This is a genomic window from Streptococcus sp. HMSC065E03 (genome assembly GCF_001815045.1).
Lineage (GTDB): Bacteria > Bacillota > Bacilli > Lactobacillales > Streptococcaceae > Streptococcus > Streptococcus parasanguinis_AD.
In genome coordinates, this window is the sequence record NZ_KV818852.1 from 112,213 (window position 1) to 167,516 (window position 55,304).

The window sequence follows — 55,304 nt, forward strand, 5'->3', positions numbered from 1 at the left end:
GAAGGTGGGACGACGAAATCGAATTCTAACGAATAACCGATTTCTGTCCCACTCTCATTTTATCCTAATACCAATTCATCACTTACCAGGGTTTCACCACTGTTTTGTTGGAAGAGGCGCATCAAATCTTCAACCGTTAGGTTTTTCTTTTCTTCTCCTTTGACGTCGACAACGATCTTGCCTTGGTAGAGCATGATCAAGCGGTTGCCGTATTCAATGGCATGGTTCATATCATGCGTAATCATCAAAGTTGTCAAATCATGGCTTTCCACAATCTTTTGTGTCAATTCCATGACCATTTCACTGGTCTTGGGATCGAGCGCTGCGGTGTGTTCATCCAGAAGCAAGAGTTTGGGTTTGACCAAGGCTGCCATGACCAAGGTCAAAGCTTGACGTTGCCCACCAGACAAATATTGGGTATCGACTTTGAGGCGGTTCTCTAAACCGATATTCAGTTCCTTCAAGGCTTCACGGAATAATTCGCGATCTTTCTCCCGAACTCCCCAGCCCAAACCACGAGATTTCCCCCGACGTTGGGCAATGGCCATATTTTCTTCAATGGTCAAACGAGAAGCTGTCCCCATCTTGGGATCTTGGAAGACACGCGCAATATCTTTCGCACGCCTACGAACACTCGCATTTTTGATGGAGTTACCTTCTAGCAAGATATCCCCTTCATCCACGACTAGATTTCCTGCCAAGATGTTCATCAAGGTTGATTTCCCAGCTCCATTTCCACCGATAACCGAAATGAAATCTCCTTCTTCCACTTGGAGATCCAAGCCTTTTAAGACATGGTTTTCATTAACCGTTCCTGCTTCAAATGTCTTATGAATGCCTTCAATTGATAATAATGTTGCCATACTTTTCTCCTACTTATTTCCTAACTTCAATCCACGAACACGAAGACGTTTTTGCGCCTCAGGAGCGAACAAGACAATCGCAAGCAAGATCGCATTGAAGAGACGGACCATATTTTGATCGAGATTTGGGATCTCGTAAATATTTAAGATAATCAAACGGTAAACAATGGCTCCAACCCCGATGGAAAGCAAGCGCCAACCAATGGTCAATTCGTGGATCAAAACTTCAGCGATAATCACCGCACTCAAGCCGACTACGATCGTCCCTGTACCAGAAGTCACATCTGAGAAACCATCATTTTGTGCAAACATGGCTCCACAAAGGGCAATCAAGCCATTGGAAATCATGTAGCCCAACATCTTCATGTTATCTACATTGACCCCATTGGCCTCACTCATTGGAATGTTATCACCAGTCGAGCGCAAAACCAAGCCAAGTTGCGTCTTCATTAAGAGAGTTAACAAGATACAGACGATGATCAAGCACGAAATACTAATCAAAAAGACAGCTTCTTCATTGGACAAGCCCAATTTCATGACACTTTTGAAAATGGTACTGGCATCGCCAATAGAGAGGTTGGGTACTCCCCCCATGATTTTAATATTGATAGAGTAGAGACCGGTCAAAGTGACAATCCCTGTCAAGAGGGCTGGAATTTTCATTTTTGTATGGAGAATCCCAGAAACCAATCCTGCGATCATCCCTGCTAGGAAGCCCATCAAAGTTGCAAGCCAAGGGTTTCTTCCTGCTTGAATTTGGGAGGATACAACTGCTGCCCCAAGTGGAAAGGCTCCTTCTGCCGTCATGTCGGCAATATCTAAAATTCGAAATGTTAAGTAAACACCGATCGCCATGATCGACCACAATAAACCTTCTGATAAACTTGATAAAACGAAATTCATCTCAAACCTCCTATTTTTCTACCTTCAACGAGCTAATATCAATTCCAAGCTCTTTGGCCATCTCTTTATTGGTATGCAATTCTAATTTTTCAGGTGTTTCAACTGCGACTTTCCCAGGTTTCTCACCCTTCATGATGCGAATAGCCATCCGAGCAGCTTGTCTTCCCAATTCCTCATAATCAGTACCAAAGTTGTACAAGCCACCAGTAGCTACCATTTCAGCAGATCCACCAAAAACGGGCACCTTATGACTGATGGAGACCTGTTTAACAGTGTCCATTGTAGAAGAGATAATATTGTCTGTCGGAACAAAGACGATATCTGCTTCTGACATGATACTGTCTGCTGCAGCCTTCACATTGTTACTATCGAGGATGGTTTTTTCAACCACTTGATAGCCTTTAGCTTCAAGGATCTTCTTCGCATTGTCTTTTTGGACAACTGAGTTAGGCTCACTTTGCGTATAGAGGATCCCAACTGTTTTCGCCGTTGGAAGTACTTGCTTAATCATGTCTACCTGTGTAGAGATCGCATCGTCTGACTGGTCACTTGTCCCTGTGATATTGCCACCAGGCTCTTTCAAGTTTTTCACTAATTTCGCTGCCAATGGATCGGTCACAGCCGAGAAGACAACTGGCGTTGTTTTCGTCGTATTGGCCAAACTTTGAGCCGAAGGGGTTGCAATCGCAAAGACGAGATCACTTTCTTCCGCCAATTGTTTGGAAATGTTTTTCAGATTTCGTTGCTCCCCTTGAGCATTTTGGAAATCGATCTGAATATTTTTCCCATCCACATAGCCCTCTTTCTTCAACTCTTCGATAAAGCCTTTTCGTGTTGCATCGAGCGACTTATGGGTGATGTACTGGGAAATCCCAATCCGAAAGACATTGTCCTTTTTAGCATCCTTCAGATGGTGTAAGGTCACCAATGATGTTAACAGCAGTCCTACAACCAGGACAGGTGCTAGTAATTTCTTCACTACTTTCATTTTTTGACTCCTTTTCTGCAAATAAACAAAAAATCCGCTTAGATCATTCTCTAAACGGATGCTTGAAATTCTCCAACAAGTTACAAAACCTCGGTCCATTTAGATACTAGCTCTATGGACCATCGTCAAAAATCTTAGCCACATAGATACAAACAAATTGCTTGGGTTGTTTGCATCCATGAGATCATGTCTACAAACACTATCTAAAGTAGCTAAAGTAGAATTTTTGAGTTGAAATGGCTTGTTGCTTCATGTTTATTTTCTGCTTTCTTTATTTATGGGTATTATCTTACCTTAATTTTTTTTAGCTGTCAAGACTATTTCAGAAATTTTTCAAATTTTTTGAAAATTCAACTATCCCTGACAAGAAAAAAAACAGAGGCTGGAACACGTCCAGGCCTCTGTTTTCTAATCTTCTTTTGATTTGGTTTCCTCATCTTCTTCGACGATTTCAGAAATTTCAACTTTCACCTTGGTCACACGACCATTTTTTACTTTGTCATTTGTCAAAATGAGGTGTTTCTTTTGACTATCGACTTCACAGCTGAGTCGCTCTTTCAAGGTCGGAATTCGCCCAACCTCTGTCAGGTAATACCCTGCAATGGTATCCACATCATCACTTTCCAACTCAACATCAAAATATTCGTTAAAGTCATTTAGAGACATGGCTCCTTGTACAAAATAAGTATTGTCTGCAATTTCAAAGACATCAATTTCCGCTTTGTCAGTCTCATCGTCAATTTCACCGACGATTTCTTCCAAGAGGTCTTCAAGAGTGACCAGTCCAGACATTCCACCATATTCATCAAGCAGAATGGCCATTTGATTTTGTGTATTGCGCAATTCCTTCAAAAGATCATCCACAAAAATAGTTTCTGGAACAAACAAAGGTTCTTGTAAAATCTTTCTTAAGACAATATTATCAAAGCCATTGATAAATCCTTCGTTCAAGAGACGTTTGGTATGGATGAGGCCGATGACATTGTCCTTGTCATCATCATAGACAGGAATCCGTGAAAAGTTTTGCTTAAGGATACTTTCAATAATTTCTTTGGTATCATCATTGATATCAACCATGAAGGCATCTGTCCGTGGGACCATGACTTCACGCGCTACCATTTCATCTAATGAAAAGATCCCTTGGAGCATCTCAATCTCGTCAGCATCCAGTGTTGCTTCACTATTGGTCAGCATATACTCGATTTCATCCCGCGTCATCTTTTCATCCGGATCATCGAATTCCATTGGCGTGATACGGCTCAAAAGGTTGGTCGACGCTGAAAGCAACCAAACAAAGGGGCTGACAATTTTTCCTAATAGAATCACAATCGGAGCTGTTCGAACAGCCAACTCATCTTTCAAGTTCATGGCGATTCGTTTCGGATAGAGTTCACCAAATACGATCGAAATATAAGTCAAAAATGCTAGAGATAAAAAGCTTCCAGCTGCAAGAGCTGTTTTGGTATTGCCCATCCATCCAGCAATGACATGACCGAGACTTTCTGCAAGACTCGCCCCAGATAAGATGTTAATCAAGGTGATCCCCACCTGAATAGTGGATAAGAAATGGTTCGGTTGTTCCAATACGCTAAGAAGACGAATGTATTTTTTATCTCCTTCTTCAGCCTTTTGCTCTACACGAGAGCGATTCAACGATACCATTGACATTTCAGCCGCCGAGAAAAAGGCGTTCAATAATGTCAAAACAATCAATAAAATAACTTCCAGTAAAATTTCCTGACTGCCAGGGTCTTCCATGGATAATTTCCTCCAGTATATAATATTGTATATTATACCACAAAATAGGAGAGCCTGCATTCTTCTATAAAATTTTCTTTTTTTACCATCAAAAAATCAGGAACAAGTCCTGATTTTAGAATGTGAACAAATTGTTTTTTCAAACGAAATAACCTAAGTGAAGCTGAAAACTTAAAACAATCTATATAATCAGTTTCATTCAAACCTACACTGAAACTTTTCGCCGTGAGAAAAGTGCTAGAAACACGATTGTTTCTACACTCGGGAGTTTTGGAACCTCAGGTCCAAAACTAAGTCATGGAACTTCTTCGAAGTTCGCTGACGTCCGTACTCACCTAAGGAAAGTTTCTAAGAAGACTTTGTCTTTAGTGTTCTGCACTGGTAAAATCATAAAAGAAGGCATTGAGTTTTTCAACCAGCTCAAGCGATGAGAGACTACTTGTACAAATAAATGGTTTTTTCTTTAATTCAGGCATCATAAAGTTGGCCACCACCACATCTGCATCCGAAGCTTCAATATCATCTACTGTCAGATTGTACTTGATCATCTGCGTAAATTCAAAGTTATCCGTACAGTAGAAATCAAGGAAATCGATCATGGATTTGGCATGGTGATCGTCAAAACGACTGATAATCAAGACCTTAATGGACTTCCGACGGCGCAATAACTGCGGTAAGAGACGTTCCCAGTGAGTATAGACCGTATAGATCATGTGCTTGATGATCTCATCATTCAGATCATGCTTCATGGTCTTCATATAAGTGATGATATGCTCCTTCAAATCATCATAGAAGGCTGGGAAGATGCTCATGAAATCTTCGTTGGTATTGGTCTTGGTATCAAACAAGAGAAACTCAGAGAATAATTCCTTCCGATCGAGATGAGACGTGTTATGGACATGCATCAACATCTCATCAAGATTTTCAATATCTAAATCATAGGTATAGCATAGATCCTTGAACATATCTTTGATGAGTCTAGTCGATTCTTTGGCATAAGGATCTGTTTCTGCAGCTTCGATCAAGCTTTCTGGGCTGAAATAGAAATTCTCTTGAATGAAGATGATAAAGAACTGCTCCAGCACTTTTTCATTCAACTCGACACCCAACTGCAAGCTAAAGTAGCGCAACATCTCCTCGACATTGGTCACCCCTTGATACTGGTCCTTATACACATCATAGTTCGTTGGCATGTCAATAAAATAGCCTTGCTTAATCCGTGACAAGTAGACTGTCAAGAGAACTTTATAAGACCTGAGTACAGAGAAGGTCAATGGATAGCCATAGAGCTTGAAGAAGAAGGTGATCAAATCGGTCACAGCCTCTTCCTTAAATTCTGGGAAAGGCCACTCCATATAGTAATAACGCTCTGCAAAATATTGGGCATAAAAGAAACGAACGTCAATCTCATCTCCGACAAGGTTCAAGGGTTTCAAATCAATCTTTACATTGTATTTGGTTTGAAGCTTCTGATTAATCGTCCGAATCAAGCGGTAGAAAGATTGGTAACTCAAATCAAACTTTCTGCAAATATATTCATTGGAAACATCCTTGTGGAAGAAGAGATATTCAATCAAGGCGAAGGCTTGTGATTCTTTAAAAAAGTGATGGTAAATCACCTCAAGACCAACCGAATCCTCATAACTGATCTTGATCCCATTGGTGGACGATTCAATTAAAAAGTCATCAAATGTACTACGAAGATTAGACAAATCTTCTTTTAACGAACGTTCTGTACAATCCAAACGCTTGGCCAACTCTTTCAAGTGGAACCATCTTTTTTCCTTAATCAAGATTTCCAACAATTGCAATTGGCGTCTCTGTTTTTTCGATAAGAGCAGTCTCATCTTTCCCTACCTAATTTCATATTATCTTTCAAAATTACTTATATTTTAACACATTTCATAGCACTTGTTGACTTTTTTCCAGCATTTTTCAAAAAAATGTACAAAAAAGACTCCAAGGCCCATATAGGCGCTAGAGTCTATGATTTATTAATGATACCAAATTCTTCTTTTTTCTTCTGTTCCTTAGCAGCACGGTGGTTATCATAAAGATTTACCAAGAATTTTACAATTTCTTTTCCAATCGAATAGACTGGAATCGCAACGACCATCCCGATAATGCCGTAAATATTACTTGAGAGCAATAAGAGAACCATAATGGTAATCGGGTGAACCTTCATCACGCCTCCAACGATACGCGGATAAAGAATATTCCCATCGATCTGCTGGATAATCAACATGTAAATGACTGCTTTGATCATCATATCCATATCTGTGAAGGCATAGGTGATGATCATCGGAATCAACCCGATGGTTGGTCCTACATATGGAATGAGATTGGCCAATCCAGAAAAAATGGCAAAGACCAAAGCATACTTCAATCCAATAAAACTATAGCCAATGTAGGCTAGGGTTCCAATGATAAAGGCATCGATCGAAATCCCACTAATATAGCGAGAGACCGTTTCATTCAAACTAATCAAGAGGCTTGAAATGTGGAGTTTGTCATTGCGTAAAATGGTCCGCTCCAACATCGGTAATAACTTCTTCCCATCGACCAAGAAATAAACCAAGAAGACAGGGGTCATGATCAAGATAAAGACCGTATTGACAATGGTGTTAACCACACTTCCTAAACTGTTGGTCACACTATTCAAGAGATTTTGTAGGATATCCATATAAGAGAGATTCAACTGCTGAATCGTCGACTGGATATTCACATTCTGGAACAAAGGATTGGTCGAGAGTTTTCGAACCAAACTTTGAACTTCCCAGTAAAGTCCTTGAGTTGAATTGATCAAACTGGTTAACTGATTGATTAAGATGGGGAGCAGATAAAAGATCCCTAAGCCAATGATCCCAAACAACAGAACTAAGGTGATCAAAATACCAAACACACGCTTGATTTTTAAGTGTTTTTCCAACAATTCAACAATCGGATTGGTAATGTAATATAAAAAACCTGCAATTAAAAATGGTAAGAGGATGGTATTCAGAACAGATACAAATGGAGAAATTAAAGTCCCCATTGATTTCCAAATATAGAAAATCACCGTCAATAATAAGATCTCACATGTCCAGAATAACAATTTACTATTTCGAAACATTCCTTACCTCCTGTTTTCTATTCTACCATATTTTATGATAGAATAAAGGAGATTTTAATCAAAAGGATGAAGTTATGAATAATTTGATTGAACTACAAGACGTCAATTTGATCCGCAATGGAAAAGCCCTTTTAAAAGAGATTAACTGGCAAGTAAAAGAAAATGAATGTTGGGCGATTTTAGGCTTAAATGGAGCAGGAAAATCGACCCTCCTCAAACTGCTCATGTCTGAATACTGGGCTAGTTCTGGCCAGGTAACGGTCCTTGGAACCCGCTTTGGAGAAGGGGGTATTCCTGAGTTACGTAAGCGTATTGGGATCGTTAGCTCCTTTATTTCAGAAAGACTGCCAGAACATCTTTTGACAGAGCAAATTGTCCTAACTGGTCAATACAAGAGCAGTATTTTATATGCTGCATACGGGGAGGAAGAACTGAACTGGGCACGGGATATGCTGACTTCAATTGGGGCTAGCTCTTTGATCGGCCGCAAATACCGAGAGCTCTCCCAGGGAGAAAAGCAGACCGTTCTCATTGCACGAAGCCTCATGGACCAGCCAGATCTGATCATCTTTGATGAAGCCTCGAGCGGGCTTGATCTCTTTGCCAGAGAAAAACTCCTCCGTCAGATCCATCATATCAAACAACTAGATCACGCGCCTACCATGATTTATGTCACCCACCATGCCGAGGAAATTACAACAGACATGACGCATGTCCTCTTACTCAAACATGGCCAAGTGGTTGAGCAAGGACCCAAGGAAAAGATCCTAACTCCCCATGTCCTTAGTCAATTTTATGAAGCACCAGTATCCCTTATTGATCTTGGTGATGAGCGACTCTTTGTCAAACCAGAAATCGCACACTGAAAAGAAAATGAATAAAGCAAAAAGAGAGTGGGACAGAAATCGGTAATTCGTTAGAATTCGATTTCATCGTCCCACATCCGCACAGTTGAGTAGGGCTGTAAAAGCTGATGAAATCAGCGTATTAGAGCCCACTCAACCACTGCATCTTGCTCGACATCCAAAAACAATTGAGAGGCTAGGACTTTTGTCCCAGCCCCTTTTACTCTTATTCTCAACGATTCCGTGCATACTCGATCATATCATATGGAAGCGTATTGGCACTTTCTCTTAGGGAATAACTTTCTAATTCATTGACATTTTGGCGCATACGGCGCGCTTGCTTGGCGGTAATCAGGTGTTGCGCTTCATATTCAAAAATAATCTTACGCTCCAAATAATAGCCTCTCAACATTTCATCGATATTATTTGGTTTCACGCGATTAATAACCCGCTCCACAAAGGCCCCACTGGTAATAATAGCTGTCTCTCTCAGACGAGATTCTTGTAGGAAAGAGATCAAACTGCTCCGATAAATCCCCTTGAGGTCTTCCAAACTTTCGATGATGATTTCCGTATTGGCCAGATAAAGGGCCGCAATCTGGTCATAATCAATGGCCTCTAACTTACTGTCTTCTCGGGTCCACCAGTTTCGCAAGCCAGACCCAAAGGTTAAGATCTCATGAACTAATAAACGCAAGAGACGGAAAGACACCAAGAGGTAATAGGTTAAACGAGACGAAAGATTGCGATTGACACGTTGCTCCATATTGCGAAGATAGCGTTGGTAGACGCGGTAGCCCCGCTCTCGAATCTTTCCTTCTTCATAAGCCTGTTCCAAGCCATCACTTTCAATACTCAAAATCAGGAGCTTCAACTGTTCCCAGTCCCTTTGAATGAGCCTGTTTTCTTGGCCTAGAATCAAGTTTTCTATGCGACCATGGTAGTTATCAATCGCCGCATACAAGGGACCCTTGTGCTTGCTATTCTTTAGGTCTGCTTCTAATTCCATGACGACATCATTTAAAATCGCGATCTGCATCAGGTAGTCATTGGTTTCTTCCTTGTCTTCTGATAATTTTGGAAGTACCACTAAGCCAGCAATAAAGCTGACAAGGGTAACTCCTGCCACTAAAAAGAGTAGGATAGGGTATTCTTTTTCGATCTTGGTTGGAATCAAAAGAATCGTCGCAATCGAAACCGTTCCCTTCACACCCGAAAAGGTCAGCAATAAGGCATCTTTTAGATAATTTCTCAACGATTTTTTTAATCGAACAGTTCGGTACCAATAAAAGAGGTAAACCATGACAAAACGAATCAAAAAGAGCAATGCTGTCAACAAAAAGACAGAAAGAACTAAAAGCAGATTATTGTAAATGGGACTACTTAAGATGGGCTTGGAAATCATTTCCAATTCCATTCCTAAGATGACAAAGACCGACCCATTTAAGATAAAGTTGACCGTATTCCAGACAGTATGACTCACAGTATCTACCCGCGCTTCAAGGAGGGTAATGTGCTTAAAGCGACTAGCTTTTAAGATCCCTGACACAACTACTGCAATGATACCAGAGACATGGAGTTCTTCTGCTAGGAAGAATGTCAACAGTGGGAGACTCAGTTCTAATAACAATTCACTGGCAATATCACTGGCACGAACACTCAAGAGCAAGGTTTGCAGCCACCGGTTCACAAAGGCCGTCAAGATCCCCACTGCAAATCCTCCAATGATGGAGATTCCTAAGGAAACCCCTGCCTCTCCAAGAGAGAAACTTCCGGTCGCAAGGGCTGCCAAGGCCACTCGAAAGGCAACTAGACCTGAGGCATCATTTAGTAACCCTTCGCCTTTTAAGATATTCGAAACTCGCTTTGGAAAGCTAAAGCGCTCAGACAGGGAGGCAAAGGCTACTAAGTCTGTAGGCCCCAGGGCTGCCCCCACGGCCATACAGGCTGCTAATGGAAGGCTCAGCCACAAAGAGTGAGCTGCCCAGCCCAAACTAATGGTTGAGATAAAAATCACTGGGAAAATCAAATAGAGGATGATCCGCCAGTGCTTTAAGACGGAAGTAATATCTGCTTCTTCTGCTTCTCGAAATAAGAGAGGGCCAATGACCAAGGCCAGAAAGAGCTCGGTATCCAGATGAAAATTTTCTTCTGGCACAAAGAGAGCCCAACCAATCCCTGGTAAAATTTGAATCAAGGGTAGAGGAAGACTCGGCACAAGTTTATTCGTGGCATTTGAGATGATCAAAATCATCGAAAAGATCACTGCATAAAGGAGTAGTTCCATATCACTCCCTCCTTAGCGTTCTTGGCAGCAGGTCTCAAATTGCTGTTTTAACTCCGCAATCTTTTGGTCTGTCTTGGTTACATCCTTGTGCTCAATCTTCTTTTGGGACCGTTCCATCTCAAGCGAAACCAATTTCTTTTTTATTTTGAGCATCTTTTTGGTCATATGAGCTTCATCATAAAAACCCATTGCACGCTCGTGGATGGTTGATTCGACAAAATGATGTCTCAATCCTTCAATTTTATTCTTTAAATATTCTTTATCCATGACGGTAGCTTTCTAATTTTTCGATCATGACCAAAAACGGTGGCTGATTCACTTGATTCAGTGTCCGGTAGATGGTCGCTGTATAGTCTTTTTGAGGGAGCTGACTGACAAAGTCCAGCACTGCATCACGCTCGATGTCTCCTCCCTCATGACCATAATAGATCATAATAGCCATTCGCCCACCTTTTTCTAGGCGAACACAAATTTTCTCCATCGCTTCAATCGTGGTAGCTGGAAGAGTAATGACCGATTTATCCGCAGATGGCAGATAACCCAGATTAAAAATAGCTGCTTTGATGGTCTCCACATATTGGTCCACATGCTGGTGGCCATCCAAAATCAACCGGACATGTTGAAGTCCCAACTTTTCCAATCTTTCTTGGGTATTGACAAGTGCCTGCTCTTGAATATCAAAGGCATAGACCTGGCCTGCTAGTTGGGCTAAAAAGGCCGTATCATGTCCATTTCCCATGGTCGCATCCACCACCACATCTTCTTTGGTGATGACTTCTGCTAAAAATTGATGGGCCGTTTCAAGTGGTCGAAGCATCAGCAGTCTCCTTTTCTTCTAGCTTACATCCTTGGGTACTTCCACGCCGACGCATTTCAGTTTCAATGGCGTTTAGGACTTCCCATTTGTTGAGGCTCCACATAGGGCCAATCAACATATCCCTTGGCGCGTCCCCTGTAATCCGGTGGATGACGATGTGTTTGGGGATAATCTCCAACTGGTCACAGATGACCTTGACATACTCCTCCTGGCTCATGAGTTGAAGTCGTCCTTCATGATAGTCCCGTTGCATCCGTGTATTGGTCATCAAATGCAAGAGGTGCAACTTGATGCCATCAATTTCATTATCGGTCACACAACGGCGAACATTTTCCACCATCATCTCATGCGTCTCCCCAGGAAGGCCATTGATCAAATGGGAGACGATCTCTGCCTTGGGCACCTGTTTACGAATCCGCTTGACTGTTTCAACATAGAGGTCATAACTATGGGCCCGATTGATCAATTCAGAAGTCGTTTCATAAGTCGTCTGAAGACCCAACTCAATCGTCACATGCATGCGCTCTGTCAGCTCTGCTAGGTAGGCCAAGGTCTCATCTGGTAAACAGTCCGGACGCGTACCAATGTTGATTCCTACCACTCCTGGTTCATTAATGGCCTGTTCATACCGCTCTCGAATGACTTCCACTTTATCGTGGGTATTGGTGAAATTTTGAAAATAGACCAGGTACTTCTTCACATCTGGCCATTTCCGATGCATAAAATCAATCTCTTTGTAAAACTGTTCTCGAATCGGAGCTTCTGGGGCCACAATGGCATCTCCTGAACCCGAGACCGTACAAAAAGTACAGCCACCATGGGCGACTGTTCCGTCTCGATTGGGACAATCAAAGCCTGCATCAATAGGGACTTTAAAGGTCTTTTCTCCAAATAAGGTTCGATAATAATCATTCAAGGTATTGTAGGATTTCATACCCTTCATTATAGCAAAAAAAAGAGTCGAACTCAAAACGCGAGTTCAACTCCTAGTTGTTAGATGTTTATTTTTGCTTGCCTGTAAAGCGCCATTGAAATCGCAAGCGATCATACAAGGGATACTCAAACTGTAAGACAGCAAGGCCCAAAATCATACTGCCAAGAACGTCTGATGGATAGTGGACCCCGACATAAACGCGGGAAACCACAATGGTCACGATTCCCAGAACCAGCAAGCCTTGAAGGCAATAGCAGGCTGTTTTATTTTTTACATGTTGGCCGATTATAATGATCAAACTTCCCAAAACAAGGGTAGACGCCAGTGAATGACCACTCGGGAAAGAAAAGCCTTTTTCCTCTACTAGATGAAGAATACTTGGTCTCGGTCTCTGGTAGATATTCTTTAGAAGAAGAACTAAAAGACCCGTCAATACCAGATTGCTCCCTAGAAAAAGAGCTTCACTGTACCATTTCTTATAGGCAAAGACCGCTAGCAGAAGACCCACCCAGATGACAATGATCTTGGTATCCATGACATGGGTCACCTTGGTAAAGAAGGCCGTCAGTGCTGCAGGCAGATCGCCTCGAATAGCAGACTGAATCGTGCTATCAAAGCCTGTTAATTGTTGCGGGTAAAAGCGAATCACATACCCAAGAATGACAAAAATGAGAAGGGCGAAGCTTGCCTTCGCCCAATGTTGTTGTTTATTTTTCATATTTTTTTAAAATCGGTTGCAATAAGGTATAGATCAACCCAAATGCGATGGCCCAAATCACCCCTTCGATCAGGTTAAACGGTGCAACCATTGCGGCTAAATAGTGGACAAGCCCTAGTGTTTTCGAAATATCATAGTTCATAAAACGAGCATACAAAGGGATTGCATAGACATAGTTCACCAATACCATCGTGATACTCAAGCTGATCGTTCCAACAATCGTTGCCAAGACAAATCGACCATGGGTCCGTTCCTTGTTCCAAATCCATGCAAAAGCAAGAACAAAAACAAGAACTCCAATGATATTGATTGGTAATCCGATCAAGGTTTCAAGCCCCTTATTATTAAGGGCTAACTTAAGGACAGATCGGATCAAGGTCACCCAAACGGCACTTTTAAAATCCAACAGGACCAAGGCCAACAAAATGGCGATAATACTCAAATCAATTTTGAAGAAATCTATCAAAAAAGAAAATTGATAGAACATCAAAATAAAAGATAAAGCGGATAAAACAGCCACTAGGGTCAGTTTACGTGTATTTGTCATAACAGGTTCCTCCAATTTTTTTAAAAATTAGAGAAGCTGGAAAGACGTCTACCCCATCATTCTACTCTAAACTATTTAAACAAAGCTTAAACTAGAAACTATTCTAGTTACTTTAGCTGATCTCCATCGAAACATGCCGTTAGTCAGTCCCAGCCACTAACGTTTTATTCCCATGCATCAGCTCTAAACAGATCAGAATAGCTGTCAGTCTATTCGTCTCTCGTCTTCTCCCATCCAGACTATACTGTCGGTTGTGGAGTCACACCACATCAGCTTGCGCTCGCGGACTTCTTTTAGACTATGGAAAAGAACATTTCCTCGTAAAAGTCACCGCCGGTCGGGAATTACACCCTGCCCTGAAGACCCTTTTATGATAACAAAAAAAACTTGCCTAGGCAAGTTTTTGTAACGTCATGGATTACATCGTTCGGGTTTTAAATTTTCGTTCTTACTTGAGCTTGTCGTGCTCATAATGATGGCTCAACTCCAGCCCCTTAAAACCTTGCTGGCGGAGTGCCTCATAGACAATCATGCAGACGGTATTAGAGACATTTAAACTACGGACATGCTCATCATTCATCGGAATGCGAATAGCCTTCTCTTCGTGCTGGCGCATAAAATCTTCCGGCAATCCTTTATCCTCGCGTCCAAACAAGAAATAATGGGACTTCCCATCCTGATAAGAAACGTCCGAATAGGTCTGATTTGCAAACTTGGACACTAGGTGTACCTGACCATCGCTCGCTGCTTCCATAAACTCTTCTAGACTATCATAAAAACGGACATCCAGCTTGTCCCAATAATCGAGTCCTGCTCGCTTCATTTTGCGATCATCGATCGGAAAAGCCATGGGTCGTATGATATGCAAGGGGGAATTGGTCGCCGCACAAGTCCGTGCAATATTTCCCGTATTTTGTGGAATCTGAGGTTGGAACAAGACGATGTGGTTTTGAGCAGCTGACTCTTGGTAGTCCAGTTCTTCAATATTCATACTCGATCTCTTTCTGATAAAAAAATAGCCACACTGCCCGGAGTCAAGCTCAGCAAACAGCGTGGTTACAGCTTCATTAACTTAACTCACAACAGGTTTGAGGTAAATCAACGAAGGTACTTTCTAAGTATAACACTTTTGAAGCTCCTGTCAATAGTTTTTTTAGATTTTTTTAAGAAACTTTACCAAAGTTTTCAATCCCTCCTCGTTCTACTCTTTTGACGATTTTTCCTACTTGTTCTTAGCTTCTCAAAATTCCACCAGAAAATCCTTAAAAAAGATGAATTTTTCTTGAAAATAGAGTATGATAGAAGCATACTCTGGAGGTATTCTATGAAAATTATTGTTGTTGGTGGAGGAAAGGTCGGAACGGCCCTTTGTCGTTCTCTCGTTGCTGAAAACCACGATGTTATTTTGATCGAAAAAGACGAATCCGTTCTCAACCATATTACCAAACGGTTTGATATCATTGGGATTTTAGGAAATGGCGCAAACTTCAAGGTCTTGGAGCAAGCAGATGTTGAAGACTGCGATATCTTCATTTCCATGACCGAGTACGACGAAGTGAATATGGTTTCTGCTGTTTTAGCTAAAAAAATGGGAGCCAAAGAAACCATCGTTCGGGTGCGGAATCCGGAATATTCCAATTCCTACTTCAAGGAAAAAAATATCTTGGGCTTCTCCTTGGTTGTCAATCCGGAATTGCTGACAGCTCGTTATATTGCTAATATCATTGACTTCCCAAATGCCCTTTCTGTGGAGCATTTTGCAAACGGCCGTGTTGCCTTGATGGAATTTAAGATCAAGCCAGATAGCAATCTCTGCGATATGAGCCTATCCCAATTCCGAAAGAAATACGGAAACGTCATTGTTTGTGCGATCGAGCGTTGCAATGAACTCACGATTCCAAATGGAGACTTTGTTTTGCAACCCCAAGACAAGATTTTCGTGACAGGAAATCGGATCGAGATCGTTCTCTTCCACAACAATGTCCGACCTCAAGTCATTAAGAGCATGATGATGATTGGTGCTGGAAAAATTGCCTACTATCTGCTCAATATTCTCCAGGATGTGCGTCGCAAAATCGATCTCAAGGTCATCGAGGTCAATCGCGAACGAGCTGAATTCTTTAGCCAAGAATTCCCTGACCTCTATGTCGTCCATGGAGACGGAACTGCTAAAGACATTCTTTTAGAAGAGAGTGCCAATAACTTTGATGCTGTGGCTACTTTGACAGGGGTCGATGAAGAAAACATCATCACCTCCATGTTCTTAAATTCTGTCGGAGTCAAAAAGAACATTACCAAGGTCAACCGAACTAGTCTGCTGGAGATCATTGGCGATCAAGATATGACCAGTATCGTTACGCCAAAACGCATCGCTGTAGATACCATTATGCACTTTATTCGTGGACGCTACAATGCACAGTTCTCAAACCTAGAAGCCTTGCACCATGTCGCAAACGGCCGGATTGAAACCTTGCAGTTCCAAATTAAGGAAGACAATAAACTAACCCAATATCCCCTCTCTGAATTGAAATTGAAAAAAGGCGTCTTGATCGCTGCCATTATTCGAGACGGCAAGGCTATTTTCCCAAATGGAGATGACCGTTTGATGGTAGGAGATCGGATTATCGTAACTACCTTGATTCAAAATGTCACAAAAATCTACGATCTACTTGAGAGGTAAGCCTGATGAATAGAAGCATGATTCGTTACCTCTTGTCCAAGCTCCTCTTAATCGAGGCAGCTCTCCTGATCGTTCCCTTAGTCGTCGCTACGATCTATCAGGAACCTGCCAAGGTCTTTGTCTCTATTGGGGCAACCATGGCCATCTTACTTGGGCTGGGGCTACTTGGTAGTTTTCACAAACCAAAGGACTTTCACATTTATGCTAAAGAAGGAGTCCTGATTGTAGCCCTCTGTTGGATCCTCTGGTCCTTCTTTGGCGCCCTTCCCTTTGTCTTTTCGGGACAAATTCCCAACATTATCGATGCCTTCTTTGAAGTCAGCTCTGGCTTTACAACAACAGGGGCAACGATATTAGATGATGTGGGTGTCCTCACCCATTCTCTCCTCTTTTGGCGCAGTTTTACCCACTTGATTGGGGGGATGGGAGTATTGGTCTTCGCCCTTGCCATTATGGACAATAACAAGAACAGCCACCTTGAAGTCATGAAGGCAGAAGTTCCTGGTCCAGTTTTTGGCAAGGTCGTTTCCAAATTAAAAAACACAGCTCAAATCCTCTACTTCTTGTACTTGGGCTTGTTCTTCCTCTTTGTAGTTCTTTATTTCCTTGCTGGCATGCCCCTTTATGATAGTTTTGTCATCGCCATGGGGACGGCTGGAACCGGGGGCTTTACCGTTTTTAACGACGGAATTGCCCACTACAATAGTAGTTTAATCACCTATTTGGTCAGTATCGGGGTTTTAGTCTTCGGGGTTAACTTTAACCTCTACTACTTCCTCATGATCCGAAAATTCAAGGCCTTCTTTAAAGATGAGGAATTGCGGACCTATATCACCATCGTCCTCGTGTCCAGTGTCTTGATCGCTTACAATGTCCTTCATCTCTATGCCAATGTCGCTAAGAGTTTTGAAATTTCTTTCTTCCAAGTTTCCAATATCATCACCACTACCGGTTTTGGTTATGGAACGACGGAAAAATGGCCTCTCTTTTCTCAGTTCATCCTCTTGATGCTGATGGTCATCGGTGGTTCTGCTGGATCGACCGCTGGGGGGCTTAAAGTCATTCGGTGCTTGACCTTATGGCGAATCGCAAAAAATCAGGTTCTTTCGACCTTGTCTCCGAATCGCGTTCTAACCTTGCATGTCAATGATACGGTATTAGATAAGGATACACAGCATCAGATCCTCAAGTACTTTACAATATACAGTTTTATCACGATCGGCTTACTCTTTGTAGTCAGTCTAGACAATAATAACTTCATGACGGTTGTCAGTGCTGTCTTTAGTTGTTTCAACAACATTGGACCTATGATTGGAACAGGTCAAACCTTTTCCATCTTTAGTCCGATTTCAAAACTATTACTTTCCTTAGCCATGATTGCCGGACGGCTTGAAATCTATCCAATGATTCTTCTCTTCCTCCCTAAAACATGGTCTAAACGCTGATAGACAACTCTAGTACAAAATCAACACCCTTAGAAAAATAATTTCTAAGGGTGTTTCTGTTTATTTGCGATCGTCCTATTTTGATTCTTCATTTCGCTTCAGACTAAAATGGTCTGGCAAGGGGTCCGGTCCTGCTTTGGTTCCAGGATGGCAACGTAGAATCCTCGCAATCCCCATCAAGACACCTTTCACACCAAAACGTTCAATCGCTTGGATCATATAATTGGAACAGGTCGGTTGAAAGCGACAAGAAGGCGGAAATAGGGGAGAAATCCATTTTTGATAGCCTCTGACCAGTGCAATTAGGATTGTTTTCATGCTTTTTTAGATTTAGTTACTGCTAGATTGTGCAGTTGGCTGATTTCTTTTTTGTTCAAGCGACGGTATTCACCCGGACGTAGCCCTGAGACGTCCAAATTTCCAAACTGGGTCCGGGAGAGTTTATCCACTAAAAGTCCCACCGCTTCAAACATCTTTTTAACCTGGTGGTTACGCCCTTCATGAATGGTCAACTGAACCACTGAACGGTTCTTTTCAACATCGACTTTTAAAATCTCGTAAGTCGCTGGCTTGGTTTTCTTTCCATCAATGGTCACCCCTCGCGTCAAGGGACGCAAGTTTTCCTTATTGGCAATCCCTTTGACACGCGCCACATAGACCTTATCAATTTCATTGCGCGGGTGAATCATCTCATCTGTAAAATCACCATCATTGGTCAAAATCAAGACACCAGATGTATCCCAGTCCAAACGTCCCACTGGGTAGATGCGCTCTGGTACTTGAGATAAAAGGTCAACGACTGTTGTCCGCCCTTTATCATCTGATACACTAGAGATGACGCCACGTGGCTTATTTAAAAGATAATAGACCTTTTCTTCGTTATAGATTGGAGTCCCTTCTACTTCAACCTGATCACCGGTTTTAATGATAGTCGCTAATTCACGCACAACTTGGCCATTGACCGTCACCAAGCCTTGCTTGATCAGTTCTTCGGCCTTGCGACGACTAGCCACGCCTGCATGGGCAATATATTTGTTAATTCTCATCTAGTTCCTCTGTTCTCTCTGAAAATAATTGACCTTCTTCTGGATCGATGTCCACTTCCTCAACCTTTGGCAATTCCTCCAAATGATTGATCCCCATATAATCCAAAAAATACTCCGTCGTGACATACAAATTAGGACGCCCGAGGACTTCTTTTTTTCCGTCTTCGCGGATCAGATCAAATGACAGTAGTTTGGTAATGGCACCACTGGAATTGACGCCTCGAATATCATCGACCTCCACGCGGGTGATCGGTTGCTTATAAGCAATAATTGACAAGGTTTCAAGGGCAGCCCGAGACAAACTTTGGTTCATAGGCGTTCTAGAATAGTCTCGTAAAACCGAAGCGTAGTCTGCCTTTGTCACCAATTTATAACGGGAAGCTGTCTCCATCAAACACAGACTGGTATCTGTGTCCTCCTGGTATTTTTGGCTTAATTTTTCTAAACTTTGCACCACACCTGTCGGAGGTAAAGAGAGAAGGTCTGCGATTTGTCTGGCAGTAATTCCTTCTTCACCTGCTACAAATAAGAGTGCTTCAATTTCAGCTAATTTGCTCATGTTCAATCCTATTTAAGTAAATTTCTCCAAAAGCCCTATCCTGGATCACCGTTACTTCTTGAATCTTGATCAATTCAAGGGTTGCAAGAAATAGAGTAATGACCTCTTGGAGATCCGTTGCTTCTAGAAACAAGTCCTGCAAGAGAACTTGTGAGCGATCGTGGAATCGGTGACGCAGCTGGTCCATCAGATCCTCAATCTTGTATTCATCCTTTACAATGGTCGTATGGTTCTGACGGAATTCTTCTTTTTTCTTGGTCAATAGTTTTGAGAAAGCCAAGAAAAGATCCACCGTTGTACGATCGTGAAGCAATTCCGTATCGTCGTAGACCAATTCCATCTTTGGTTTCGAATAATAGAGGGCGCGCTCCTCGTGCTGCGAGGCCATCAACTCTCCTAATTGCTTGTAAGTACGGTACTCTTCCAATTGAGAAAGGAGGTCCTGCTCTAGATCCTCTGCTTCATCCATCTCCTCTGCGACCTTAGGAAGAAGTCTACGACTCTTGATCAGGGTTAGTTGACTAGCCATCAGCATGTATTCCCCTGCTACCTCTAGTTTCATAGCCTGGAGAGTCGCCAGATAAGCCAGGTACTGTTCAATCACCTCAATCAAGGGGACCTCATAGATATCCATCTGGTATTTAGAGACCAAGTGGAGCAAGAGGTCCAAAGGCCCTTCAAAATCTTTTATTTTAATATCCATTATTTATATTTTTCTAATGTCACCATGGTTTTTAGGCCCAATTCACGCGCAATACTAAAGAGATCCACACCGAGTTCACGTTGTTTCAAAATATACTGCTCACGAATTGATTGGGCCGAAAGGTCTTGGTTGCCTTTTTCGATCAAGAAGGCTTCTAACTGTCGGAATCCCCACTGACGGGAGTAAGATTTTCCTTTATTATCAAAGAGATAGACACCATCGAGGAAGAGTTGCAACTCATCCAGTAACGGCTCTGGAACTTTTAAAACCCGTTTTTGTCCATCTTTGCCCACTCGAATGACATGAAAGTCCAGCTGAATATCTTCGACTTTGACTTGGAGAATCTCACTTGGCAATAAGCCCATCTCCAGAATCAACAAGGCCATCAAGCGTCCCTGAGGGTTAGTTGATTCATCCCAAAAATGGGTCAGATCCAACAATTCCCGATCATGGGTCTTGGCCGGTTGAATTTTAGGCAATACCAAACGATGGTATTCAGAAATAAAGCGTTCTTGATACAAATAATATAAAAATTGGTTGACGGCAGATAATTTTCGTTTTTGAACCGCCGGTTTAAAATCTTTAATCGAAGCTTGGTAAATTCTCAAATTTGTCGGTGTCACTTTTCCATGGATCGACTCAATAAATTGGTCCAAATCATAGAAATAGGCAGACTGAGAATTTTCACTTAATTCTTTTTGATCAATAAAACTTGCAATAAATTCTTTCATTTTGGAATCATCTCGTATTCATTTGAAAAATCATGCATTAGCGAATTGATGGCTTTAAGAATCGATTTCCGTGTAATAATCCCTTGGAAATAGCCTTCTTCATCCACCACCGAAAGGAAGGAGTCATCCACCAACTTGTGCAGGACTTCTGTCAAATTGAAGTCTAAGCCGATGATCCCGACCTCTTTTTTTGCAACGTCTACGATATCCATCGAGGCAAAAGTCTCCTCAGGAATCTCGTGTTTCAATTGATAAGATAGAATATCCGTTAGGGAGATCGTCCCCACAAACTTGCGTTCATCCGTCACTACCGGAATACGACTATAGCTAATCTGGCTCAACAGCAAGACAGCATGGTCTACATTGTGGTTATCAATCAAGACCGCTAAATTTTTGGCTGGAGTTAAGAACGTCTCTTCCTGCGCCAGCAAGAAACGTTCAAATTCCTTTGCTATCATCTGCTAAACTCCTTTGTCAATTCAGGATACAACTCATGATCTCGCGTATAATACTCTACCTTGTAATGAGAATCATCTATCTCAATTTTAGCATAGAGACACTCTCGAATCAGACCGCGTGGCTGACTGATCGATCCAGGATTCACAAAGAGGGTTCTTCCTTCCTTCCAAGCATCTGGGATATGAAGGTGGCCGTAAAGACAGATATCTGCTTCTTCCTCTTGGGCCCACAGATCCAATTTTTGAAAACTAAAATTGATCTGGAAGAGATGCCCATGGGTCTGGATGATTCGTGTTGGCCCTAGTTGGGTCACCAAGCGTTCCGGATAGCCATCATAAAAATCCATATTTCCTTGGACAACGTGGATCCCTTCCCAGACAGGATCATCACTTTTTAGTTCAGAATCCCCATTGTGAAAGATCCCATCGACCTGGCCTAGGTATTTTTCTTTAATAGCTTCAACAATGGAGCGGTCTCCATGCGAGTCACTCATAACGATGATTGTTTGCTTTGCCATGATGGAAATACCTCCAATAACTTTTTAACAGCTAAAGCACGATGTGATTGTGTATTTTTTTCTTCTAGCGTTAATTCAGCAGCAGCACGGCCCGTTTCCCCAACTAAGAAGAGAGGGTCATAGCCAAAGCCGTGTTCCCCTTTGGGCTCAAAATTAATATACCCTGGCCAATCTGCTTCCACCACTAGGCTTTCCTTGCCTGGTCTTGCGACCACCAAGGTCGTATGGAACTGAGCTGAACGATCTTTCAAGTCAAAGACCATGGCCAATTCGTGCAACAATTTCGCATTGTTTTCCGCATCTGTCGCACCAACTCCCGCAAAGCGAGCTGACCAAACTCCTGGTAAACCTCCCAAGATATCTACCTTCAAACCTGAATCATCTGCTAAGACTGTTTTCCCAGTTAGCTCTGCAATCGTTTCAGCTTTTAGGCGGGCATTCTCTTCAAAGGTCATCCCTGTTTCTTCGACTTCTGGAAGCTCTGGGTATTGATTGAGATTTTCCACTTCAAAGCCCAGCTTTTCAAACATATTACGGAATTCTTTGGTTTTTCCCTCATTTCGAGTTGCAATGAGAATCGTATCTTTGACCTTGTCTTGACCCAAGAAGGCTTCCAAATCCACCCCATCACTTGGCAAATGCAAGTAAAGCAATTTCCCTTTTTCAACCAATAGCAAGGCTCCTTGACGCTGTACAATCTCAAAAGCTCTTCCCTTGACTTCATTCAAGATTTCGGTCAAAAAGGTCAGAAAACGAAAGGCTGAACCATAGCGCATCACCGATAGATTGAGAGGCAATCCTTCAGGATCCTTGGCAAAGAGAAGTTCCAGCTGATCTAACAGAGTGGAAGCTTCCGCAGGCACTTGACTAAATTGGTTGTAGTCTGCATCTTCTCCCCATTGGGCAATATACCAATCTTGGGGATCTTTGTATTCAAATAGTTTGTCACTCATAAATTTACATGCTCCACATTCACTGAACGTTCTAGCCATTTTTCGGCAATCGCTGCAAAGCTATTGGCATTTGCAGTGGTATAAAAGCGGTGGGTCTGTTCTAAGAGTTCGCGACTCTTATTGAGCTCAAAATAGTTTAATAAGACGGAAATATCCCGAACACACTCAGCTCCACTATCAATCAATTTGACATCCGGTCCCATCACATTTTGAATGATCGGTTTTAAAAGGGGATAATGGGTGCATCCCAAGACCAAGGTATCAACCTTTCCAACTAGTGGTTTTAGGGTTTCGTAAACCACCTTTTTGGTCACACTGGATGCCAACTCGTTTGATTCCACTAAAGGAACAAACTTGGGACAAGCTAAACTGCTGACTTCCATGTCTGGTGCCAGACTTTGAATCTTCTCTTTATAAATTCCAGAAGAAACCGTCATCGGTGTCCCAATGACCCCAATTTTTTGATGGGTCGTCGATTTAATGGCTGCAGAAGCTCCGGGTAAAATCACTCCTAAAACGGGAATATCAAGTTTCTCCTTGACTTCTTCCCAAACAACTGCCGTCGCTGTATTACAGGCTAAGACAATCATCTTGACATTTTTGGTCAGAAGGAAGTTCACCATCTGCCAAGTATACTCGCGAATTTGGTCTGCTGGTCTAGGACCATAAGGTGCACGCGCTGAATCTCCAATATAGACGACATCTTCGTGAGGAAGCTGACGGAGCAATTCGCGGACAACAGTTAGGCCCCCTACTCCAGAATCTAAAAAACCAATCGGTCGGTTATCCATATCTCTTCCTTCCAAAAGGAGGGACTAAGAAATTCCTCCAAGCCCCTCTCATTTATTATCGTGAGATTGCCCCACTCTTATTTTTTCTTGTTTTTCACCATTGCTGATTTTTGTTGGTTCACAATTTGGCGATAGACTTGTTGAACTTTTGCTTCGCTTGGACGTTGGCCGCTCGCACCTAAAAGCGTACGGACTGCTTCAACATTCAAACGTGGGTTTGATGCAAATTCTTTTTCAAATTGACGACGAAGCAAGAACATTCCTGCAACCATCCCACCAAAGAAAGCTAAAATAATCAACAAAATTCCTAAAAAGAGATTCATACAATTTTCTCCGATCCATTATTTTTACATAACTATCATTATATCAGACAATCGCTTATTTTTCAATGTCAAAGCCGTAGAGTGTCGCAAGATAATCTTCTGGTTTTTCTGCTCGACGAATCAAACGGGCCTGCCCATCTTCTTGAAGCAAAACTTCTGCTGAACGCAACTTAGCATTGTACTGATACCCCATTGAAAATCCATGGGCTCCAGTGTCATGGATCACGAGCAAATCTCCAATCTCCGTCACAGGTAGTTCTCGTTGTTTGGCAAATTTATCGTTATTCTCACAGAGACTTCCCACGACATCAACCACTTCAGTTGGTCCATCTGGACGATCCATATTGGTAATATGGTGATAAGCACCGTACATAGCCGGTCTGAGAAGATTCACAGCTGAAGCATCGACGCCCACATAGGTCCGGTAGGTTTTCTTTTTATGAGTGACTCTGGTTACCAGGAGGCCGTGTGAAGCCAGCATAAAGCGACCAAGCTCGGTATAGATTTTCACATGACCAAGTCCTGCCGGTTTGAGAATCTCATCAAAAACGCGATGCACACCTTCCCCAATAATGGCAATATCATTTGGTTCTTGCTCCGGCTTGTAATTGACCCCAACTCCACCAGAGAGGTTGATGAAGCCCAAGTGGACACCTGTTTTCTCGACGACTTCTACTGCCAATTCAAAAAGTTGACGCGCTAGCTCTGGATAGTAGTCGTTGGATACTGTATTAGAAGCTAATAAAGCATGAATGCCAAACTCTTCCACACCTAGTTCTTTCAACTCGATAAAGGCTTGGATCAATTGCTCCTTGGTCATTCCAAACTTGGCTTCTTCAGGATTGTCCATAATATCGGTTCCCAGTTCAAAAACTCCACCAGGATTATAGCGGCAAGAAATAACCTTGGGGATGCTGGTCACAGACTTCAAGAAAGCAATGTCTTCATAGGCGTCCAGATTGATCGTTGCCCCTAATTCTCTCGCATAGACAAATTCATCAGCTGGCGTGTTGTTAGAAGAAAACATGATTTCTTTCCCACTAAAGCCCAGTTTATCCGCCATTAACAATTCCACGTAGCTGGCCGTGTCGACTCCACAGCCCTCTTCTTGCAAAATTTTTAGGATCGATGGGTTAGGAGTCGCCTTGATGGCAAAGTATTCCTTAAATCCTTCATTCCAAGCAAAAGCTTGATGGAGGGCACGAGCCGTTTCACGAATTCCTGCTTCATCATAGAGATGGAAAGGGGTCGGAAATTCTTGGGTCAGACTTTCTAATTGTTCACGGGTTACAAAAGGTGTTTTCATAAGCGCTCATTTCTATTCTTTAGTCACTATTAGTATAGCACAAGTCGAAAGACAAAAAAAGCCGAGGCAACTGCCCCAGCTCAATCTCTCTTTGATTAGTCGTTTCTTCCGAAGATACGAAGAAGGCTGATAAAGAGGTTGATAAAGTCAAGATAAAGTTCCAAAGCCATCGCTACTGCCCAACCTGTAGCAGGTTGACCATTTGTTTGATCATAGACATAGCGAATCTTTTGGTTATCCCAAGCTGTCAATCCTGCAAAGAGGAAGACAGAGATAATACTCAAGATATAGTCCATTCCAGAACTTCTCAAGAACATGTTCACAACAGAAGCGATGATCACACCGATCAAGACTCCCATCAAGGCACGTCCCATACCAGAAAGGTCTTTTTTCACGACGCGTCCGATAGCTCCCATGACAATAAACATCAAGGCACTGACCAAGAAAGCCTTATAGACCGTCGCTTGCATGTAGCGAGCAATGATAAAGCTCAAGGTAAAGCCATTCAAAGCTGAGTAGATCAAGAAGATCGGAAGAGCAGACGGGCTATTTTTAACAGCCTTCCCACTTGCAACAAAGACCAAGATCAATTCTACAACCACTGCTGCATAGTAAACCATTGGTGCTGTTGTCAAGATTTGAACGAAGAAATCTTGAAAGACCGTCATCATGAGACCAGAGACAAGGGCTGAAATCCCAACACCGATTCCAACTAATGAGTAGATTTTGTTATAAAAAGCATTCAATCCACTTTGTTCTTGGATTACTGAATCATTATACATATAAACAAGTTCCTTTCAAATTTGTTTACTACGATTTTAACATTTTTCGATGAAAAAATCTCCTTTTAGCCATCTTTTTACGCCATGGTTCTGAAGCTTCTTTAACAGCCCAGTATTTATCCACCATGGTCACTACGAAGGATTCTTTGTAGCGAGGCGGAGCAAGGGTAGCTCCCCACATGTGTTTAATAATGATGTCTTCTTCCTTGGCATTGAGATCTGTGATCTTTCGTGCATTTCTCACGGCAATGCGGGGATGGATCCAGGCGTGACTCTTGGTAAACTTGGTCTCGCGCCAATCATAGTAAAAGAGGTCATGCAAGAGGCCACCCCGAGCCGTACTTTTGGCATCCCAACCAAATTTTTTAGCCAGTTTATAACTGGTATAGCTAACATGAATGGAATGCTCCAAACGATTGGAATGAATATGGTGGGGAATGTCGGCTAATTTTTGAACCTTAGGATGCTGGATCAGATGGCCTACATAGGTCATGTATTCTTTGTCACGATGATATTGCATAAGATAACCACCTTTCGTTGATAAGCTCTCCCAATAAGATCTCCATCAACTTCTTCTTACAGGTTAAGTATACTTCTTTTTCTCAAAATTTCCTTAAAGAAAACATCAAAATTCCTGCTGCCACTGCAACATTCAAACTCTCGGCCCGACCTGGCATGGGAATATGAACCAGCTGGTCCGCTTGTGTCGCCATTTCCTGGCTGATGCCATTTCCTTCATTGCCCATAACCAGGATAAACCGATCGGTCTGAGGAAGCTGACGGTAGTCAATGGAAGCTTCTGAAAGCGTCGTTGCGAGAACTGCTAGATGTGATTGCGTAGCTCGCTCCAACAGTTCTTCTCGATCCAGTTTCCAGATAGGGATATGGAAATGACTGCCCTGCATGGATCGAAGGGTCTTGAGACTGTATAGATCTGCGGAGGCTTTCGAAAGCATGACGCCATCAAAACCTGCTGCATCTGCTGTTCGAATCATAGTCCCTACATTGCCGGGATCCTGTACATCCTCCAAATAAAGGTAGCGACCTTGTAACTGATCTGGAAGGACTGGTTGCTCCAGAGCGATCTCTGCGACAATCCCTTGCGGAGTCTTCGAATCTGCCAAGAGACTTAAGATCTCCGGGGTCACGACGGTGACTTTTTGGATGTTCTCTACCCGGTCTAAATAGGCTTCTAAAACAAAGACCTGTTGAATCTTCGCTTGATTTTCTACTGCCTCTTCAAACAGATGCCAGCCTTCAATGAGATAAGAATCTGTCCGGTATTTTTTTTGATGTAATTTTTTAGCATTTTTGATTACATTATTGGATTTAGACGTTATAATATTCATAGAACTATTATAGCACAAAGAAAAAGAAGAAATCATGCCTCAGATAGATTTCTTCGAGTCAAGGAGGTCGCACATGCAAAAGGTAAAAATGATTGCCCAAGGACGGGTTCAAGGGGTTGGCTTTCGCTGGGGAGTGTACAGTCTTGCTTTAGAGATCGGTGGGATTACTGGCCGTGTCTGGAATAATGACGACGGAACGGTTGGCATTCTGGCCCAGGCAGAGTCTAGTAGCCAAATGGCCAAATTCATTCAAGAAATTCGCAAAGGTCCTACACCTTTTGCACTTGTAACTTATTTAGATGTTACGCTCGCAAACTTTGAAAACTATACAGACTTTAAAATTGCAAATTAAGACTAGAGAACTATTGTGTATTTTTAAAAAAAACAGTAGAATAGAAAGGTAACATTTTAAAAAAGAAGGAACTATTTGTGAAAAAAAATAAACTTGCATTACTTGCATCGATGGGACTAGCTTCGCTTGTCTTCTTATCAGGATGCGTGAGTGTCGATCGGAAAACTGGAAATCCGACTGGATTGATCTGGAATCTTCTTGGCCGTCCAATGGGCGAAGCCATCAAATTCTTTGCCAACAACCTTGGCTTGGGCTTTGGGATCGGGATTATTATCGTCACCTTGATCGTGCGGTTAATCATCTTGCCACTTGGTTTGTACCAATCATGGAAGGCAACCTACCAATCTGAAAAGATGAACTACTTAAAACCTATCCTTGGGCCAATCCAAGAGCGCATGAAGAACGCTAGCACACAAGAAGAAAAGCTATTGGCGCAACAAGAATTAATGGCTGCTCAACGTGAAAATGGAGTTAGCATGTTTGGTGGAGTTGGGTGTTTGCCACTCTTGATCCAAATGCCATTCTTCTCTGCTCTCTTCTTTGCAGCTCAGCACACCAAAGGGGTAGCAGATAGTAGCTTCCTTGGCATTGCTCTTGGTAAACCAAGCTTGCTCTTGACAGCAATCGTAGCAGTTCTTTACTATATCCAAAGTATGCTCTCTCTTCATGGAATTGAAGATGAAACCCAAAAGGAAAGCATGCGCAAAGCATCACTGATGAGTCCGATTATGATCGGTGTCTTCTCATTGATCTCTTCAGCCGGAGTGACTCTTTACTGGGTAGTCGGTGGGGTGATCCAAATTATCCAACAATTTGTCATCAACTACTTGATTCGTCCAAATCTTCGCAAGCGCGTCGCTGAGGAATACAAAAACAATCCTCCAAAAGCGACTAGTCACCGCGTGAAAAAAGATGTCACACCTACTGCAACGACACAAATCCAACACAAACCAAAAAACAACCGCAATGCAGGAAAACAACGCAATAGAAAGTAGTACAAACTACTAATTCTAGCGGTATACAGTAGCACTTGAACCCAAGGTTCAAGTGCTTTTTTGATACCATTCAGTCAGTCAACGAAAAATTTTCACTCTCACAAAAAGATTAAGAGCACAAAAAAACAAGCCCTCTTGGAGGGCTTGCGTTTTATAGTTACGCTGTTTTTTCTACGTTCAAAATTTTCACTTGGTAGCTTCCAGCTGGTGTCTCAACCGTGACAACGTCACCTGTCTTCTTACCAATCAAAGCGTGACCGATTGGGCTTTCGTTAGAGATCTTTCCTGCAAAGGCATCTGCCCCTGCTGAACCAACGATGCTGTATACTTCTTCATCTGTTTCGCCAACTTCTTGAACTGTAACGGTTTTTCCGATCGCTACTTCGTCTACTGCAACAGCGTCACTATCGACGATTTCTGCATAACGGATTTTTGTTTCCAAGCTAGAGATTTGACCTTCAACAAAAGCTTGTTCATCTTTTGCCGCTTCATACTCAGAGTTTTCTGAGAGGTCACCATATGAACGAGCGATCTTAATCCGTTCCACCACTTCAGGTCGACGGACCAATTTCAATTCTTCTAATTCTTGTTCCAATTTTTCTTTTTCTGCTAGGGTCATTGGGTATGTTTTTTCTGCCATTATTCTTCTCTTTCTATTATTTGAATGAAAAAGCTGTGGACGCGCCACATGCTTTTTCTAGTTTGAACTTGCTTGTGTCAATTTACTATTGACGTGTTCTTCTACATTTTTATTGTGTTCTTCGTATGTCTTAGCGAAGAAAACTTCACCATTTTCGACATTTGCGACAAAATACAAGTAATCGGTCTTACTTGGGTTCACCGCCGCTTCGATCGCTGATACTCCAGGGTTATCCACTGGGCCAGGCATCAAGCCGGTATTCTTATAAATATTATAAGGTGAATCCAGCTCTGTATCGATCGTTGCATCTTCTTTTAAGGTCGTCTTTTGACCAAGTTTCCCTTCGGCATAAAGAATTGCAATATTACTTTGCAAAGGCATGTCTTGGTTCAAACGGTTATAGAAGACACTCGCGATATCTTTGCGGTCCTGATCCGTCGCCCCTTCTTTTTCAACCAAGGAAGCAAGAGTCAATACTTCGTTTACATTGATGTTCTTGCTCTCAAGTATTTCATAGTATGGGCTTAAGTTTTGATCCATTGCCGCAAGCATCTGATCGATCATCTCTTTCACTGTGGTATCTTTCCCATAGTTATAAGTAGCTGGGAAGAGATAACCTTCTAAACGGTAGCGAACACCAGAATCCTTACTTGGTAGATTCGCCAAGAGCTTAGGATATTTGGCCACCATCTTCTCAATAAAGGCATCGTCTTGGACAGCCTTCAAGAAATCTTCTTTCTTGAATGGAGTCTTACCTGCCTTCTTAGTGGAGACATCGGCGGTGATAGCCGTCGCAATCTGATCAATCGTATAGCCTTCTGGAATCGTGACCTTTCCAAGAACTGGAGCCTGAGGAGTTTTGGTTCCCTCTTCTTGCAGTTTTTGGATGATGGTTTCTAGATCCATGCTCTTTTGCAGGTTGAAATAACCGGATTTGAAATTGCTATAGTTCTTGAACTTGGTATAGTAGTTAAAGAACTGGCCATTTTTCACGAGTCCTTTTTTCTCAAGGATCGCGCCAATCTCACGATTACTTGAACCTGCTGGAATCTCAACCGTTACGAATTCTGTTGCATTTTTATCCATCGGCTTGACAGCTGAATGGATATAGGTCACAGCAAAGATCCCTGTAGCCACGATCACAATCAGCAAAAGGCTGACCACTGTCCGCACAATTCGTTTAGCGATTTTATTTTGTTTCTTTTGTTTTTGTTGGCGCTGGTTACGAGAAGAGCGCGATAAGCTTTCCTCTACCGGTTCCTGACTTGGTTCTTTTGGAGCAGGCTTTGTAAGCTCACTCTTTTCTTCCACAGCAGGAGTCGCCTTTACCGGCTCCACTGGTTCTTCTTTGGGAGCCGACGCAGATTCTTCTACTTTTGGAGGTGGTGTTGCTTCTTCCTCCTCTTTCAGTGAAGAAGGGGTTTCAATGCTTCGATCAGGTAGATCATACTCTTTTTCGATCTTTAGAAGTTGCTCATTGGCCTCTTCTAAGTCTCTGAGGATCTGCTCTTTGAAGCTTAATAACTTCTCACTGTCTTGTGATTTATCAGTCAAATAATTGACCTCCCTCATCATAATCCTTAATATTATATCTTAAAAGATTTAGAAAAGCAATACAAATCGCCCTTCTTCTTCAAAATACCTATTTAATCAAGGTTTTCATTTTCCCAGACCAGATTGTACCAAACTTCACCCGCATATTGGGATTCTGAAAGACCTTCATTGGTAAATCCTTGCTTTTCGTAATAAGGGATCAAATAATCATGACAGGTCAAATTGATCCCTTGACGGCCATCCTTAATCGCAATTTCTTTCATTGCCTCAAGCAAGAGGGTTCCAACCCCTAGCCCTTGGGCTTCTTTAGCAATGGATAGACTCGTAATGGAAATAAAGCCTTTTTCTAACTGGCTTAGATCTTCAACCTCTGAAAAAGAGGAATCGATCAAATAGCGCTCCGGTCTAACAGGTCCTTCTAAATAGCCTAATATCTGACCTTGGCACTCTACTACAAGAAATGTCGTTTGAATCTTTTCGATGTGATCTTTTAAAATCTCACGCGCAATCGCTTCTTCTTCTGAGAAATTTTCAAGCTCAATGCGCTCGATGGCATCCAAATCCTGCAGCTCTGCCTGTCTAATGTGAATCTTTTCTTTCATCATTTACCCCTTCTATCGTTCCCAAACCATATGGACACCTCGATCAGACTCAGCTTCATCTCGAAATCCTTGCTGGGAAAAATAAGATAGTAAGTCTTCTGGGCAATCGATCCAAATGGCTTCCTTTTCCTTTTGAACAGCTAGATCCTTTAAAGCAGCGATCAAAATAGAACCATAGCCTTGACCTTGAAAGGCTGGTCTCACTGCTAGTCGCAATACAATTAGGTCTCCTTTTAAAGGCTGGTCTTCTGTCGCCAACAAGTAAGCCACAGCATCCCCCGCCTGCTCTGCAAGCAAAGAAATGGCTTCCTTCGAACCTAGCGCTTCCTCAAGAGTGGCCTTGTGCTTCTTTTCTTCATTGTCATGAAGTTCTTCTTCTAGCAACAGCAACTGTTCTTGATCAGCTGGGGTGATTGATCGAATCATCATCCTGCTTTCCTCATCTCATACTCCTTCAGTGGACAGATAAATTTAAGTCTGGAACCAATCGATTCCAGACTCAATCATCTCTTATTGTACACTATGTGTCAAACTAGATAATAAACGCTCAAATGAGTATTCATAGGTTTGAATATCTCCTGCTCCCATAAAGACATAGACCGCATTTTCATGGTCAAGAAGAGGAGAAACATTCTCAGCTGTAATAATCGCTGAACGTTTGACAATTTTTGCTTCCAAATCTTCAACTTTCACATCGCCGTGATCGACTTCCCGTGCAGAACCATAGATCTGTGCCAAGTAAACAGCATCTGCTTGATTCAAGGCTTCAGCAAATTCATCCAACAAGGCAATGGTCCGTGTAAAGGTATGTGGTTGGAAAATGGCCACAATCTCTTTGCTTGGGTATTTTTGACGGGCCGCATCCAAAGTTGCAATAATTTCCGTTGGATGGTGCGCAAAGTCATCGATGATCACTGTTCCATTGACTACTTTTTCAGTAAAGCGACGTTTCACGCCAGCAAAGGTCTTCAAATGCTCGCGGACTAAATCTAAGTCAAATCCTGCAATGTAAAGCAAACCAATGACTGCTGTAGCATTCATGATATTGTGGCGACCAAAAGTTGGGATATGAAATTGCCCCAAATCTTCTCCACGGAAATGAACGTTGAAGGTTGAACCAGTCGTTGAACGAAGCAAGTTGCTTGCCACAAAATCGTTCGTCTCCTTATCAAAACCATAGTAATAAATTGGTGCTGATGAGGTAATCCGACGCAATTCTTTGTCTTCTCCGTAGATGAAGAGGCCTTTGCTGATTTGTTTGGCATAATCGTTAAAGGCATTAAAGACATCTTCCAAGCTCGTGAAATAGTCTGGATGGTCAAAGTCAATATTGGTGATGATGCTGTATTCAGGATGGTAAGGCATAAAGTGGCGTTCATACTCATCTGATTCAAAGACAAAGTATTTGGCTGCTGCAGAGCCACGACCTGTCCCGTCACCAATCAAATAACTGGTATCAGTGATATTTGATAAGACGTGAGAAAGCATCCCTGTTGTTGAGGTTTTTCCGTGTGCTCCGGCAACCCCCATGCTGACGAAGTCACGCATAAATTCACCAAGGAATTCATGGTAGCGTTTATAGGTTAGGCCATGCTCATCTGCATAAGCGATTTCCACATTGTTATCTGGACGGAAAGCATTCCCAGCAATGAGGATCTTGTCGCCTTCCAAATTTTTAACATCAAATGGATAAATTTGAATTCCTGCTTGTTCCAAGCCACGTTGCGTAAAGTAATACTTCTCAACATCTGACCCTTGAACCGTATGTCCCATTTGGTGAAGCATGAGGGCTAAAGCACTCATTCCTGCTCCTTTAATTCCAATAAAATGGTATGTATTAGACATGTTTTCTCCTTATTCTTGATCTAGATGGGTTAAATCCAATTCTTGTTTGATTGGCTGTGGTTTCAACTTGTGCTGATCTTTATTGTATATTTGGCTAGTCTTTAAGAAATCATAATTGTTTTTCTTTTCAGTCGGTTCTGCCACTTCTGGTTCTCCTGCAGATTCGAACTCTGCAAGGATCAACTGATCTTGTCGTAATCGTTTGCTATATTTCAATAATTCACCCGGATTTTCCTTTTGGAAGGGAGCCGTTGGCTGACCAGGTTTTCGTTCAGAAATAAATGATTTTTTCCGTTTACTTGTAGTAGCTGCTGGATCCGTTGTCAGATAGGGAGCTGTGCGTTTCTTTTTCAGATCTTCACGAGCGCGCTCTCTCGCTTCCTCTGCATAACGATTGGCTGGGCTTTTTTTATCAATCGGCTCTTTAAAATCAGGTTTTCTTACTGGCCGTCTTTTCGGTAGGGGCTCTTCTAATGGTTGGTGGTAAGGATGCTTAGGTTTGGTATTTTCAGCAATCGGTTGCCATTCCAAATAATTTTTATCCACATAGTCGCCTGTAATGTTACTAATCAAGTCTGTTTCATCATACAGGTTCATGTGGGGCATCTCTGTTAACATCAACTCATTATCCCCTACTTGAGGAAAATATTTTTCTGTCATGCTTTCTTCCTTTCGACACTCCATTAATTATAAACTATTCACAGAATTTTTCAAGCTATTCTGACTGAATTCCAAGAATCTCACGAATTTCCTCAACCGATAAACTAGATCGTGTTTCCGTTCCGTCTAAAATCGTTGAGACCAAGTGTCTTTTGGAAGCTTGTAGTTCTTGGATTTTTTCTTCGATCGTACCACGAGTAATCATGCGGTAAACTTCAACATTTTGTTCCTGTCCCATTCGATGGGCACGTCCAATAGCCTGGTCTTCCACTGCAGGATTCCACCACAAATCGACTAAGATGACCGTATCGGCACCAGTGAGGTTCAATCCAACCCCTCCAGCCTTCAGAGAAATGAGAAAAGCATGGCGCTCACCTGCATTAAAAGCATTGGTCATTTCTTGTCGATCTTTAGCGGGAGTAGAACCTGTGATTTTAAAGGAGGTCATGCCAAGCTGGTCAATTTCCTGCTCTAGGATATCCAGCATGCCTCTAAATTGAGAGAAGATCAAAACCCGGTGTTCGCCATCCTTGATTTGACCCAAAAGATCTCGAAGGCTCTCTAATTTCCCACTATCTCCCTGATAATCTTCCATAAAGAGGGCGGGGGTATCACAGATTTGACGAAGGCGCATAAGACCTGAGAGAATTTCAACCTTGCTCCGATTTAGTTCCTCTTCACTAGAGGTTCGAACTCGATCTTGAATTTGTTTTAATTGAGCCAAATAGATCGTTTTTTGACTTTCATCCAACTCATTGTGGTAGGTTGTTTCAATTAAGTCCGGTAATTCTTGGAGCACTTCATCTTTTTTCCGTCTCATGACGAAAGGTTTGACAAAACGCGCAATGGTCTCAGGACTCAATTTTTGAAATTCTTTTTTAGCCGGGAAGAGCCCTGGAAGGACTATTTGGAAAATGGACCAGAGTTCACCCACATGATTTTCAATCGGTGTCCCAGATAGGGCAAACACATGCGGAACCTCAAAGCCACGTAAGTGTTGGGCAATCTTGGTTTGGGCATTTTTCATGACCTGGGCTTCATCTAGAATCAAGTACTCATACTGATTCTTCTGGTATTCCTCCACATCTTGACGGAAAGAAGCGTAACTAGTGATAACCACCTGTGGATTGGTTGCAATGAGTTCATCTCGGTGCTGCTTGAGACCGTAGACGACTGCCACTTCCATCTGAGGAGCGAATTTTGAAAATTCTTGTTTCCAATTGTAGATGAGACTAGATGGAGCGAGAATCAAGATTTTAGTTTCTTTTTTTGCAACACTGGTCAAAAATGAAATAGTCTGCAGGGTTTTCCCAAGCCCCATATCATCCGCTAAAATACCACCAAAACCATAATGATTTAGCATGGAGAACCATTTAACCCCTGTTTCTTGGTAATCCCTCAGGGTCGCTTGGATTGTCATCTGAGGAAGTTGGAAGTCTTCTGGATGAGTCAGATCATGAGCTAAATTTCGAAATTCTTCTGAAAAATGAACATTGTCTTGATCTGCCAACAAATCAGATAGCTGATAAGCAGCAATCCGGCGGGCTTGTAGTTTCCCACCCTTGCTCATTTTCGCTCGCAGATCTGCTAAGGCTCGACTAATCTTCTTAGTTTCTTCATCAAAGACAAGAACTTTCCCTGTATGGCTGACAAAATAGTCTTTTTGCCCTACTAGAGCTTTGAGGACCTGGTCCACTTCGGCTGGATCCACACTTTCAAAGTCAAAACCGATCTCCAGTAGACTGCCATTGGTTTTAACATCAATTTTTGGACGCTCCACTTGATAAAGATCTAAAAGGCTATCAGAGAGGGTAACCTCTCCTAAGGCTTCAAAAGTCGGGATCTGTTGGTGAAAGAATGGATAGATTTGCTCACTTGATAAAGGACTTCTTTGGGAAGAAAAATCATCCGTAAAACCTGCTGCTAGCATGGTTGAAAAGACTTCTTGCTCCTTATCGAAATCACTAGAATAAGGAAGATTGAGAAGTTCCTCACGCGTGGTCACCACACGATCCTGGTATTGAAAGACAACATCCAGTAATACAGTCTGATCCTGTGCTAGATCAAAATGAAATTCCGGAGTGAAATCGTGGATTAAAAAGCTGGTCGGTGCTGTTATTTGTCCCAGTTTTTTGAACTCTTTTAAACTATAGGAAAGCTTTGTTTGGTCCGTTGGATCAAAATGCAGGCGTTTTTTGCGATCCTGATCCATTGGTAAGTCTTGAATCGCCTTCCATAGGGTTCGCTGTTGGGGCGTCAGGTGATAGAAGACACCATTTCGAAACAGGTAAACAGCCGACTCGACAACCTTCACTTGTGGCTCCGTAATGATCAATTCGTAAAAATCACCATGGTCTTCCACCTGAAAATGAAAGAGATCTTCCTCCCCATGGACATCCTGAAAATAGACTTCAGAAAAATCATACAAGCTGTATTGCAAGAGGAAAGAATCCAAATTCATCAGTAATTCTACAGCTTCTTCAAAGAGAGTCGGTGGAAAATAAAGATGGCGCCCAGCATTGGGAAAGAAATCTTGCTCTTTCGAGCCACTATCTGTGACCAAGCCTTGTAGGAAATTGATCACATCCTGACTAGGCCCATCAAATTCTAAATAAGAAATGGGTTCATAGTAACTTTTGCCAATTGCAAAGTGGCCTTCTTTTTGAAGGGTCTGCAAAAAAGCTAGCACATCTCTGATCACATAAGAACGCTCGTCTGGCAAGCGACGAATGCGAAGGGTCCACAAGAATTGACCAGAGTATTCATCCTCCTGCCCGACTGCTGATAAGACATAACGTGTTGCTTTCTTTTCGATTTTTGGAAGAACCTGGTCTAAAAACAAACTTCCAAAAGAGACCTTCTCCTGCGTTTCTTCAGTCGCCGTGGCGTCTTCTTCAAGACTTGCAAGAGCTGCTTTCCCACTGTCATCATTCTTCAAAAAAGCTTCCACAGCTGCCAGATGCGTACAGAATTTTTTCTTTTGAAAGAAAGCACAGCTACAAAAAACGGCATCGTCGTCCAAACTGTACCGCAAGCTTTCTTCTTCCACCCGAAAATACAGGTATTTTTCTTTTACTTCCTGAAGGGAAACTTTCCCAGCTTCATAGAGAAGGCTCCCTTGTGAACGAACCTTCCCAGGAATTAATTTTGCCATGTTTACCACCTTAGATTAATCCCTTTATTATACCATATTTAAGATAAAATTAGAAAAGATAATTTTACTATTAAAAGGATTTTAACTTACTTTTAGAAAAAACTGAGACAGTCTTGTCCCAGATTTTCACCTGATTTCGTAATAGAGTTACCTCAATCAGCTATCCATGATTTTTCTCTTTTAACCGTCTGAGCGAACAATAGACAGAATAGCTAAATAGAGAGGAGAAAGATCCCGATAGCCCACAAAAAATACGACCTATTTTTTAATAAAATCCCCAACAATAGGATCAAGAGCTCCAAGCTTACGATCGAACCGAGAAACAAGAGATACAGATAGATTTTAAATAATAAGTACACAAACCTAAAGCTCTCATGATCTTCATGAGTTTACTCTACTCATCCTTAAAAAAAGCATAAGGAATAAAGAATATCCGGACCATGATACTACGCATCTGACTATCCTCCACTTCATTTTACCAGCTTATTAAAAAAAGCAACGCTTATGCGCTACTTTTAGTTGTTTTCATAGTTGGAAGAATGAGCGTTTTATCATTTGAAATATCCTTCTCCACTTTGATCCATTTGTCTCGTATTCCCTACTTCCGTTTTCGCGCAATCAAATGGATTGGAGTTCCTTCAAAAACAAAGGCCTTGCGAATTTGGTTCTCCAAGAAACGGAGGTATGAGAAGTGCATCAGTTCTTCTTCGTTAACAAAGACCACAAAAGTTGGCGGCTTGGTTGCCACTTGTGTCGCATAGAAGATCTTGAGACGTTTTCCTTTGTCGGTCGGCGTTGGATTAATGGCAATGGCATCCATAATCACATCGTTCAAGACAGCTGAAGGAATCCGTGTATTTTGACTCTCACTGATCTGTTTAATCATCTCTGGCAACTTGTGCAAGCGTTGTTTGGTTAAGGCAGAGACAAAAACAATCGGCGCATAAGAAAGGTATTGGAATTGATCGCGAATGTCATCTTCCCACTGCTTCATGGTATGGTTGTCTTTTTCAATGGTATCCCATTTGTTGACAACAATGATCATACCTTTACCAGCTTCATGAGCAAAGCCAGCGATCCGTTTGTCATACTCCCGAATCCCTTCTTCGGCATTGATAACCATCAAAACCACATCTGAGCGGTCGATGGCACGCATGGCACGCATGACAGAATATTTCTCAGTGTTTTCATAGATTTTACCAGATTTGCGCATACCAGCTGTATCGATCATGGTAAATTCTTGGCCATCTGCATCGGTAAAATGGGTATCGATGGCATCCCGTGTGGTTCCAGCAACAGGGCTTGCGATGACCCGGTCTTCTCCTAGGATCGCATTGATCAAGCTTGACTTCCCAACATTTGGGCGACCAATCAAGCTAAATTTGATGATATCTGGATTTTCTTCTTCTGTGTCATTCGGAAGATTTTCGATGATGGCATCGAGCACATCCCCAGTTCCGATCCCGTGGACAGAGGATACCGGTAGTGGCTCACCCAGTCCCAAGGCATAAAAGTCATAGATATCATTGCGCATCTCTGGGTTATCCACCTTGTTGACAGCCAGGATCACTGGTTTATGGGTCTTATACAAGATACGGGTGACATATTCATCGGCATCGGTGATCCCTTCTTTTCCAGAAACAACAAAGACAATGACATCTGCTTCGTCCATGGCAATTTCTGCCTGATGCTTGATTTGCTCCATAAATGGGGCATCTACGTCATCAATTCCCCCTGTATCAATGATACTAAATTTTCGATTCAACCACTCAGCTGTTGCATAAATGCGGTCACGAGTGACTCCTTCAACATCCTCAACGATGGAGATCCGCTCACCGGCAATCCGGTTAAAGAGCGTAGATTTTCCAACATTGGGACGGCCTACAATCGCAATAGTTGGTAGGGCCATGATTTCCTCTTTTCTAAAGATAGGCGAGACCTCGTTTCAAGAAGGCCCCTCTTCATTTCTATAATAGTTTGTGTTTTTCCAGTAGATGTTTGGTCGCTTCTTCTTCCGGTTTCCCAAACTGAGCTGCAAGTCGCTCGCTCCAGCTATCTGTCGCACGCGCTCCCGCATAATCTGCCTGTACCTTGTCATAATCTGTCACAACTGATAGGTCTTGCTCTTGGTATTCTTCTTCAAAAGCAATATGTTCCAAAGGCAAGCGCGGTTTCACAGCATGTTGTTGATTTGGCACTCCGAGAGCAATTCCAAAAACAGGGTAGGTATAGTCCGGTAGACGGAAGAGTTCTGCGACTTCTTCTGAACAATAGCGCAACATACCGATTATCACTCCACCATAGCCGAGACTTTCAGCTGCTAATAGCGTATTTTGAGCTGCCAGAGCCGCATCCACTGAAGTGATCAGTAAATTTTCAACCCCTTCAGGATGGAAGTCCTTCTCATGAAGTTTGACAGCTTTTTCAGCTCGGTTTAAATCCCCTACAAAGAGAAGAAATACAGACGATTGGCGAATGGCCTCTTGGCGAAGCAATTGGTAAAGAGCCTCTTTCTTCTCTCTACTTTTTACGACAACCACAGAATAAGACTGAAAGTTTTTCCAACTTGAAGCCATTTGACCTGCTGATAAGATTTCCTTAAGATCGGCTTCTTTAATCGGTTCTTCCTTAAAGCGACGAACAGAAAAATGAGACTGCATTAAACGGATAGTATCATTCATCGACGATTTACTCCTTCTAAATGGATTTCCTTAGCTAAAAATTTCACACGCTCCATAACGCGTTTAGCCTGCCAGGTTTCATCACCATTGCGTGACGTTGCAAAATGGCGTTCCAACTCTTCAAAATTAAAATTGGAGGTGAAGAAGGTTGGAAGATTTTCCTGCATCCGGTGTTGCAAGATCACCTGCAAGATTTCATCTCGCACCCAGGCTGACATCTGCTCCGCCCCAATATCATCGAGAATTAAAATTTCGGCTTTTTTCACCTGGTCGACGGTTTCTTTGACCAAGCCTGAACTGATGGCATTTTTTACATCGATAGCAAAACTTGGGAAATGAAGTAGGGTAGTAGAGGCCTGACGTTTTTCGGATAAATCATGAGCCAAGGCTGCCATCATGTAGCTCTTTCCTACTCCAAAATCACCATAGAGGTAGATCCCCTTTTGATATTCCGGATAGTTGGCTACAAAATTGGCTAATTCTTCAAAGGCCTCAAATCGTCCCTTATCATCGAGCTCTACCTTGGCTAGACTGGCTTCTTTTAAGGTTGAAGGGAGATTGATCAAGTTAAGACGTTGGTTGATCGCAGCCCGTTTTTGGGCTTCGATTAACTCTGGTGTCTCCTCATAGGCCACATCTGCATAACCTTCATTCATGGTTAGGATCGGTTTATAGCCTTTGGCAATATAATCCGGATCAGCAAGCAAAAAACGGTTTCGCTCACTAATGTATTGATTAAATTTTGAAATACTCCGTCGAATTTCTTGCTCAGACAAAGACTGAGCTTGGATAAAGGCAGCGACTTCTTGGTCTGCTAAAATCTGTGCCACCAAATCCTCATAGTTAAATTGACGCGCACGGTTCATGTGAGACATGGTTTGACCTACACTTTCCATCTACTCACCTCCTTGATTCAGTTTTTCTAATAGGCGTTGTTTCTCTTTAGCAAGATCCACCTTTTCTGCTTGACTGGTTTGATTTTGATAGTTTGGTTGGCTCCACTTGGGAACATTGCTGTTCTTGCCCTTAGCTGATGTAGGACTCGTCCCCTTGTTTCCTTGAGCTTTAGCTTGTTCCTGGCGTTCTCGAACTTTTAAAACTGCCAGTTCTGCACTGTTGACGCCTTGATAAGAAAAATCATTTCCCACCTTCAAAGCATACTTTTCATTGAGATTAGCAGACTGGGTCTTGTTAAAGGTCAACAACAAGATAATATTGATCACCTCGTCTAGTAAGCCTAGATCAGCTAACTTGGATAATGTCTTGCGTTCGCTCTGCGTAATGGTCGCATTGCGCGCCTTCTTAATCTCCGCTAGAAATTGTAGGCTGGATTTTGCCTTCGCTTCCCTCAGAATGGTTTCTTCCTGACGGCTATAGGACATGCGGGGGTGCTCCTGGCTCGCCTGAGCCAACTTTTGCTTCATTCTCTTTGGAGAGACAATCCGGTCTACAGCCGTTTCTTTTGCTAGGAGATAGGTTTCATACCAGGTCCATTGTTGTTCTTCTGCGAGGGCAAAGAGGGCTAAAGTCGCTTCTCCTTCATCCGCAAAACGAAGTCCATCACGCCCCATCATTCGCTTAAACATCTCCATATCAAACTGCTGTTTCTTACTTGGAAGAACGGTCGCCTCACCAGCATCTAGTCCAAAGACTTGAGAGAAGGAAACTTGCCGTCTAGTTCCTAAAGAGCGTGCTGGGATCAGATCCTCAACAGCCTTTTCCCCAATCTTTTTTTCAAGCAAGCGTTTAAAAACAGCATTTGAAAAAAATTGTTCTGAGGCAAGAGGAGCATGTAATTGGATGGTGATCCCAACTTCTTCCTCATAGAGATCGATCAACCCCATGGCAATTAAACGATCAAAAGCGAGTAGCAACTGTGGAAATCCTATATTCAAGTGATTGAGGATTTGAGCCAGTAAATATTGTTTTTCACCCTGATCATAAGAGGCCAGCAGATAACGATAAACTGCTACCGTTTCCGTCTCCAAAATAGGCAGGTAATACTGCTCCAATGCAGCCCCTGCCGGCGGAAGAAGATTATTTTTTAAAAATGAGAAAGGCGTATTAGGCTTCATCTATTTTTCCTTTTTCTTCTTGGTTCCCTTCGTGATTTGTTTCAAGAGGGTCTCTAATTCACCGACATCCTTGAAACTCCGGTAAACACTTGCAAAACGGACATAGGTAATCTCATCTAGATCTGCTAACTCATCCATAACCAAAGAACCAATATACTCACTGTTAATTTCATTATCACTTTGGCTGCGAACCTTTTGCTCGATCCGGTTTACAATTTCTTCGATTTCGTCACTAGAAACCGGCCGTTTTTGAGCTGAGCGGATAATACCATTAAAGATTTTATCACGAGAAAATTGCTCGCGTGTCCCATCTTTTTTGACGACCACTAGGGTCCGCTCTTCCACTCGTTCGTAGGTAGTAAAGCGATAATGGCATTCTTCGCATTCCCTGCGACGACGGATGGTGTTCCCATCTTCAGCTTGTCGACTATCCACCACACTAGACTTACTTCCACCACATTTTGGACAACGCATTTGCTACCTCCTTAAACTGTTTTAACACTTCATTTTACCATAAATTGAATCGTAAAGAAAGCAGAAGAACAGGAGAATCCCCTATGCTTGCTCCTATTTGATCCATAAAAAAGAGTCGAAGGACGATTTGAATAAAATCGTTTTCCTTTCGACTCTCCGTTTATATTAAAGCGATAATTCAGCTTCTAAGCCATAGTGATCACTAACATGGGGTTTGTTTTGACCATCAAAAATGACATGTAGACGCTGGATGTCCCATTCTGGACTTGCAAAGACGTAATCAATTCGCAATGGAACTTGATTGTCTGTCCAGCCATCGATTCCAGGGCCTACAGTATAAGTCCCCTTTGTTTCTTTGGCTTCAATAAAGCTGTCTTGAAGCTTAAGGGAACTGGATAGAATCGTCTCATACCCTTCTTGACCAGCAGGATTATTGAAATCACCAGCTAGAATAAAGGGTTTGCTTACTTGGCTGAAGTAGTTCTCAATGCGTGGCCACTCAAATTGGAAACCTTTGTCCCACCAAGAAAGATGGACGCTGGCAACAGCAATCTCTTTGCCATCCACACTCGTATGGGCAACAGCCACTCGACGGGTATGGTAGTCCGTTGGATCATCCATATTGGATACCAAAATCTCATCCGCCTTCAAGGGTTGACGCGAAAGAACCGCTACACCCTCATTGAGGTGATCATAGCCAATATGGTTGTAAGCCCAAGTCCAATAATAGTGGAGCCCATGAGCAGCTAACTCTTCTACCAATACGCGAACAAAGTGATCTTTGTGAATGGCTACAGCTGATGGCAAAGCTTGATAATACTCATCTGTTTCGACTGCTTCTGAGGCCATTTCTTGATTGACCTCTTGGAAACAGATCACATCATATTGCGCTTCTAAAATTTGTTCCTTGAGGGTTTCAAATTTTTGCTGAGCATTCTCTTCCATCCAACTATGGGAATTTAATGTTAAAAATTTCATCCCCTGATTTCTCCTTCTCTCCAAATCAAGAAACGGCAAGAGGCCGGGTGCACTGCCCCAACCTCATTTTCTTTGCCGACGTCTCTTATAATTCTACTGTTGCAACTGGCGCATTTGCTGCCAATTTACCAGTATGTTCGACCTTAACGGATTTAATCGCATCTGCATTTGTGAAGACAACAATTGTTGAAGTTTCACGACCAGCTGCACGGATTGCATCAAGGTCTGCTTCTACCAAGAGGTCTCCAGCAGCCACTGTTTGACCTTCAGAAACTTTAACCTCAAATGGTTTTCCTTCAAGACTAACAGTATCTAGACCGATGTGAACCAAGACTTCCAAACCATTATCTGTTACCAAACCAAGGGCATGTTTGGTTGGGAAGACACTAGTAACTTTACCAGCAACTGGTGAAACGATGTGGCCATTTTCAGGCTCAACTGCAAATCCGTCTCCCATCATTTTTTGTGAGAATACAGGATCTTTCACATCTTCGATGTTGATCACTTCACCATCTGCAACAGAGTGAACTTCATCAGTTACCCCTTTAAAGGTTGCTTCAGCCTTTTGAACTGCTGTCATTTGGCTAGGAAGTGTTTCAGGAATGACTTCACCTGAATCAAGAACGTCTTGGATATCAGATTTCAATACGTCAGCTTTAGGTCCGTAGATCGCTTGGACCCCTTGTCCTTTCATGACAAGACCCATAGCGCCTTCAGCTTTCCATTGTTCTTCTGTTCCGACTTTTTCAGCGTCCTTAACGGTTACACGAAGACGAGTCATACATGCGTCAACGTCGACGATGTTAGCACGTCCACCAAGAAGGTTGATAATGTTAATGACTTGTGAGCTTGCTGAGCTTGTAGCAGCACCTGCTGCTGCACCATCTCCTGAAGGGGCATCATCATTTTGTTCATAGTTACCGTTACGTCCTGGAGTCGCATAATTGAATTTCTTAATCATGAAGTTGGCAATGAAGTACATGATAAATCCAAAGAGGACTGTTACCCATACAAAGTTAAAGATATCTAATGCCAAACCAGCGTTGATGGCCATTGGGGTACGTGTCAAGAATTCGATTGAACCGAATGAGTGAACTCGAAGGTTAACCAAGTCAGCCATTGCAAAGGCAGCCCCTTGAACAAGAGCATAGATGATGTACAATGGTGTAGCAATAAACATGAACATGTATTCAATTGGTTCTGTTACACCTGTCAAGAATGTTGCAAGGGCAGTTGCAAAAAGCATCCCTTTGTATTTTTCTTTTTTATCTGGATCCACATTGCGGTAGATAGCAACCACAATCCCCATCAAAATACCAAATGATCCGATCATTTGACCAACTTTGAAACGAGCTGGTGTGTAAGCATGAAGCAAGTGTTGGTATTGGCTAGGATCAGCTTTCTTCAAGTTAACAAGGTCTGTTACCCAAGCCAACCAAAGTGGATCTTGTCCAAATACAGTTGTTCCTTTGGCAGCACCTGTAAGAACTTGGTAGCTACCACCCAATTGAGTATAGTTGATTGGAATGGTCAACATGTGGTGAAGACCAAATGGCAAGAGAAGACGTTCCAAGGTACCAAACAAGAATGGTGCCAATACTGGAGCAGTGGATTGGGAGTTAGCGATCCAAACACCAAACCCATTAATTCCTGATTGAACTACTGGCCACAATGCTGCCAAAACCAAGGCTGTAGCAGCTGAACGGACGATAACAACGAATGGTACAAAGCGTTTCCCATTGAAGAAAGAAAGGGCTTCTGGGAGTTTACGGTAGTTGTAGTATTTATTGAAGGCTGTTGCTCCAACAAAACCTGAGATAATCCCTACAAATACCCCCATATTAAGAGCTGGAGCTTCAAGAACACTGATAAAGTAGTCCGCAACTTTAATTGATCCACCGAAGATTGTGTGAACCGTAGCAGCCTTATCAGCTAACATTGCAGATGTCACTCCGAAAACTGCACCGGTAATACGGTTAATCAAGATGAAAGAGAGACCAGCTGCAAAGGCACCCCCTGCACGTTCTTTGGCCCAGCTACCACCGATAGCAAGGGCAAAGAGGATGTGAAGGTTTCCGATAACCCCCCAACCGATTTGTTCGAGAATTCCACCTGTAATAACAAGTGGAGATAAATTCGGGTTGATCATAGGGATAGATTTCCCGATTGAAATCATCAACCCAGCCGCTGGCATGACAGCGATAACGACCATCAAGGCCTTACCGAACTTCTGCCAGAATTCAAAGCTAAATAAACTTTTGAATGATCCTTTGTTCATCATTCAACCTCCTTATATTGTTTAAGGCTTTGTTTTAAGAAAACGTTTGCGCTTAATTTGTTTCTAGTATACCATATTTTAAAAATTTGTAAAGCCTTACATTCATTTTTTTCTCCAAATTTTATCTTTTTTTATCTTTTTTAAGCCATATTCTTTTTAAAACTCATTCCTTTTCGACGCAAACGTTTCCCTTGAAGTATAAAAATATTCGAACCCTCTAAGGGTTCGAATGTTTTATTCTAATGCGTCTTGCATGGCATAGCCAATCCCACGAACGGTCTTAATATAGCTTTTTTGACCTGGTAGATCAATTTTCCCACGAAGATACCGGATATAGACGTCAACAATATTAGTCTCACCTGTACTCTCGTACTTCCAGACACTCTCCAACAACTGATCGCGTGTCACCACCCCTTTGCTTCCCATCAGAGTCGCTAAGAGATCATACTCTCTGCGGGTCAAACTAATCATGTCTTTCCCACGATAGACGGTATGGTGTTCCACATCAATGCGCAAATTGCGGTATGACGTTGGGATTTTCATCTGGCTACAATGTTGGTCAATATAATCACGTCCTCTAAAAATGGCTGTGATCTTATCTACCAAATCGCTGATAATAAAGGGTTTGACCATATAGGAAACGGCAAAGCGCTGAATACTCTCTTTGTGCTCAGCAATTTTTTCGCGGCTATCCAAAACAATCAAAACAGAAGCTGGGCGAATCTGACTGATTTCCTCTGCGAATGTTTCACCAGACATATCTGACAGATCGTAATTAAACAAGATCAGATCATATTTGGTCGCAGCAATCAAGGCCAGACCCGCTTTTCCATCCTCTACTACATCAACTTGGTACCCTTCTTTTTGAAGTTCCAAATCAATGAAGCGAGCAATTTGCTTCTCATTTTCTACTAGTAGAACTCGTTTGACCATAGAGCAAGATTATTTTTCATCGTACCAAGAATAGTGGAAGGTACCTTCTTTGTCTTTACGTTGGTATGTGTGAGCACCAAAGTAGTCACGTTGTGCTTGGATCAAGTTTGCTGGAAGATCCGCTGAACGGTAGCTATCAAAGTAAGTGATGGCTGCTGAGAAGGTTGGTACGGGTACACCAGCTTGAACAGCAAGAGCTACGATATCACGAACAGATTGTTGGTACTTAGCAGTGACATCCAAGAAGTACTCATCCAAAAGAAGGTTAGCAAGATCTGCATCACGGTTGTAAGCATCTGTGATCTTTTGCAAGAAACGAGAACGGATGATACAGCCATCGCGCCAGATAGATGCGATGTCCGCAAATGGCAAGTTCCAGTTGTTTTCTTTAGAAGCTACACGCAATTGCGCAAAACCTTGTGCGTAAGAGATGATTTTTGAAAAGTAAAGGGCTTGACGGATTTTTTCAATCAACTCAACCTTGTCTCCTTCAAATTTGAAAGCAGCTGGTTTTGGAAGCACCTTGCTAGCGTGTACACGTTCTTCTTTATAAGTAGAGATATAACGTGCAAATACAGACTCAGTAATGAGTGACAATGGTACACCAAGGTCAAGAGCTGATTGGCTAGTCCATTTACCAGTTCCCTTGTTTCCTGCAGCATCCAGGATATAGTCTACGATTGGTCCATCTTGACCTTCATCGTCTTTGCGTCCAAGGATATCAGCAGTGATTTCGATCAAGTAGCTGTCCAATTCACCCTTATTCCACTCAGTAAAGATTTCAGCCATGTCTTCTGCTGAAAGACCGAGCAAGTGTTGCATCAAGTCATAGCTTTCTGCGATCAATTGCATGTCACCGTACTCGATCCCGTTGTGGACCATTTTCACATAGTGACCAGCTCCATCAGGACCGATGTAAGTCACACATGGTTTACCATCTTCTGGTGCTTTTGCAGAGATTTCTTCAAGAACATCTGCTACCAATTCATAAGCTTCTTTTTGTCCACCAGGCATGATAGAAGGACCTTCAAGGGCACCTTTTTCACCACCAGATACACCTGTACCGATAAAGTTGATCCCTGAATTCGCCAACTCTTCATTACGACGGATAGTATCTTTATAGAAAGTGTTCCCTCCATCAATCAAGATGTCACCTTTATCCAAGTGTGGAAGAAGGGCCTGGATAGTTGCATCTGTACCAGGTCCTGCTTGAACCATAAGCATGATACGGCGTGGTTTTTCGATTGAGTTTACGAAGCTTTCGATATCGTAGCTTGGCACGAATTTTTTATCAGGGTGACAAGCAATCACATCTTCAGTTTTTTCTTTACTACGGTTATAAATGGCAACTGTATAGCCACGAGATTCGATATTAAGGGCAAGGTTACGACCCATTACGGCCATACCAACAACACCAAAGTTTGCTTTAGTCATGTGACACTCCTCTTTATAGTTTGCCTTTATTCTACCATTTTTCCTCCTCAAAAGAAAGCAGAAAATAGCTTCCCGCCTTCTCTAGAGGGAGAAGATCATGCAAGTCATTTGATCTTAAAAACAAAAGTGCCCGAGAAACAGTTCTCAGACACTTCTTGATGAATGGCATTAATCTTCTTTAGAAGCTAACTCCTCTGCTTCAATGACCGGTTGTTCTCCTTCTTTGAGTTTATTGACCGTCATATTAACTCCAAGGGCTCCTGCTAGCAATTGACGAATATCAAATCCGGCTCCTTGAGAGACTTGGTCGATACTTTGCATAATATCGCCCACCATCTTAGAAGCATTGCCTTCGCCATACATGGTGATTTTATCCACCTTGGTTAATGGTTCAGCGACAGCACGCGCAATTTCAGGCAACTTGTCAACGACCATTTCAGTAATGGCTGCTTCTTGCATTTTCTTCATTGCTTCGGCCTTTTGGTCCAAACCTTTCGCTTCAGCTTCTAGTTTCAAGCGAATGGCTTCAGCTTCTGCACGACCTTTGGCTTCGATAGCTTCAGCCTCTTGTAGTTGAGCAAATTTCTCAGCTTCGGCTTGGGCTTTCCGAGCTTCGGCTTCTTTTTGTGTTTCGAAGAGTTCTGCTTCTGCCTTGCGTTGGCGTTCGATCAATTCTGCTTCGGCTGCTTGTTGACGCGCATACTTTTCAGCTTCGGCTTGCTTACGGATGTTGGCATCCAATTCTTGCTCACGAACCTTAACTTCGCGTTCTTTGACTTCCGCTTCTTTTTCTTGTTTCATGATATTGGCTTCAGCTGCCACGCGCTCTTGTTCACGACGTTGCACTTCTGCCTCAATCCCTTTAGCGGCATCTGCTTTTGCTTGGGCAATATCTGCTTCTTGTTTGAGGGCTGCTTGTTTGAGTTTTAATTCGTTTTGTTTTTGCGCAATTTCAAGATCGGCTGCAACACGTTTGTCGTTGGCCAATTTATCTTGTTCTGCTTCGACTTCCTTGCGTTCGCGTTCTGCTTTGGCTTTGGCAATCAAGGCATCTTTCTTAATGGTTTCAACATTTTCAATCCCGAGGTTGTCGATGACTCCCCCTTCATCAGAGAAGGATTGAACCGTAAAGGCGATGACTTCAAGCCCCATTTTAGCCAAATCTGGCGCTACGTTGTCTTGCACCTTTGAAGCAAACTCTTGACGGTCGTTGACCATCTTACGGAGCTCCATCTGACCGATCACTTCCCGTAAATTCCCTTCCAAGACATCTTGGACAGAATTGGAAATATCCGTTGTATTCCAGTTCAAGAAGTTCTCTGCAGCACGGGCAATCATCTCATCGGTTGTACCGATTTTTAACTTAACAGCTGCATCGGCACGGACGTTAATGAAGTCCAGTGTTGGGACTGCTTCAGATGTCCGAACATCTGTCGAGAATTGCTCAATATCAAGATAAGAGCGTTGTTCGACAAAGGGAATCATAAAGCCTGCTTTCCCACGCAAGTGACGTTGCTTCCGAAGACCGGTAATGACCACGACTTCGTTGGGTTTAGCATTGACATACCCTTTGACCAACAAGATCAATACAAGAATGGCTACGATTACAACAGTAATCAACCAACCTGGAATAAATAAAGTATCCATACTTTTTCTCCTTTTTTAGAGGTCTCCCCTCTGTTGTTTATTAATCCTAGTATATCAAAAGAAGGCCTTTCCTCAAAGAAAAGACCTGTATTTATGTCTAAATTTATCAAATGCAATCTCTAGCTTATTCTTCGTCAAACAAGCCATTTAGACCGGCGAAAGGACTGTTTTCTTCTTTCTTAATCGCTTGAGCGGCTTGGTATTCTTCTTCGGATAGGATTTTCCAATCATTGCCTTCAATAAAACCTTGTCCAGCCTCTTCTTCTGGAGTGAGAACCTTGAGAGGAATATTGAGCAGGATATTATCCGCTACGCTTTCACTCAGGTCAATCTTCCCACCTTCGATTGGAAGGATCAAGTCTTCCTCTAGGGCCTCGATATCTGCGTCAGACTGTACATCCTCCGCAAACACCTCTGTTACAGGATAGCTCTCTTGAAGCTCAACAGGCTCCATGCTTCGGCTAGATGCCAAAACGATGGTATAGGTCAACTGGTAATCCAAGACATAGAGGCCTGTATCATAGGCTACTCGTCCTGTCGCTGTCACATTCTTTAAATCAAGAATTTCTGGATTACGCTTTTGCAATTCTTTGAGCAAATCCAACTCTTGATCAAAGGCTAGTCCTTCAGGATTTTTACGGATTTCTTGTGTAAATAGGTTCATTCTTTTGTCCTCAAATCTTCTAGATACTACTAGTATATCATGAAGCTGCCCCTCAACCAAGAAGTCTCCTCAAAAATTTGTTATAATCATGAAAAAAGGTACAGTAACTAGGCCAATTGGTGTTGTACACAAGGGTCCCACCATCTTTTGGACAAAAGAGGGTCACTGGCTAGGGCATTGTTAGATAGAGGAGAATTCATGAAAGAAATCGGAGCTGTTTTTCGGCAAATACGTGAAAGTCGCCACATCTCTTTAGAGGAAGCTACGGGTGGCGAATTTTCGCGCTCCATGTTATCTCGATTTGAAAGAGGAGAAAATGACCTGACCACGCAACGGTTTTTTCAGGCTTTGCAACAGATCAAAACGAGCCTCAGTGAGTTTTCCCATCTAGCTGGAATCGATCAGCACTCTTTTATCCCCAAATTGTTGAAAGAACACTATGAAAACATGAGCTTGGAACACGATCAAGCCTTGTACCAAAGCTACCAGCAAGCCTATCAGAAATATCAGAAAAAAGAAGACTTCTTAGCCAGCATTATTCTCAAGGCCCAAATGCTTGGCTTCTATCCTGAGGTGGAGCTCACCGCTAGCCAAGAGGAACTGGATTTCCTCCATGATTATCTCTTCTCTGTCATGATCTGGGGAAATTTTGAATTGAACCTGTTCTCTCTGACCTCTCCTCTTTTCTCTAGTCAGCTTTATCGACAATACACAGAGGAGTTGGTTCAACGGGAGGATTTCAAACTTCTCCTAGATTCCTCTCGTCCTGCCCTTAACTCTATTTTTCTCAATGGCTTCTTTCTGGCCACTAGTTCGAATGAATTTGAAGACGCGATCTATTTTGATCAGTTGATCAAGGACCACTTTTACTCTGAAAATGAAGCCTACCATCGGACGGTTTATCTCTATGCCAAAGGAGAATTTCTCTATCGAAAGGGAGAAAAAGAAATCGGTCTTGAAAAGATGGAACAGGCCATCCAGGTTCTCTCTATTCTGGATTGTAAGGACAGTGCCAACTACTACAAACAGGGCCTGCAAGAACTGATCAATAAATCCTAAAAACTCACAGATCTACTCTGTGAGTTTTTGTTGAAAATATGCAACATTATTTTTTTCTTGCTTTTTAGGTTTACAATAGGACTATCAAGTAAAGAAAGAAGGTTCTTCCCATGATAACCAAACTAAAAAGCTACTTCCTCCGCTTTCTTCTCTCACATACCAGCATTTATCTGAAGGATCAGGAACTAGCTCTCTCTGAAGAGGAGAAAATGGAGCTCTTCAAACAGATCTTTCGATCCATCAAACAAGTCCTACCCACTAATCACGTGAAGGAGGAAGGCTTATGAAACTCTTAGTCCGTAATAAGATTTTTGCCTTACTTAGTCTTTCTCGCTTTTTGAATACCCTGGGTGCTGCCATCTACAATCTGGTCTTTGTGGTCTTTGCTGCCAGCATGCCACAGCCGAGCCTAGCAGTTGGAATTGCTAATCTCATTGTGTTTATTCCTAGCCTCTTTACCATTTTTGTCGGGATGAAGGCTGACCGCACGAAGAAAAAAGCTAACTGGTTGATCCGCATTGGCTATCTTCAAGCCATCCTCTTCATCCTTATTGCTCTCATGACCAAGATTCCAGGTTACCTAGCCTTTTCGATTGTTTGCTTTTTAAACATTGTTTCAGATTGTTTGAGCGATTATCGCGGAGGCTTGCAACTCCCCATCATGAAAAAGAACATCCCCGACGAGGATTTGATGGAAGCCTATTCCTTCAACCAACTACTTAGTATGGTCTGTTCGATTTCTGGACAAGCTCTAGGAGTTTGGTTGCTAGCCATCAGCCATCAAAATTTTGCCCTGGTCGCTTCGATCAATGCAGTGACTTTTCTCCTGTCTTCTACCTGTCTCTTGATTAGAAAAAAGCAGCTGACACATGATCCCGTCATTGAGCCCAAAAGTAAGAATTCTTTGGTACACGAATGCCAAGAGATGTACCAGAACGCCAAAAGTATTTTTGCAGATGAGGAGGTTCACCACTTTGGCAAGTTGCTCTTCTCATTGGTTCTTATCAATGCCCTAGGGGGATCCATCTCAGGTATCTACAATTTGCAACTGCTTCACTCCCCCTTCTTTCAGTTGAGCTTTAGCCAATCCCTCTTGATCTTAGAGGCAGTGACTATTTTAAGCATGGTCTGGGCTAGCCTGACACCCCATGACTATTTTTCCAAGCAATCGCTCCATCATATCCTCCTTTGGATCACAGGTGGGCTGACCATGCTTGGTATCACAAATATCCTGGTACACTGGGATATTCTTTCCCTTCTACTCATCACTTTCCTTGGTTATCTTGTAGCAAAAATCAACCCAAAAGTTTCCAGTCTTTTAATGAGCAAATTACCCGCTGAAAAATTAGCTTCTACCTCTAGCTTTTTGGGACTGATGGTCAGCTTTGCCATGCCACTTGGGACAGCTCTCTTTTCTAGTCTAGCTATCTGGAGCCTTCCCCTAGCTTGGGGGATCTTTGCCATCCTTGGTTTCACTACCCTCCTCTTAACAACCAAATAAAAAATCCACCGTTTGGTGGATTTTTTTTACATTTTTCTTAGGCGAGCTACCCGTTCAGCAATGGGTGGGTGGGTATAAAAGAGTTTTTGCAAACCGGTTTCTTTTTTTGGATCGTTGATAAAAAGTGCACTGCTCGCATCATCGACATGTCGTTGCATTGGTTCGCTATTGTCTAGTTTTAACAAAGCATTGATCATTCCTTGAGGATTCCGCGTCAATTCAACACTTGAAGCGTCTGCTAGGAACTCCCGTTGACGAGAGATGGCTAACTGGACCAGGGTCGCTGCTAATGGTGCTAAAACGATGGCAAGCAAGGAAAGGATCAACATAACAATCTCCAAACCACCGCTACCTTCTCGATCATCGTCCCGGCTACGGCCACCGCCCCACCACATCATCCGACCACCAATGCTAGAAAGCATGGTGATGGCACTAGCAAGGGCAACTGCAATCGTAGAGATGCGAATATCGTAATTGCGAATATGGCTGACTTCGTGTCCGATGACTCCCTCCAATTCCTCACGGTTCATCACAGCTAGAAGACCTGTCGTTGCTGCAACAGCAGCATTTTGAGGATTAGACCCTGTCGCAAATGCATTCATAGAAGGATCATCTACAATATAGACCCGAGGCATGGGGATCTGGGCTACCATAGCCATATCTTGTACAATATGGTAGAGTTGAGGGGCTTGCTCTTCCGTTACCTCATGCGCCCCATTCATCCGCATGACAACTTCGGTGGATTGAAAAATCATGCTAAAGGCATAGATTCCACCAATAATCAAAGCTAGGATGACGCCACCAAGGGAGGAGCCTAACCAGAGGTAACCAACGGCTGCTCCGATAAGAGCTAAGAGTATGAAAAAAGCAATAAGGAGAATCCAGGTTCTCCTTTTATTGCTTGCAATTTGGTCAAAGAGCATATTAGTCTCCTAATCCGCTAAAGTCCACCTTTGGTACTGCTTTTTCTTCTTCAGGCACTTGAAGGAATTCGGCTTGTTTGAAGCCAAACATTCCAGCAATCACATTTGTTGGGAAAGTTTCCAATTTCACATTGTAGTTGCTTGTCACACTGTTGTACAATTGACGGGCATAAGAAATTTTATTTTCTGTATTGGTCAATTCTTCTTGCAATTGCATGAAGTTGGTGTTAGCCTTCAAGTCTGGGTAGTTTTCAGCAACCGCAAAGATGCCTGCAACTTGACGTGAAAGAGCATCACTGGCTGCCATTGCTTCTGCAGGTGAAGATGCTTGAGCTACTTGTTGGCGAAGTTGAGTGACCTTAGCAAGTGTATCTCCTTCGTACTTGGCATACCCTTTAACCGTTTCGATCAAGTTTGGAATCAAGTCATTCCGACGTTTCAATTGTACATCGATTTGACTCCAAGCTTCGCGAGTTTGCATCCGACTTTTCACTAAACCGTTGTAAACTCCTACTACCATCAACACAAGGACCACAAGGATCCCAAGAATAATCCAAATCATTTTATTGAATTCCTTTCATTTCTTTCTACCAGTATATCAAATTTCTCTTATTTTGTGGTAAAATTATCTTATGAAACCAGAAGAATTTTATACCCATTTAGCCGACCTCGGCTTCCCATTAACTGATCGACAAAAAGAACAATACGAACGCTATTTTGAGTTATTGGTTGAGTGGAATGAAAAGATTAACCTCACTGCTATCACCGAAAAAGACGAGGTCTATCTCAAGCATTTCTATGATTCAATCGCCCCCATCTTGCAGGGGTTGATCGAAAACCAACCCATCCGTCTTTTGGATATCGGAGCTGGTGCAGGCTTTCCAAGTCTTCCAATGAAGATCCTTTTCCCTGAGTTGGATGTGACCATCATTGATTCCCTCAATAAGCGGATCAACTTTCTCCACTTACTAGCTGAAGAGTTAGGCTTGAGCGGGGTTCATTTCTACCATGGACGAGCTGAAGACTTTGCGCAAGATAAGGCCTTCCGTGCTCAATTTGACCTCGTAACTGCGCGCGCCGTTGCTCGGATGCAGGTCCTTTCTGAGCTGACCATTCCTTATTTGAAAGTAGGAGGGCGCCTCCTCGCACTTAAAGCTAGCAATGCTCCAGAAGAGTTGGAGGAAGCCAAAAACGCCCTGAATCTGCTATTTAGCAATGTTGAAGACAATCTACAGTATGAATTGCCAAATGGGGATCCTCGCTATATCACTGTTGTAGAAAAGAAAAAAGAAACCCCCAATAAATACCCAAGAAAAGCAGGCATGCCCAATAAGCGGCCTTTGTAATAAGATACAAAGGGCCAAGCGGATAAAGTCAAAAAAGAGGCTGAGACAAAAGTCCTAGTCTCTCAATTGTTTTTGGATTGTCGAGCAAGACGC

The 55,304-nt window shown here is 42.5% G+C and carries 55 protein-coding genes and 1 riboswitch; of the genes, 8 read left to right on the forward strand and 47 right to left on the reverse strand.

Translation table 11 applies throughout. The annotated features are described in order from the left end of the window. Positions 1-59 precede the first annotated feature (59 nt). From HMPREF3002_RS05215 to HMPREF3002_RS05240, 6 genes are all read right to left on the reverse strand, one after another. Complete coding sequence (locus HMPREF3002_RS05215) at positions 60-863, reverse strand: ABC transporter ATP-binding protein (protein ID WP_023918859.1); 804 nt, start codon at positions 861-863, stop codon at positions 60-62. Positions 864-872: 9 nt separating this feature from the next. Continuing rightward, positions 873-1,766 (reverse strand): ABC transporter permease, encoded by an 894-nt coding sequence (locus tag HMPREF3002_RS05220; protein ID WP_070665464.1) that lies wholly within the window; start codon positions 1,764-1,766, stop codon positions 873-875. A gap of 10 nt (positions 1,767-1,776) precedes the next feature. After that, positions 1,777-2,754, reverse strand: coding sequence for an ABC transporter substrate-binding protein (locus tag HMPREF3002_RS05225; RefSeq protein WP_003013005.1), 978 nt, complete (start codon positions 2,752-2,754; stop codon positions 1,777-1,779). Between the two features lie 408 nt (positions 2,755-3,162). Continuing rightward, on the reverse strand, positions 3,163-4,512 hold the full coding sequence (locus HMPREF3002_RS05230; RefSeq protein WP_070665465.1) for a hemolysin family protein: 1,350 nt from the start codon (positions 4,510-4,512) through the stop codon (positions 3,163-3,165). Between the two features lie 365 nt (positions 4,513-4,877). Further along, positions 4,878-6,359: an AcpB/EbpR/MafR family transcriptional regulator gene (locus HMPREF3002_RS05235; RefSeq protein ID WP_070665466.1), complete on the reverse strand. Its 1,482-nt coding sequence runs from the start codon at positions 6,357-6,359 to the stop codon at positions 4,878-4,880. 137 nt (positions 6,360-6,496) lie between these two features. Next, entirely contained in the window at positions 6,497-7,624 is a 1,128-nt protein-coding gene (locus HMPREF3002_RS05240) for an AI-2E family transporter (RefSeq protein WP_003008322.1), read from the reverse strand. 74 nt (positions 7,625-7,698) lie between these two features. Between HMPREF3002_RS05240 and HMPREF3002_RS05245 the strand changes: the two genes are divergently transcribed. Then, positions 7,699-8,490 carry an ABC transporter ATP-binding protein gene (locus HMPREF3002_RS05245; protein ID WP_024054785.1) on the forward strand — a complete coding sequence of 264 codons (792 nt, stop codon included), beginning with the start codon at positions 7,699-7,701 and terminating at the stop codon, positions 8,488-8,490. 211 nt (positions 8,491-8,701) lie between these two features. On the opposite strand, the gene HMPREF3002_RS05250 is transcribed toward HMPREF3002_RS05245, so the two are convergent. The 7 genes from HMPREF3002_RS05250 to HMPREF3002_RS05280 all read right to left on the reverse strand — a co-directional run bounded on the left by HMPREF3002_RS05250 (position 8,702) and on the right by HMPREF3002_RS05280 (position 14,763). Beyond that, positions 8,702-10,756: a cation:proton antiporter gene (locus HMPREF3002_RS05250; protein ID WP_070665467.1), complete on the reverse strand. Its 2,055-nt coding sequence runs from the start codon at positions 10,754-10,756 to the stop codon at positions 8,702-8,704. A gap of 12 nt (positions 10,757-10,768) precedes the next feature. Next, complete coding sequence (locus HMPREF3002_RS05255; protein ID WP_045759757.1) at positions 10,769-11,023, reverse strand: hypothetical protein; 255 nt, start codon at positions 11,021-11,023, stop codon at positions 10,769-10,771. Next, complete coding sequence (locus HMPREF3002_RS05260; RefSeq protein WP_070665468.1) at positions 11,016-11,573, reverse strand: tRNA 5-(aminomethyl)-2-thiouridylate-methyltransferase MnmM; 558 nt, start codon at positions 11,571-11,573, stop codon at positions 11,016-11,018. Before HMPREF3002_RS05260 ends, HMPREF3002_RS05255 begins: the two co-directional genes overlap by 8 nt. Further along, positions 11,557-12,516: a tRNA modification radical SAM protein MnmL/YtqA gene (locus HMPREF3002_RS05265; RefSeq protein ID WP_083312669.1), complete on the reverse strand. Its 960-nt coding sequence runs from the start codon at positions 12,514-12,516 to the stop codon at positions 11,557-11,559. The genes HMPREF3002_RS05260 and HMPREF3002_RS05265 overlap by 17 nt, the downstream gene beginning before the upstream one ends. Positions 12,517-12,574: 58 nt before the next feature. Beyond that, positions 12,575-13,225: a phosphatase PAP2 family protein gene (locus HMPREF3002_RS05270; RefSeq protein WP_070665470.1), complete on the reverse strand. Its 651-nt coding sequence runs from the start codon at positions 13,223-13,225 to the stop codon at positions 12,575-12,577. Further along, a complete protein-coding gene (locus tag HMPREF3002_RS05275) occupies positions 13,215-13,772 on the reverse strand; it encodes an ECF transporter S component (protein WP_003005658.1) in 558 nt (185 codons plus the stop codon). Before HMPREF3002_RS05275 ends, HMPREF3002_RS05270 begins: the two co-directional genes overlap by 11 nt. A 218-nt stretch (positions 13,773-13,990) precedes the next feature. Beyond that, positions 13,991-14,140: riboswitch (FMN riboswitch) on the reverse strand. Between the two features lie 80 nt (positions 14,141-14,220). Further along, entirely contained in the window at positions 14,221-14,763 is a 543-nt protein-coding gene (locus HMPREF3002_RS05280; RefSeq protein WP_023918879.1) for a tRNA (cytidine(34)-2'-O)-methyltransferase, read from the reverse strand. A 333-nt stretch (positions 14,764-15,096) separates the two neighbouring features. Between HMPREF3002_RS05280 and trkA the strand changes: the two genes are divergently transcribed. Continuing rightward, complete coding sequence (gene trkA / locus HMPREF3002_RS05285; protein ID WP_070665471.1) at positions 15,097-16,452, forward strand: Trk system potassium transporter TrkA; 1,356 nt, start codon at positions 15,097-15,099, stop codon at positions 16,450-16,452. A 5-nt stretch (positions 16,453-16,457) separates the two neighbouring features. Beyond that, positions 16,458-17,897: a TrkH family potassium uptake protein gene (locus tag HMPREF3002_RS05290; RefSeq protein WP_024055210.1), complete on the forward strand. Its 1,440-nt coding sequence runs from the start codon at positions 16,458-16,460 to the stop codon at positions 17,895-17,897. 75 nt (positions 17,898-17,972) lie between these two features. On the opposite strand, the gene yidD is transcribed toward HMPREF3002_RS05290, so the two are convergent. The 14 genes from yidD to HMPREF3002_RS05360 all read right to left on the reverse strand — a co-directional run bounded on the left by yidD (position 17,973) and on the right by HMPREF3002_RS05360 (position 27,416). Further along, positions 17,973-18,215: a membrane protein insertion efficiency factor YidD gene (gene yidD / locus HMPREF3002_RS05295; RefSeq protein ID WP_049486129.1), complete on the reverse strand. Its 243-nt coding sequence runs from the start codon at positions 18,213-18,215 to the stop codon at positions 17,973-17,975. Next, a complete protein-coding gene (locus HMPREF3002_RS05300) occupies positions 18,212-18,943 on the reverse strand; it encodes a pseudouridine synthase (protein ID WP_003005375.1) in 732 nt (243 codons plus the stop codon). The genes yidD and HMPREF3002_RS05300 overlap by 4 nt, the downstream gene beginning before the upstream one ends. Continuing rightward, on the reverse strand, positions 18,933-19,502 hold the full coding sequence (gene scpB, locus HMPREF3002_RS05305) for an SMC-Scp complex subunit ScpB (RefSeq protein WP_009731504.1): 570 nt from the start codon (positions 19,500-19,502) through the stop codon (positions 18,933-18,935). The genes HMPREF3002_RS05300 and scpB overlap by 11 nt, the downstream gene beginning before the upstream one ends. Next, positions 19,486-20,205: a segregation/condensation protein A gene (locus HMPREF3002_RS05310; protein ID WP_013904016.1), complete on the reverse strand. Its 720-nt coding sequence runs from the start codon at positions 20,203-20,205 to the stop codon at positions 19,486-19,488. Before HMPREF3002_RS05310 ends, scpB begins: the two co-directional genes overlap by 17 nt. Then, positions 20,205-20,936 carry a site-specific tyrosine recombinase XerD gene (gene xerD / locus HMPREF3002_RS05315; RefSeq protein WP_070665472.1) on the reverse strand — a complete coding sequence of 244 codons (732 nt, stop codon included), beginning with the start codon at positions 20,934-20,936 and terminating at the stop codon, positions 20,205-20,207. Before xerD ends, HMPREF3002_RS05310 begins: the two co-directional genes overlap by 1 nt. Beyond that, a complete protein-coding gene (gene cbpB, locus HMPREF3002_RS05320; RefSeq protein ID WP_070665473.1) occupies positions 20,933-21,394 on the reverse strand; it encodes a cyclic-di-AMP-binding protein CbpB in 462 nt (153 codons plus the stop codon). Before cbpB ends, xerD begins: the two co-directional genes overlap by 4 nt. Further along, the gene (locus tag HMPREF3002_RS05325) at positions 21,391-21,912 is read right to left on the reverse strand and encodes a metallophosphoesterase (RefSeq protein ID WP_070665474.1); all 522 of its coding nucleotides are present in this window, start codon (positions 21,910-21,912) and stop codon (positions 21,391-21,393) included. The genes cbpB and HMPREF3002_RS05325 overlap by 4 nt, the downstream gene beginning before the upstream one ends. Next, on the reverse strand, positions 21,885-22,865 hold the full coding sequence (locus HMPREF3002_RS05330) for a nucleoside-triphosphate diphosphatase (RefSeq protein WP_070665475.1): 981 nt from the start codon (positions 22,863-22,865) through the stop codon (positions 21,885-21,887). The genes HMPREF3002_RS05325 and HMPREF3002_RS05330 overlap by 28 nt, the downstream gene beginning before the upstream one ends. After that, positions 22,862-23,656 carry a glutamate racemase gene (racE, locus tag HMPREF3002_RS05335; protein WP_003008361.1) on the reverse strand — a complete coding sequence of 265 codons (795 nt, stop codon included), beginning with the start codon at positions 23,654-23,656 and terminating at the stop codon, positions 22,862-22,864. Before racE ends, HMPREF3002_RS05330 begins: the two co-directional genes overlap by 4 nt. A 77-nt stretch (positions 23,657-23,733) precedes the next feature. Continuing rightward, positions 23,734-23,979: a YneF family protein gene (locus tag HMPREF3002_RS05340; protein WP_024055201.1), complete on the reverse strand. Its 246-nt coding sequence runs from the start codon at positions 23,977-23,979 to the stop codon at positions 23,734-23,736. A 55-nt stretch (positions 23,980-24,034) separates the two neighbouring features. After that, positions 24,035-25,285, reverse strand: coding sequence for a diaminopimelate decarboxylase (locus HMPREF3002_RS05345; RefSeq protein ID WP_003008367.1), 1,251 nt, complete (start codon positions 25,283-25,285; stop codon positions 24,035-24,037). 95 nt (positions 25,286-25,380) lie between these two features. After that, positions 25,381-26,067 (reverse strand): Bax inhibitor-1/YccA family protein, encoded by a 687-nt coding sequence (locus HMPREF3002_RS05350; protein WP_003008369.1) that lies wholly within the window; start codon positions 26,065-26,067, stop codon positions 25,381-25,383. A gap of 28 nt (positions 26,068-26,095) precedes the next feature. Further along, the gene (locus HMPREF3002_RS05355) at positions 26,096-26,587 is read right to left on the reverse strand and encodes an HDIG domain-containing metalloprotein (protein WP_003005617.1); all 492 of its coding nucleotides are present in this window, start codon (positions 26,585-26,587) and stop codon (positions 26,096-26,098) included. 82 nt (positions 26,588-26,669) lie between these two features. Beyond that, complete coding sequence (locus tag HMPREF3002_RS05360; protein ID WP_070665702.1) at positions 26,670-27,416, reverse strand: TrmH family RNA methyltransferase; 747 nt, start codon at positions 27,414-27,416, stop codon at positions 26,670-26,672. A gap of 73 nt (positions 27,417-27,489) precedes the next feature. On the opposite strand from HMPREF3002_RS05360, the gene HMPREF3002_RS05365 reads away from it, so the two are divergent. Next, positions 27,490-27,768 carry an acylphosphatase gene (locus HMPREF3002_RS05365; protein WP_037608039.1) on the forward strand — a complete coding sequence of 93 codons (279 nt, stop codon included), beginning with the start codon at positions 27,490-27,492 and terminating at the stop codon, positions 27,766-27,768. A gap of 77 nt (positions 27,769-27,845) precedes the next feature. Further along, positions 27,846-28,763, forward strand: coding sequence for a membrane protein insertase YidC (gene yidC, locus HMPREF3002_RS05370; RefSeq protein ID WP_003008377.1), 918 nt, complete (start codon positions 27,846-27,848; stop codon positions 28,761-28,763). Positions 28,764-28,920: 157 nt separating this feature from the next. Here yidC and greA read toward each other — a convergent pair whose 3' ends face one another. From greA to HMPREF3002_RS05460, 18 genes are all read right to left on the reverse strand, one after another. Further along, the gene (gene greA, locus HMPREF3002_RS05375; protein WP_003005389.1) at positions 28,921-29,403 is read right to left on the reverse strand and encodes a transcription elongation factor GreA; all 483 of its coding nucleotides are present in this window, start codon (positions 29,401-29,403) and stop codon (positions 28,921-28,923) included. A 57-nt stretch (positions 29,404-29,460) separates the two neighbouring features. Continuing rightward, positions 29,461-30,978, reverse strand: a complete 1,518-nt coding sequence (gene mltG, locus HMPREF3002_RS05380) for an endolytic transglycosylase MltG (RefSeq protein WP_176745570.1) — start codon at positions 30,976-30,978, stop codon at positions 29,461-29,463. Between the two features lie 71 nt (positions 30,979-31,049). Next, positions 31,050-31,559 (reverse strand): GNAT family N-acetyltransferase, encoded by a 510-nt coding sequence (locus HMPREF3002_RS05385; RefSeq protein WP_176745572.1) that lies wholly within the window; start codon positions 31,557-31,559, stop codon positions 31,050-31,052. Between the two features lie 12 nt (positions 31,560-31,571). Continuing rightward, a complete protein-coding gene (locus HMPREF3002_RS05390) occupies positions 31,572-31,988 on the reverse strand; it encodes a GNAT family N-acetyltransferase (protein ID WP_003008386.1) in 417 nt (138 codons plus the stop codon). A gap of 81 nt (positions 31,989-32,069) precedes the next feature. Continuing rightward, positions 32,070-33,404: a UDP-N-acetylmuramate--L-alanine ligase gene (gene murC / locus HMPREF3002_RS05395; protein WP_023918907.1), complete on the reverse strand. Its 1,335-nt coding sequence runs from the start codon at positions 33,402-33,404 to the stop codon at positions 32,070-32,072. A gap of 9 nt (positions 33,405-33,413) precedes the next feature. Further along, a complete protein-coding gene (locus HMPREF3002_RS05400; RefSeq protein WP_049486121.1) occupies positions 33,414-34,064 on the reverse strand; it encodes a divisome accessory protein ZapJ in 651 nt (216 codons plus the stop codon). A 55-nt stretch (positions 34,065-34,119) separates the two neighbouring features. Next, on the reverse strand, positions 34,120-37,218 hold the full coding sequence (locus HMPREF3002_RS05405; RefSeq protein WP_070665477.1) for a pilus expression-regulating Snf2 family helicase: 3,099 nt from the start codon (positions 37,216-37,218) through the stop codon (positions 34,120-34,122). A gap of 598 nt (positions 37,219-37,816) precedes the next feature. Continuing rightward, entirely contained in the window at positions 37,817-39,127 is a 1,311-nt protein-coding gene (der, locus tag HMPREF3002_RS05410) for a ribosome biogenesis GTPase Der (RefSeq protein ID WP_031575509.1), read from the reverse strand. A gap of 58 nt (positions 39,128-39,185) precedes the next feature. Next, complete coding sequence (locus tag HMPREF3002_RS05415) at positions 39,186-39,899, reverse strand: nitroreductase family protein (RefSeq protein ID WP_049483340.1); 714 nt, start codon at positions 39,897-39,899, stop codon at positions 39,186-39,188. Beyond that, entirely contained in the window at positions 39,896-40,795 is a 900-nt protein-coding gene (gene dnaI / locus HMPREF3002_RS05420) for a primosomal protein DnaI (protein WP_070665478.1), read from the reverse strand. Before dnaI ends, HMPREF3002_RS05415 begins: the two co-directional genes overlap by 4 nt. Continuing rightward, on the reverse strand, positions 40,796-41,974 hold the full coding sequence (locus tag HMPREF3002_RS05425; RefSeq protein ID WP_049472058.1) for a replication initiation and membrane attachment family protein: 1,179 nt from the start codon (positions 41,972-41,974) through the stop codon (positions 40,796-40,798). Then, the gene (gene nrdR / locus HMPREF3002_RS05430; protein WP_003005476.1) at positions 41,975-42,448 is read right to left on the reverse strand and encodes a transcriptional regulator NrdR; all 474 of its coding nucleotides are present in this window, start codon (positions 42,446-42,448) and stop codon (positions 41,975-41,977) included. It abuts the gene before it with no gap. 165 nt (positions 42,449-42,613) lie between these two features. Continuing rightward, positions 42,614-43,426, reverse strand: coding sequence for an endonuclease/exonuclease/phosphatase family protein (locus HMPREF3002_RS05435; protein WP_070665479.1), 813 nt, complete (start codon positions 43,424-43,426; stop codon positions 42,614-42,616). Positions 43,427-43,511: 85 nt separating this feature from the next. Continuing rightward, positions 43,512-45,704 (reverse strand): PTS transporter subunit IIBC, encoded by a 2,193-nt coding sequence (locus HMPREF3002_RS05440; protein WP_070665704.1) that lies wholly within the window; start codon positions 45,702-45,704, stop codon positions 43,512-43,514. A 234-nt stretch (positions 45,705-45,938) separates the two neighbouring features. Beyond that, entirely contained in the window at positions 45,939-46,637 is a 699-nt protein-coding gene (locus tag HMPREF3002_RS05445; protein ID WP_070665480.1) for a response regulator transcription factor, read from the reverse strand. 9 nt (positions 46,638-46,646) lie between these two features. Continuing rightward, positions 46,647-48,071 carry an NADP-dependent phosphogluconate dehydrogenase gene (gene gndA, locus HMPREF3002_RS05450; RefSeq protein WP_049515531.1) on the reverse strand — a complete coding sequence of 475 codons (1,425 nt, stop codon included), beginning with the start codon at positions 48,069-48,071 and terminating at the stop codon, positions 46,647-46,649. A 168-nt stretch (positions 48,072-48,239) separates the two neighbouring features. Then, entirely contained in the window at positions 48,240-49,718 is a 1,479-nt protein-coding gene (locus HMPREF3002_RS05455) for a flotillin family protein (RefSeq protein WP_003008427.1), read from the reverse strand. A 124-nt stretch (positions 49,719-49,842) separates the two neighbouring features. Further along, positions 49,843-50,382, reverse strand: a complete 540-nt coding sequence (locus tag HMPREF3002_RS05460) for a YceD family protein (protein ID WP_070665481.1) — start codon at positions 50,380-50,382, stop codon at positions 49,843-49,845. 198 nt (positions 50,383-50,580) lie between these two features. On the opposite strand from HMPREF3002_RS05460, the gene HMPREF3002_RS05465 reads away from it, so the two are divergent. Beyond that, entirely contained in the window at positions 50,581-51,441 is an 861-nt protein-coding gene (locus HMPREF3002_RS05465) for a helix-turn-helix domain-containing protein (protein ID WP_070665482.1), read from the forward strand. Positions 51,442-51,724: 283 nt separating this feature from the next. Continuing rightward, the gene (locus HMPREF3002_RS05470; protein WP_070665483.1) at positions 51,725-52,942 is read left to right on the forward strand and encodes an MFS transporter; all 1,218 of its coding nucleotides are present in this window, start codon (positions 51,725-51,727) and stop codon (positions 52,940-52,942) included. Between the two features lie 26 nt (positions 52,943-52,968). On the opposite strand, the gene htpX is transcribed toward HMPREF3002_RS05470, so the two are convergent. Both htpX and HMPREF3002_RS05480 read right to left on the reverse strand, forming a co-directional pair. Further along, on the reverse strand, positions 52,969-53,865 hold the full coding sequence (gene htpX, locus HMPREF3002_RS05475) for a zinc metalloprotease HtpX (RefSeq protein WP_070665484.1): 897 nt from the start codon (positions 53,863-53,865) through the stop codon (positions 52,969-52,971). Position 53,866: 1 nt separating this feature from the next. Next, a complete protein-coding gene (locus HMPREF3002_RS05480) occupies positions 53,867-54,427 on the reverse strand; it encodes a LemA family protein (protein ID WP_061564262.1) in 561 nt (186 codons plus the stop codon). Positions 54,428-54,497: 70 nt separating this feature from the next. On the opposite strand from HMPREF3002_RS05480, the gene rsmG reads away from it, so the two are divergent. Next, positions 54,498-55,211: a 16S rRNA (guanine(527)-N(7))-methyltransferase RsmG gene (rsmG, locus tag HMPREF3002_RS05485; RefSeq protein WP_070665485.1), complete on the forward strand. Its 714-nt coding sequence runs from the start codon at positions 54,498-54,500 to the stop codon at positions 55,209-55,211. Positions 55,212-55,304: the final 93 nt, after the last annotated feature.

What these genes read in the sequence shown, in the direction of transcription:
- HMPREF3002_RS05215 (WP_023918859.1), bottom strand. Translation starts at nt 863, where the DNA reads ATGGCAACATTATTATCAATTGAAGGCATTCATAAGACATTTGAAGCA.
- HMPREF3002_RS05220 (WP_070665464.1), bottom strand. Translation starts at nt 1,766, where the DNA reads ATGAATTTCGTTTTATCAAGTTTATCAGAAGGTTTATTGTGGTCGATC.
- HMPREF3002_RS05225 (WP_003013005.1), bottom strand. Translation starts at nt 2,754, where the DNA reads ATGAAAGTAGTGAAGAAATTACTAGCACCTGTCCTGGTTGTAGGACTG.
- HMPREF3002_RS05230 (WP_070665465.1), bottom strand. Translation starts at nt 4,512, where the DNA reads ATGGAAGACCCTGGCAGTCAGGAAATTTTACTGGAAGTTATTTTATTG.
- HMPREF3002_RS05235 (WP_070665466.1), bottom strand. Translation starts at nt 6,359, where the DNA reads ATGAGACTGCTCTTATCGAAAAAACAGAGACGCCAATTGCAATTGTTG.
- HMPREF3002_RS05240 (WP_003008322.1), bottom strand. Translation starts at nt 7,624, where the DNA reads ATGTTTCGAAATAGTAAATTGTTATTCTGGACATGTGAGATCTTATTA.
- HMPREF3002_RS05245 (WP_024054785.1), top strand. Translation starts at nt 7,699, where the DNA reads ATGAATAATTTGATTGAACTACAAGACGTCAATTTGATCCGCAATGGA.
- HMPREF3002_RS05250 (WP_070665467.1), bottom strand. Translation starts at nt 10,756, where the DNA reads ATGGAACTACTCCTTTATGCAGTGATCTTTTCGATGATTTTGATCATC.
- HMPREF3002_RS05255 (WP_045759757.1), bottom strand. Translation starts at nt 11,023, where the DNA reads ATGGATAAAGAATATTTAAAGAATAAAATTGAAGGATTGAGACATCAT.
- HMPREF3002_RS05260 (WP_070665468.1), bottom strand. Translation starts at nt 11,573, where the DNA reads ATGCTTCGACCACTTGAAACGGCCCATCAATTTTTAGCAGAAGTCATC.
- HMPREF3002_RS05265 (WP_083312669.1), bottom strand. Translation starts at nt 12,516, where the DNA reads ATGAAGGGTATGAAATCCTACAATACCTTGAATGATTATTATCGAACC.
- HMPREF3002_RS05270 (WP_070665470.1), bottom strand. Translation starts at nt 13,225, where the DNA reads ATGAAAAATAAACAACAACATTGGGCGAAGGCAAGCTTCGCCCTTCTC.
- HMPREF3002_RS05275 (WP_003005658.1), bottom strand. Translation starts at nt 13,772, where the DNA reads ATGACAAATACACGTAAACTGACCCTAGTGGCTGTTTTATCCGCTTTA.
- HMPREF3002_RS05280 (WP_023918879.1), bottom strand. Translation starts at nt 14,763, where the DNA reads ATGAATATTGAAGAACTGGACTACCAAGAGTCAGCTGCTCAAAACCAC.
- trkA (WP_070665471.1), top strand. Translation starts at nt 15,097, where the DNA reads ATGAAAATTATTGTTGTTGGTGGAGGAAAGGTCGGAACGGCCCTTTGT.
- HMPREF3002_RS05290 (WP_024055210.1), top strand. Translation starts at nt 16,458, where the DNA reads ATGAATAGAAGCATGATTCGTTACCTCTTGTCCAAGCTCCTCTTAATC.
- yidD (WP_049486129.1), bottom strand. Translation starts at nt 18,215, where the DNA reads ATGAAAACAATCCTAATTGCACTGGTCAGAGGCTATCAAAAATGGATT.
- HMPREF3002_RS05300 (WP_003005375.1), bottom strand. Translation starts at nt 18,943, where the DNA reads ATGAGAATTAACAAATATATTGCCCATGCAGGCGTGGCTAGTCGTCGC.
- scpB (WP_009731504.1), bottom strand. Translation starts at nt 19,502, where the DNA reads ATGAGCAAATTAGCTGAAATTGAAGCACTCTTATTTGTAGCAGGTGAA.
- HMPREF3002_RS05310 (WP_013904016.1), bottom strand. Translation starts at nt 20,205, where the DNA reads ATGGATATTAAAATAAAAGATTTTGAAGGGCCTTTGGACCTCTTGCTC.
- xerD (WP_070665472.1), bottom strand. Translation starts at nt 20,936, where the DNA reads ATGAAAGAATTTATTGCAAGTTTTATTGATCAAAAAGAATTAAGTGAA.
- cbpB (WP_070665473.1), bottom strand. Translation starts at nt 21,394, where the DNA reads ATGATAGCAAAGGAATTTGAACGTTTCTTGCTGGCGCAGGAAGAGACG.
- HMPREF3002_RS05325 (WP_070665474.1), bottom strand. Translation starts at nt 21,912, where the DNA reads ATGGCAAAGCAAACAATCATCGTTATGAGTGACTCGCATGGAGACCGC.
- HMPREF3002_RS05330 (WP_070665475.1), bottom strand. Translation starts at nt 22,865, where the DNA reads ATGAGTGACAAACTATTTGAATACAAAGATCCCCAAGATTGGTATATT.
- racE (WP_003008361.1), bottom strand. Translation starts at nt 23,656, where the DNA reads ATGGATAACCGACCGATTGGTTTTTTAGATTCTGGAGTAGGGGGCCTA.
- HMPREF3002_RS05340 (WP_024055201.1), bottom strand. Translation starts at nt 23,979, where the DNA reads ATGAATCTCTTTTTAGGAATTTTGTTGATTATTTTAGCTTTCTTTGGT.
- HMPREF3002_RS05345 (WP_003008367.1), bottom strand. Translation starts at nt 25,285, where the DNA reads ATGAAAACACCTTTTGTAACCCGTGAACAATTAGAAAGTCTGACCCAA.
- HMPREF3002_RS05350 (WP_003008369.1), bottom strand. Translation starts at nt 26,067, where the DNA reads ATGTATAATGATTCAGTAATCCAAGAACAAAGTGGATTGAATGCTTTT.
- HMPREF3002_RS05355 (WP_003005617.1), bottom strand. Translation starts at nt 26,587, where the DNA reads ATGCAATATCATCGTGACAAAGAATACATGACCTATGTAGGCCATCTG.
- HMPREF3002_RS05360 (WP_070665702.1), bottom strand. Translation starts at nt 27,416, where the DNA reads ATGAATATTATAACGTCTAAATCCAATAATGTAATCAAAAATGCTAAA.
- HMPREF3002_RS05365 (WP_037608039.1), top strand. Translation starts at nt 27,490, where the DNA reads ATGCAAAAGGTAAAAATGATTGCCCAAGGACGGGTTCAAGGGGTTGGC.
- greA (WP_003005389.1), bottom strand. Translation starts at nt 29,403, where the DNA reads ATGGCAGAAAAAACATACCCAATGACCCTAGCAGAAAAAGAAAAATTG.
- mltG (WP_176745570.1), bottom strand. Translation starts at nt 30,978, where the DNA reads ATGATGAGGGAGGTCAATTATTTGACTGATAAATCACAAGACAGTGAG.
- HMPREF3002_RS05385 (WP_176745572.1), bottom strand. Translation starts at nt 31,559, where the DNA reads ATGAAAGAAAAGATTCACATTAGACAGGCAGAGCTGCAGGATTTGGAT.
- HMPREF3002_RS05390 (WP_003008386.1), bottom strand. Translation starts at nt 31,988, where the DNA reads ATGATGATTCGATCAATCACCCCAGCTGATCAAGAACAGTTGCTGTTG.
- murC (WP_023918907.1), bottom strand. Translation starts at nt 33,404, where the DNA reads ATGTCTAATACATACCATTTTATTGGAATTAAAGGAGCAGGAATGAGT.
- HMPREF3002_RS05400 (WP_049486121.1), bottom strand. Translation starts at nt 34,064, where the DNA reads ATGACAGAAAAATATTTTCCTCAAGTAGGGGATAATGAGTTGATGTTA.
- HMPREF3002_RS05405 (WP_070665477.1), bottom strand. Translation starts at nt 37,218, where the DNA reads ATGGCAAAATTAATTCCTGGGAAGGTTCGTTCACAAGGGAGCCTTCTC.
- der (WP_031575509.1), bottom strand. Translation starts at nt 39,127, where the DNA reads ATGGCCCTACCAACTATTGCGATTGTAGGCCGTCCCAATGTTGGAAAA.
- HMPREF3002_RS05415 (WP_049483340.1), bottom strand. Translation starts at nt 39,899, where the DNA reads ATGAATGATACTATCCGTTTAATGCAGTCTCATTTTTCTGTTCGTCGC.
- dnaI (WP_070665478.1), bottom strand. Translation starts at nt 40,795, where the DNA reads ATGGAAAGTGTAGGTCAAACCATGTCTCACATGAACCGTGCGCGTCAA.
- HMPREF3002_RS05425 (WP_049472058.1), bottom strand. Translation starts at nt 41,974, where the DNA reads ATGAAGCCTAATACGCCTTTCTCATTTTTAAAAAATAATCTTCTTCCG.
- nrdR (WP_003005476.1), bottom strand. Translation starts at nt 42,448, where the DNA reads ATGCGTTGTCCAAAATGTGGTGGAAGTAAGTCTAGTGTGGTGGATAGT.
- HMPREF3002_RS05435 (WP_070665479.1), bottom strand. Translation starts at nt 43,426, where the DNA reads ATGAAATTTTTAACATTAAATTCCCATAGTTGGATGGAAGAGAATGCT.
- HMPREF3002_RS05440 (WP_070665704.1), bottom strand. Translation starts at nt 45,704, where the DNA reads ATGAACAAAGGATCATTCAAAAGTTTATTTAGCTTTGAATTCTGGCAG.
- HMPREF3002_RS05445 (WP_070665480.1), bottom strand. Translation starts at nt 46,637, where the DNA reads ATGGTCAAACGAGTTCTACTAGTAGAAAATGAGAAGCAAATTGCTCGC.
- gndA (WP_049515531.1), bottom strand. Translation starts at nt 48,071, where the DNA reads ATGACTAAAGCAAACTTTGGTGTTGTTGGTATGGCCGTAATGGGTCGT.
- HMPREF3002_RS05455 (WP_003008427.1), bottom strand. Translation starts at nt 49,718, where the DNA reads ATGGATACTTTATTTATTCCAGGTTGGTTGATTACTGTTGTAATCGTA.
- HMPREF3002_RS05460 (WP_070665481.1), bottom strand. Translation starts at nt 50,382, where the DNA reads ATGAACCTATTTACACAAGAAATCCGTAAAAATCCTGAAGGACTAGCC.
- HMPREF3002_RS05465 (WP_070665482.1), top strand. Translation starts at nt 50,581, where the DNA reads ATGAAAGAAATCGGAGCTGTTTTTCGGCAAATACGTGAAAGTCGCCAC.
- HMPREF3002_RS05470 (WP_070665483.1), top strand. Translation starts at nt 51,725, where the DNA reads ATGAAACTCTTAGTCCGTAATAAGATTTTTGCCTTACTTAGTCTTTCT.
- htpX (WP_070665484.1), bottom strand. Translation starts at nt 53,865, where the DNA reads ATGCTCTTTGACCAAATTGCAAGCAATAAAAGGAGAACCTGGATTCTC.
- HMPREF3002_RS05480 (WP_061564262.1), bottom strand. Translation starts at nt 54,427, where the DNA reads ATGATTTGGATTATTCTTGGGATCCTTGTGGTCCTTGTGTTGATGGTA.
- rsmG (WP_070665485.1), top strand. Translation starts at nt 54,498, where the DNA reads ATGAAACCAGAAGAATTTTATACCCATTTAGCCGACCTCGGCTTCCCA.